Origin of the sequence: Oceanospirillum maris DSM 6286, assembly GCF_000422865.1 — a bacterium.
In the GTDB taxonomy this organism is placed as follows: domain Bacteria; phylum Pseudomonadota; class Gammaproteobacteria; order Pseudomonadales; family Halomonadaceae; genus Oceanospirillum; species Oceanospirillum maris.
Map to the genome: position 1 here is coordinate 274,606 of NZ_KE383937.1, position 44,207 is coordinate 318,812.

At 45.4% G+C, this 44,207-nt stretch carries 37 protein-coding genes; 25 read left to right on the forward strand and 12 right to left on the reverse strand.

The window, feature by feature from the left end:
* Positions 1–55: 55 nt before the first annotated feature.
* Positions 56–1,006: a CAF17-like 4Fe-4S cluster assembly/insertion protein YgfZ gene (ygfZ, locus tag G517_RS0115690; RefSeq protein WP_028305191.1), complete on the reverse strand. Its 951-nt coding sequence runs from the start codon at positions 1,004–1,006 to the stop codon at positions 56–58.
* 137 nt (positions 1,007–1,143) lie between these two features.
* Between ygfZ and G517_RS0115695 the strand changes: the two genes are divergently transcribed.
* From G517_RS0115695 to G517_RS0115710, 4 genes are all read left to right on the forward strand, one after another.
* The gene (locus tag G517_RS0115695) at positions 1,144–1,548 is read left to right on the forward strand and encodes a hypothetical protein (protein ID WP_028305192.1); all 405 of its coding nucleotides are present in this window, start codon (positions 1,144–1,146) and stop codon (positions 1,546–1,548) included.
* A 125-nt stretch (positions 1,549–1,673) separates the two neighbouring features.
* Positions 1,674–2,168 carry a c-type cytochrome gene (locus G517_RS19570; protein ID WP_028305193.1) on the forward strand — a complete coding sequence of 165 codons (495 nt, stop codon included), beginning with the start codon at positions 1,674–1,676 and terminating at the stop codon, positions 2,166–2,168.
* 204 nt (positions 2,169–2,372) lie between these two features.
* Entirely contained in the window at positions 2,373–2,579 is a 207-nt protein-coding gene (locus tag G517_RS0115705) for a cation transporter (RefSeq protein WP_028305194.1), read from the forward strand.
* A 146-nt stretch (positions 2,580–2,725) separates the two neighbouring features.
* Complete coding sequence (locus tag G517_RS0115710) at positions 2,726–5,023, forward strand: heavy metal translocating P-type ATPase (protein WP_028305195.1); 2,298 nt, start codon at positions 2,726–2,728, stop codon at positions 5,021–5,023.
* A 178-nt stretch (positions 5,024–5,201) separates the two neighbouring features.
* On the opposite strand, the gene G517_RS0115720 is transcribed toward G517_RS0115710, so the two are convergent.
* The 5 genes from G517_RS0115720 to G517_RS0115740 all read right to left on the reverse strand — a co-directional run bounded on the left by G517_RS0115720 (position 5,202) and on the right by G517_RS0115740 (position 10,522).
* Complete coding sequence (locus G517_RS0115720) at positions 5,202–6,473, reverse strand: NAD(P)/FAD-dependent oxidoreductase (RefSeq protein WP_028305196.1); 1,272 nt, start codon at positions 6,471–6,473, stop codon at positions 5,202–5,204.
* Between the two features lie 88 nt (positions 6,474–6,561).
* On the reverse strand, positions 6,562–7,185 hold the full coding sequence (msrA, locus tag G517_RS0115725; protein ID WP_028305197.1) for a peptide-methionine (S)-S-oxide reductase MsrA: 624 nt from the start codon (positions 7,183–7,185) through the stop codon (positions 6,562–6,564).
* 125 nt (positions 7,186–7,310) lie between these two features.
* On the reverse strand, positions 7,311–9,113 hold the full coding sequence (locus tag G517_RS20315) for an ATP-binding protein (RefSeq protein ID WP_051206489.1): 1,803 nt from the start codon (positions 9,111–9,113) through the stop codon (positions 7,311–7,313).
* Positions 9,114–9,137: 24 nt separating this feature from the next.
* Positions 9,138–9,698: a putative pterin-binding protein gene (locus G517_RS20320; RefSeq protein WP_051206490.1), complete on the reverse strand. Its 561-nt coding sequence runs from the start codon at positions 9,696–9,698 to the stop codon at positions 9,138–9,140.
* A gap of 239 nt (positions 9,699–9,937) precedes the next feature.
* Entirely contained in the window at positions 9,938–10,522 is a 585-nt protein-coding gene (locus tag G517_RS0115740; protein WP_028305198.1) for a superoxide dismutase, read from the reverse strand.
* Between the two features lie 407 nt (positions 10,523–10,929).
* Between G517_RS0115740 and G517_RS0115745 the strand changes: the two genes are divergently transcribed.
* From G517_RS0115745 to G517_RS0115755, 3 genes are all read left to right on the forward strand, one after another.
* Positions 10,930–11,895, forward strand: coding sequence for a hypothetical protein (locus tag G517_RS0115745; RefSeq protein WP_028305199.1), 966 nt, complete (start codon positions 10,930–10,932; stop codon positions 11,893–11,895).
* Positions 11,896–12,201: 306 nt separating this feature from the next.
* Positions 12,202–14,118: a molecular chaperone HtpG gene (htpG, locus tag G517_RS0115750; protein ID WP_028305200.1), complete on the forward strand. Its 1,917-nt coding sequence runs from the start codon at positions 12,202–12,204 to the stop codon at positions 14,116–14,118.
* Positions 14,119–14,497: 379 nt separating this feature from the next.
* Positions 14,498–16,387 (forward strand): methyl-accepting chemotaxis protein, encoded by a 1,890-nt coding sequence (locus G517_RS0115755; protein WP_028305201.1) that lies wholly within the window; start codon positions 14,498–14,500, stop codon positions 16,385–16,387.
* 32 nt (positions 16,388–16,419) lie between these two features.
* Here G517_RS0115755 and G517_RS19585 read toward each other — a convergent pair whose 3' ends face one another.
* Together G517_RS19585 and G517_RS0115765 are read right to left on the reverse strand one after the other, a co-directional pair.
* Positions 16,420–16,845 (reverse strand): YbaN family protein, encoded by a 426-nt coding sequence (locus G517_RS19585; protein WP_051206492.1) that lies wholly within the window; start codon positions 16,843–16,845, stop codon positions 16,420–16,422.
* Between the two features lie 36 nt (positions 16,846–16,881).
* Entirely contained in the window at positions 16,882–17,244 is a 363-nt protein-coding gene (locus tag G517_RS0115765; RefSeq protein WP_157833209.1) for a hypothetical protein, read from the reverse strand.
* Positions 17,245–17,346: 102 nt separating this feature from the next.
* On the opposite strand from G517_RS0115765, the gene G517_RS19590 reads away from it, so the two are divergent.
* A complete protein-coding gene (locus G517_RS19590) occupies positions 17,347–18,105 on the forward strand; it encodes a TIGR01621 family pseudouridine synthase (protein ID WP_245543272.1) in 759 nt (252 codons plus the stop codon).
* A 56-nt stretch (positions 18,106–18,161) separates the two neighbouring features.
* Positions 18,162–18,767: a GNAT family N-acetyltransferase gene (locus tag G517_RS0115775; protein WP_028305203.1), complete on the forward strand. Its 606-nt coding sequence runs from the start codon at positions 18,162–18,164 to the stop codon at positions 18,765–18,767.
* A gap of 18 nt (positions 18,768–18,785) precedes the next feature.
* Here the strand turns inward: G517_RS0115775 and G517_RS19595 are convergent, their stop codons facing one another.
* A complete protein-coding gene (locus tag G517_RS19595) occupies positions 18,786–20,489 on the reverse strand; it encodes a methyl-accepting chemotaxis protein (RefSeq protein WP_051206494.1) in 1,704 nt (567 codons plus the stop codon).
* A 365-nt stretch (positions 20,490–20,854) separates the two neighbouring features.
* On the opposite strand from G517_RS19595, the gene G517_RS0115785 reads away from it, so the two are divergent.
* The 8 genes from G517_RS0115785 (at position 20,855) to G517_RS0115820 (ending at position 29,649) form a co-directional block, all read left to right on the forward strand.
* Positions 20,855–22,411 (forward strand): SulP family inorganic anion transporter, encoded by a 1,557-nt coding sequence (locus G517_RS0115785; protein ID WP_028305204.1) that lies wholly within the window; start codon positions 20,855–20,857, stop codon positions 22,409–22,411.
* Complete coding sequence (locus G517_RS0115790; protein WP_051206495.1) at positions 22,411–23,196, forward strand: tRNA pseudouridine(65) synthase TruC; 786 nt, start codon at positions 22,411–22,413, stop codon at positions 23,194–23,196. The genes G517_RS0115785 and G517_RS0115790 overlap by 1 nt, the downstream gene beginning before the upstream one ends.
* Positions 23,197–23,217: 21 nt before the next feature.
* Positions 23,218–24,009 carry a tRNA cyclic N6-threonylcarbamoyladenosine(37) synthase TcdA gene (gene tcdA / locus G517_RS0115795; protein ID WP_028305206.1) on the forward strand — a complete coding sequence of 264 codons (792 nt, stop codon included), beginning with the start codon at positions 23,218–23,220 and terminating at the stop codon, positions 24,007–24,009.
* A 159-nt stretch (positions 24,010–24,168) separates the two neighbouring features.
* On the forward strand, positions 24,169–24,969 hold the full coding sequence (locus tag G517_RS0115800) for an amidohydrolase (RefSeq protein ID WP_036591905.1): 801 nt from the start codon (positions 24,169–24,171) through the stop codon (positions 24,967–24,969).
* Between the two features lie 444 nt (positions 24,970–25,413).
* The gene (locus G517_RS0115805; protein WP_028305208.1) at positions 25,414–26,436 is read left to right on the forward strand and encodes an amino acid ABC transporter substrate-binding protein; all 1,023 of its coding nucleotides are present in this window, start codon (positions 25,414–25,416) and stop codon (positions 26,434–26,436) included.
* Between the two features lie 63 nt (positions 26,437–26,499).
* On the forward strand, positions 26,500–27,696 hold the full coding sequence (locus G517_RS0115810; RefSeq protein ID WP_028305209.1) for an amino acid ABC transporter permease: 1,197 nt from the start codon (positions 26,500–26,502) through the stop codon (positions 27,694–27,696).
* Positions 27,697–27,746: 50 nt separating this feature from the next.
* Positions 27,747–28,832, forward strand: coding sequence for an amino acid ABC transporter permease (locus G517_RS0115815; RefSeq protein ID WP_028305210.1), 1,086 nt, complete (start codon positions 27,747–27,749; stop codon positions 28,830–28,832).
* 88 nt (positions 28,833–28,920) lie between these two features.
* Positions 28,921–29,649: an amino acid ABC transporter ATP-binding protein gene (locus G517_RS0115820; protein WP_036591907.1), complete on the forward strand. Its 729-nt coding sequence runs from the start codon at positions 28,921–28,923 to the stop codon at positions 29,647–29,649.
* 106 nt (positions 29,650–29,755) lie between these two features.
* Here G517_RS0115820 and G517_RS0115825 read toward each other — a convergent pair whose 3' ends face one another.
* Entirely contained in the window at positions 29,756–30,538 is a 783-nt protein-coding gene (locus tag G517_RS0115825) for a sulfite exporter TauE/SafE family protein (protein ID WP_028305212.1), read from the reverse strand.
* 213 nt (positions 30,539–30,751) lie between these two features.
* Here G517_RS0115825 and cysB point away from each other — a divergent pair, with 213 nt between their 5' ends.
* Positions 30,752–31,729, forward strand: coding sequence for an HTH-type transcriptional regulator CysB (cysB, locus tag G517_RS0115830; protein ID WP_028305213.1), 978 nt, complete (start codon positions 30,752–30,754; stop codon positions 31,727–31,729).
* 134 nt (positions 31,730–31,863) lie between these two features.
* Here cysB and G517_RS0115835 read toward each other — a convergent pair whose 3' ends face one another.
* A complete protein-coding gene (locus G517_RS0115835) occupies positions 31,864–32,595 on the reverse strand; it encodes a phosphoadenylyl-sulfate reductase (RefSeq protein WP_028305214.1) in 732 nt (243 codons plus the stop codon).
* A gap of 337 nt (positions 32,596–32,932) precedes the next feature.
* On the opposite strand from G517_RS0115835, the gene thrH reads away from it, so the two are divergent.
* Positions 32,933–33,550, forward strand: coding sequence for a bifunctional phosphoserine phosphatase/homoserine phosphotransferase ThrH (gene thrH, locus G517_RS0115840; protein ID WP_028305215.1), 618 nt, complete (start codon positions 32,933–32,935; stop codon positions 33,548–33,550).
* Positions 33,551–33,724: 174 nt separating this feature from the next.
* Here the strand turns inward: thrH and pabB are convergent, their stop codons facing one another.
* Positions 33,725–35,188: an aminodeoxychorismate synthase component I gene (gene pabB / locus G517_RS0115845; protein ID WP_028305216.1), complete on the reverse strand. Its 1,464-nt coding sequence runs from the start codon at positions 35,186–35,188 to the stop codon at positions 33,725–33,727.
* 196 nt (positions 35,189–35,384) lie between these two features.
* Between pabB and G517_RS0115850 the strand changes: the two genes are divergently transcribed.
* The 6 genes from G517_RS0115850 to prpF all read left to right on the forward strand — a co-directional run bounded on the left by G517_RS0115850 (position 35,385) and on the right by prpF (position 43,606).
* Positions 35,385–36,245, forward strand: a complete 861-nt coding sequence (locus tag G517_RS0115850) for an alpha/beta hydrolase (protein ID WP_028305217.1) — start codon at positions 35,385–35,387, stop codon at positions 36,243–36,245.
* Between the two features lie 253 nt (positions 36,246–36,498).
* Entirely contained in the window at positions 36,499–37,197 is a 699-nt protein-coding gene (locus tag G517_RS0115855; protein WP_036591823.1) for a GntR family transcriptional regulator, read from the forward strand.
* Positions 37,198–37,210: 13 nt separating this feature from the next.
* Positions 37,211–38,101, forward strand: coding sequence for a methylisocitrate lyase (prpB, locus tag G517_RS0115860; protein WP_028305219.1), 891 nt, complete (start codon positions 37,211–37,213; stop codon positions 38,099–38,101).
* 91 nt (positions 38,102–38,192) lie between these two features.
* The gene (gene prpC, locus G517_RS0115865) at positions 38,193–39,320 is read left to right on the forward strand and encodes a bifunctional 2-methylcitrate synthase/citrate synthase (protein WP_028305220.1); all 1,128 of its coding nucleotides are present in this window, start codon (positions 38,193–38,195) and stop codon (positions 39,318–39,320) included.
* 200 nt (positions 39,321–39,520) lie between these two features.
* A complete protein-coding gene (gene acnD / locus G517_RS0115870; RefSeq protein ID WP_028305221.1) occupies positions 39,521–42,124 on the forward strand; it encodes a Fe/S-dependent 2-methylisocitrate dehydratase AcnD in 2,604 nt (867 codons plus the stop codon).
* Positions 42,125–42,424: 300 nt separating this feature from the next.
* Positions 42,425–43,606: a 2-methylaconitate cis-trans isomerase PrpF gene (gene prpF / locus G517_RS0115875; RefSeq protein WP_028305222.1), complete on the forward strand. Its 1,182-nt coding sequence runs from the start codon at positions 42,425–42,427 to the stop codon at positions 43,604–43,606.
* Positions 43,607–44,207: the final 601 nt, after the last annotated feature.

Sequence of the window (44,207 nt, forward strand, 5' to 3'; positions counted from 1 at the left end):
GATCATTCGATTTGCGCTTTTTCAGTTTCTGTTTTGATCGAAAGATAAGAGGGGATCAGATCTCCTGCTTTTCCAGTCCGTAGGGCAGTTCGATTAGGGTTAGCGGCTGATCACCGGTGGTCAGCAGCGGTTCTTCTAGTGTGTTGTCTTTCAATACCGCTAACAGTTCGGTTTTGCCTTCAGCGTTGATAGCGCTGAGTAGCACTTCACCGGCTTCGGTTTTGTCACCTTCCATCAGACAGATCACTTTATCACCAACCTTAGCTTCGCCATTACCTACTAATCGCTGCAGACGCTTCTTAACACCGCCGCGATATTGAGCACGGGCGATAATCTCCTGACCGGTGTAGCAGCCTTTCTTAAAGCTGATGGCACCGGTGGCCTGATAATTTAGCATCTGTGGAATAAATTGATCACTGTGGCTCTGCTCCAGTAGAATCTGTACGTTTTCGATCTGGGTTAAATTCCAGGCGGCTTCAGCTATTGGTGTCCGTTCGGAATCATAAAGGGCGGTCAGGGTTTCGAAGCTGCACAGGCCGATACTGCGTTCGGTGATGCCGGGTAGATGAAATATTTCAATATCGGTCAGTTCAACATCGTTGCGGTTAAAGCCGATAACCGCGATCTCATCGGATCTATCCTCAAAGGTGCAGCGGTACAGAGGCGCAAATTTGCTCAGGTTGGTTTGGGTCGTTTCCAGTGTGGAATGTGGTAATAATAGCAGCAGGCCTTCTGGGTGACGCACTACATAAAACGTCCCGTAAGGGCGGCCTTTGGGCGATGTCAGCAAGCCCAGTCGAAGCTCACCTTCCGCCAAATCTTCAATTTTTTGGCTGGCCTGACCGTGCAGCAGTTTAGCGGCGTTATCGCCTTTTATCAGCAAAACTCCCATACTAGCTAAGGGGCTAAAGACCGCTTGAGTTTTAAGCTGCTCTGCCTGCTCGGATAAAGAGCGCTCGATGGCAGGCAGTTCTGTGTGGCGGTTGGTACTTGTGGTTGCTTCCATAAAAATCCGGGCTCCGGTGCTATGATGGAACTTTTCTCTAAGATTGGTTTTCCAAGTCCTGTTTTCAACCCTTACCCTACTGAAAGCCTAGGATTTATTTTTGATATTCTTAAGCTGATAGGAACCGACCGGCACTCATGATGTATAACCCTGTTGCGCAAATCGTGACCAAAGCCGGCCCAGTACTGGTGGCTTCGCTTATATTGCTGTTGCAATGTTTGGCGGGCTTGTCGTCGCAGGCTGATTTAGTTAGTGCACAATATTCATCTAATACACAATATTTGGCTAATACTGATCATCGTGTTTTTCCACCGGCATCTTTGATGCGTCAAGCACATCAAAAGCATTCGGCACCGGCAATGAGTTGCTGTGATGATGGCCTACAGCCGATCACATTAGCGGATGTTCAGTTAATTCCTCTATTACTGTTGTTTGTCTTACTGCTGCGCTTTGATCTTCTTCGCGTCAGTGGTCGGATAATTCCTACGCTTTTCTCTCCTAATCGACGGCTACACCGACTGTATTGCTGCTGGCTGAATTAAAAATCCTTGCGTTACGTCATAACGTTGAACACAACACTTTGAAAGCAATTTGACGCAGCCCTTATGTCTGTTAGGGCTGCGATTTTTCAATGCAAATGCATTAATGTCAGTGTAAGGATTAACCCGTGCCAATATTGTTAAAGCGTGTTTTGATGGCGGCTTTATTGACCGTAACCCTATCTGCCTGTAGTGAACATGGTGAAGGTGGATATGGTAAAGGTGAACATGGTAAAGAAAGCAGCGAGAGTAAGGATAGCGTTGATAATAACAATGCTGATCGCTGGTATACCGAGTCAATGGTAAGCCAAGGCAAACCGCTGTATCAGGCGAATTGTGCCCAGTGTCATGGTGGTTTTGGGCAAGGCAGCCCCGATTGGCGTAAACCGACCGATGATGGTCGTTACCTACCGCCGCCACTTAATGGCACCGGCCATGCGTGGCATCATTCCCTTGATCAGTTACGGGGTGTGATCAAATATGGCCGTGGGCCAGGTGTACCTTCCGATATGCCCGCTTGGGGCGAGAAGCTGTCGGATGAGGAGATCAATGCGGTGATGGCTTGGTTTCAGTCTCGTTGGCCGGATGAGATCTATCAGGTCTGGAGCCGACCTAAGCATTAAGCAGGGCATTTCAGTTTGGCAAAAAGCTTGACCCTAAAGTTTACTTTAGGGTTTAAGCTTGTCCTGTTGGCAATGTCAATCGAACAGTGTTTCGCTTTTCTCTACTATTTTGTATGGTGTGTTTTATCTTGTATAGCGCGCCCTGTTTGATGTGGCGCATTCTACTCTTAGATTTCAGACATAGCTTAAACATAGGTGATTATTGTGAGTAAAGAAGTGGTTATTACCCTAGAAGGTTTATCCTGTAATGGTTGTGTGAACTCGGTTACAACCGCCTTAATGATGGTTGATGGCGTGACGCAGGCGGATGTCACTCTGTATGAAGCCCATGTGACCGGTACGATGAAGGTGGAAGATCTGATTGATGCGGTGGAAGAAGCTGGTTTTGATGCTGAAGAAAAGAAAGATTGAAGCGGCAAAGCTCAACATTAAAGCAAGCTGAACAGGGATGTGTTTAGCGGAGCATTGTAGTGGATATCTGATCCGGCTTAGGCCGGATCAGTTGTTTTTAACGGTAAGAAACCCCAGAGAAATAAGCGGTTTGAGAGGAAAAGGTTATGTCTGCAACAGATAAGGCCGGTCAAGGGCAGGAATACCGTTTTGCCCTACGGGGGATGCACTGCGCGAGCTGTGTTCAGCAGGTGCAGAGTGCGTTAGATCAATTGGATGGTGTTGGGCAGGCAGAGGTTAACCTGCCCGATCGTTCGGCGAGTGTTACGGCTTCTGTGGACTCTAAAGAGGTGATCGCTGCGATAGAAGGCGCAGGCTTTGGTGCCACTTTGTTAAACGATGATTACGGTGAGAGTGAGCGGCGAGCAGAAGAGCAGGTGCATTATCATCAGCAACTTAAGAAAACCGCTGTAGCCTTGGCTTTGGGTGTCCCCTTAATGGTGATGATGTTTTGGTCGGGTATGCCAATGCTCAATAGTGCTTCTGGGCAGCTGTTTTGGCAGATTATCGGTGGCTTAACGCTGGTGGTGATGCTTTATTCCGGTGGTCACTTTTATCTGGGGGCTTGGTCCGCTTTTAAAAATCATTACGCCAATATGGATACTCTAATCGCTTTGGGTACTGGCACGGCTTGGCTGTTTTCTATGCTAATCTCCTTTTGGCCTGAGCTGGTGCCAGAAGAGGCGCGTCATGTCTATTTCGAGGCGGCGGTGTTTATTCTTGGACTGATTAATCTTGGACAAGCATTAGAAAGCCGTGCCCGTGGACAGGCCTCCCAGGCGATCCGCAAGTTACTTAATTTGCAGCCAGAAACAGCACGCCTGATTCGTAAGGAGGATGGCGAAGAAGTCGATATGCGCATCGCCTCGATTCAGAAGCGGGATATGATCCGCGTGCGTCCCGGTGAAAAAATCCCAGTGGATGGCAAGGTTATGGAAGGGGAAACTCGGGTTGATGAGTCGATGCTCACCGGTGAACCCATGCCCGTGAGCAAGAAAAAAGGTGATGAAGTCACCGCTGGCACCCTGAATCAGAGTGGTTCTATTCGGATTCGCACATTAAGAGTGGGGTCGGATACCGCTTTAGCGCAGATTATTGAACAGGTACGACAGGCTCAAAATGCCAAGCCTGCGTTGGGTCGTTTAGCGGATAAAATAGCGGCAGTATTCGTACCTTCGGTGCTAATTATCGCTGTTTTGACGGCACTGGCTTGGTTTAATTTTGGCCCAGAGCCGGTTTCTGCCTATATGCTTGTTACCAGTATGACGGTGTTAGTGATCGCTTGCCCCTGTGCGTTAGGATTGGCGACGCCGATGTCAATTATGGTTGGCGTTGGTAAAGCTGCCGAGCACGGTATTCTGATTCGCCGGGGCGATGCCCTGCAGCAGGCGGCAGAAGTGGATGTGGTGGTATTGGATAAAACCGGCACGGTAACGCAAGGGCATCCTGAGGTAACGGATCTGGTGTTGTTAGATCGCGCCCATCCACTAGGATTGACCGAACAAGACCTTCTAAAATACGCGGCCAGTTTGGAAGTGGCTTCGGAGCATCCGTTAGCGCAGGCGATTGTGGGCCGAGCCAAAGCGGAAGGCATCACTGTTCAGGAAGCGCAGGCTATTCAGCCGGTGGTGGGGCAGGGGATTCAAGGATTGTTTGTGGCGGATTCCAGTGAGGGTGGTGCGGATGAACGTCAGCGCTTACTTCTTGGTAATCAAGCATTGATGCAGGCTTTTAATCTGGATTTGGCGGATGCCGCATCTCAGGTGCAGATCCTTGCGGAGCAGGGGAAAACCCCAGTTCTGCTGGCATTAAACGATGCCGTCATAGGGGTGTTGGCCATTGCTGATCCGGTAAAAAAAGATTCGGCGGCAGCGATTATGCGTCTGAAAAAACAGGGTGTAACCGTGATGATGCTGACCGGTGATAACCGAATTACCGCTCAAGCCGTGGCAAAAGAGGTGGGTATTGATCAGGTGATCGCTGAGGTGATGCCGGATCACAAGGCCGATGAGATCCGTAAGCTGCAACAGCAGGGTTTTAAAGTGGCTATGGTGGGAGACGGTATTAATGATGCTCCCGCGCTGGCTCAGGCCGATGTGGGAATGGCGATCGGCACAGGAACAGATATCGCCATCGAAAGTGCGGATCTGACATTGATGCGAGGTTCTCTACAGGGCATTGCTGATGCAATAGAGATTTCAAAGCTTACCGTGAGTAATATTAAACAGAACCTACTGGGGGCTTTTATCTATAACAGTATTGGTATTCCGCTGGCCGCTGGGGTTCTATTCCCCTTGTTTGGTTTTTTATTGAATCCAGCTTTTGCAGGTGCGGCCATGGCCTTATCATCGGTTACAGTGGTCAGTAATGCTAACCGTTTACGCTTAAAGCAATTGAGGGTTTAAAATGAGTTTATTGGTTAATGCCCTGGGCCTATTGTCTATTGGCTTTGTGATCTGGTGGTTCTGGTTAAAGCGCCCTGCTGCGGATAAAAAAATAGACTAATTTGTTAAGAAAACGAGGCTAATCTGCCAAGAAAAACAGAATAACGGGAGCTGGGTAGCCCCCGTTTCTTGCTAAAAGCTATTTTAGCCGCTCAATACCGATCATCTTCAAGATCTGTTTCTCATAGAAAGGCTCAGGGTTTCCTGTTTTCATTTTACGAATAAAGTACTTCTCAAAACCAACCTTCGCCAAATGTACCCATTTACCTTTTTTAAACCAGCTGACGTTTCGTGGTGGAATCTGTGGGATGGCAACAAAGGCTGCGCCGGTATCCCCCATATCCGCAAGGCAGATAGCGTTCCAAGTCGCCTGAGCTTGGGGAGCTTCACCTTTTAGTACGGCATCTAAGTTTTCGACAATCGCCGTTACCATCGATTCGATCATATAGCCGGTTTTGGGTACGCCAGTTGGCACCGGTGTTACTTCAGTGGGGGCGATAGCGATACACACACCAGCCGACCAGATATTGTTGTATATTGGGCTGCGCTGATAGTCGTCGATTTTAACAAAACCCCGTGGATTGCAGAGATCTGGGACATTCGCCACACAATCGACACCCTTAAAGGCAGGCAGCATCATGGAGTGCTTAAACGGTAGTTCGTGTTGTTTGATGACTTCGCCATTATCATTGTGCTCGTCTACGTACATCATGCCATCTTCAACTTTAGAGACCTTGGCATTGCAGATCCATTTGATATGGTGTGTGCGTAACTCAGATTCCAACATCGATTTAGAGTCACCAACGCCCCCTAAACCCAAGTGGCCAATATAGGGTTCGCTGGTGACAAAGGTCATAGGTACTTGGTCGCGGATTTTTCGGTTTTGCAGCTCTTTGTTTAGAATAAAAGCGTATTCATAGGCAGGGCCAAAACAGCTGGCACCAGCCATCGCACCAACTACCGCGGGGCCAGGATCTGCACACAATTGCTCAAAGTTTTTTAATGAATCTAAGGCATGGGGCAAAGAGCAAACAGACTGTGTGTAACCACTTTCAGGGCCAGAACCCTCGACCTCATCAAAGGCAAGTTTAGGGCCGGTCATAATCAGAAGATGGTCATAGTTAAGGCTGTCGCCATTTGACAGTTTTAGCAGATTGCCTTCGGCATCGATCTGGTCAACCCGTTGGGCAATAAAGTTGATGTCATGCTTTTGTAGGTAAGGTGCGGGTTTAAAGCTGATTTCGTCAGCGCTTCGCCAACCTACCGCAATCCAAGGGTTTGAGGGAACAAACTGGAAATAGTCGCGTTCGTTGATAACAGTGATTTTATGGGATTTATCAAGTTTGTGGCGTAACTCATACGCCGCAGCCATGCCACCGGTGCCGGCACCGAGAATTACTACATGAGCCATCGCAGGCCTCCTTTCAGGGGAGTTGTTTTTTATCTTATGAACCTGCGATCTATATTAGTAACTTTTTATTATATTAGTAAAGGTAAATTTAATGTTTGTTGAATTTATCGCCCCAAACATCTTTCAGACGATTATCACGACCACAGCTGTTCCGGTAAAAAGTATAGCGAATAGGATTCTTCATATAGTAGTCCTGATGGTAATCTTCTGCTGGATAGAAGGTGCTCGCCAATTTAATTTCAGTTTGAATTTTCTGATTAAAATTCTGCTGATGTTCTGCTTTACTAAGTTTGGCCAGACGGCTTTGTTCATCATTTAAAGGGTAGATACCTGAGCGGTATTGGCTGCCGATATCACAAAACTGGCGATTGATTGCAAAAGGATCAACGTTTACCCAGAACACGTCGAGTAGGGTCTTGTAGCTAATAATTTCAGCGTCGTAAACGATTTCAATCGCTTCTGTATGGCCTGTTGTCCCTGCGGAGACTTCCCGGTATGTCGGGTTTTTCTTGGAACCATCGGTGTAGCCTGATGTGGTGCTAATAACGCCATCGAGGGCATCAAAGGGAGGTTCCATACACCAGAAGCAACCACCGGCAAAAATGGCTCTTTCTTCCTTAGCATGGCTGGATGGTGACGAGGTAAGACCTGCAAGTAATAACAGGCCCGAGGCGATCAAAGTTAAGCGATTCAGCAATGTTTTAGATAACATGATTCTGCCCTTGGGTTGATAGGTTGTGGAGCGATCATCGAATAAATATTCAGTTAAAAAATAGGTATCTAGCTAAGGAATACGTGAAAGAGAAGGGCTTGGATTCAGTCTGTTGATTTAATTTTCTAAGCTCGGTACCACGTTTTAATCATGGTTTTAAGTAAGGTGGTATCGATAGGTTTGGTTAAAAAATCTTGCATATTTGCTTCGATACAGGTTTGGCGATCAATCGACATGACATTAGCCGTTAAAGCGACAATGGTTGTGTTTTGATTGATACCGCTATGGGCGCGTAGGTTCTGGCTGCAAGTGATGCCATCCATAATAGGCATTTGGCAGTCCATTAGAATTAAGCCGTATTGTGTTGATTGGCACATTTCTAGAGCTACCTGACCGTTAATGGCATGTTCTGAAGGGTAGCCCAGCTTGCTGAGAATCGTCATCGCAAGCTTGGCATTTACCTGATTATCTTCGACGACCAATACAGGACGACCTATTGTTTGGACTGTATGATGGGGTATTGATGAGGATGAGGTTATAGCTGAAGGTGAGCTTGGCACGGGCTGTTTGCCAAAGGCTTTAACCGGCAAGGTAAACCAAAAGGTCGAGCCTTTTTTCAGTCGACTTTTTACGCCAAATTGACCACCTAAGGCTTCAATAATCTCTCGGCATAGGGATAAACCTAAGCCGCTGCCGCCGTAGTTACGAGTGGTAGAGCTGTCTGCTTGGGTAAAGGGTTGGAATAGCTGACGCTGCACATCCAAAGGAATGCCTATGCCGGTATCCTCAATTTCGAAACGTATATCGAAGATATCCAATTCTGGTTTTTTAGGTGAAGATGGCGTGATACGAAGCTCAACTGATCCTTGGTTGGTGAACTTAACGGCGTTACCTAACAAGTTGATCAAAATTTGCTGTAAACGAAGTGGGTCAGTGATAATGCTTTCAGGTAATTCAGGGGCGATGGATAACTTAAAGTGTAGGTTTTTCTCAATCAAGGTGGCATTGATCACTGATTTAGCATCTTGAACATGCTGTGTCAGAGAAACGGTTTTTTGCTCTATCGGCATCTTGTTTTGCTGCAAACGAGAGAGATCGAGAATATTATTGATCAAGTTTAAAAGAGCATTACCTGAGGCGGTTATATCATTTAACAGTGATTGGTTTTGAGGTGTTTTTTGAAAGCTTTTATCCAACGTAAGTAGCTGAATAGAGCCAAGAATACCATTAAGAGGTGTGCGTATTTCGTGACTCATATTCGATAAGAAATCACTTTTACTTTGACTGGCGGCTTCTGCTTTAATGGCTAAGCGCTGATTTTTACGTAACTCGATATAGTTGATTAAAGCAAATGCAGCGCCAATGGCTAAAATGGCACATAGGAAAAAGACAACACTTCGGTAATTTTCTTGTACTTTAATGGCAAAGTGGCTTTCTATCTCAGAAATAGCAGACGCGATTGTTCTAGAAGAGTGCATAAAACGGGGTACAAAATACTCCATCTGTGTCCTGTATATTTTTGCTTGGGCAGGAGACAGTTGATCAAGATTGTTTTCCAGTTGAACAAGGATTTGGTGAAGGGCTTCTGCATCTAGTAAAATATCTTTGTCGATCTGTTTTATCAACTCACGGGTTGCCCCTTTCGTAATCACATTAATACGGCTCCAGAGAATTTCCATTCTCAAGCTAACCTCACTAATAGATGCCTCAGAAGGGTCTGCCACGTAATGATTAAGCTGACTGATTAAGCGCAGCAATTCAATTTCAACTCGGGTGCTATTCCAGTAGCGCTCATCTTTTGTGAGTAAAGAAAACTCATCAATCTCTTTTTCAAGATGAAATAAAGTGCTTGCGACCACGCTAACAAGTGCTATCAAGCTAACAGCTAAGATTATAGGCTTAAAAATACTTGACGGCTTATTCTGCACAGGTAAATGACCTCCTGAAACGGCTTAAGGGTTCAATATGATAGCTTTTAGCTGCCATATTGAATGAGCTTGAAAAGGAGGAATATTGATAGCGGGGTTATCTGAAAAAGGGTAAAGCACCCATAATGGGCCCTTGTCTCTGATGCGCATTTTTTTTCCGTCCATGGCGTATGCAATAAAAGCATTGTGTTCGATCAGCGTGTCAATTTCTACCTTAATAAAGTAATCATTCAGAGCAACCATTGTAAGCGTCTTACCTTTGGGGTCGGACTTGAGGTGCTCAAACAGTGTTTTAAATGAGACTGTAGTATAGGTATGAGGTGTCTCTGTCCAAATGGTTTCGGTCGTTATTTTATCAGAGGGTAAAGCTTGAAGCTCATTAAGCGTGAAACTAACGTCCTGCGGCGCTACGCCTCTGATCGTGAGTATTAATGGTTGAGCCAGCGTGATGGTACTCAATAGCGTGAAGCCTAACCCTAACGTTAAAACAGGCAATAGCCTCAATAGCAAAAATTGAAACGCCGGCAAGCTGTTACGATATAGGGTATCAGTCGGTGGTTCGGTATCGGTCGGTACAGCAATCATTGTTGAAGCCCCCAGTATTACAAGTACGAATTCTGCTCAGAACTAGAATATTAGGTACTGGTGATCATGAGAGCAATAGGGTAATAGATGAACAATAGGGTAATAGGTGAACAATAAGATATTAGATGAAGAGAAAAGGATAATAGATGAAGAGCAAGGTAGAGCTGGCTCTAATCTCACGATAAGAGCCAGTTCCATTGTTTAGCCAAATGCTAGATCACTAAGCTAAACGCGAGGTATCATGCTGCGAAGTTAGCGGCAGCAAAATCCCAGTTTGCAAGAGACCAGAAACCCGCTAGGTAGTCTGGACGTACATTGCGGTAATCGATGTAGTAAGCGTGTTCCCAAAGGTCAACGGTTAGCAGTGCCGTTTGGTCTGCGGTCATTGGGCAGCCAGCATTACTGGTGTTAACGATTTCTAGAGAACCGTCAGCGTTCTTAACAAGCCACGTCCAGCTAGAACCAAAGTTGTTAACAGCTTTATCGTTGAATTCAGTTTTGAATGCTTCGAAAGAACCCCATTTGGCATTAATCGCATCAGCGATTGCGCCTGTTGGCTCACCGCCACCGTTTGGAGATAGGCTGTTCCAATAGAAGGTGTGGTTCCAGATTTGAGCGGCATTATTGAAAATTGGGCCCGCTGGCGCTGCTTTAATAATCTCTTCCAGAGTTTTGCCTTCAAACTCAGTACCAGGCACTAAACCATTAAGCTTAACCACGTAAGTGTTGTGGTGTTTGCCGTGGTGAAAGTCTAGTGTTTCGGCAGAGATGTGCGGTGCTAGTGCTGATTTTTCATAAGGTAGTGCAGGTAGTTCAAATGCCATGGTTATTTTCTCCATCAACTCACGTCAATAAAATATAAAGCCACCCTAAAATGAAGGCGCTTCGTTCATCATGTTGAATTAGATATTAGGGTACGCTTTTTTAGACGTTTATCTAACATCTGTTTTTAAAGTGTGTGAATAATAGCACTTCGTTTACAGGGTTTCTATTTCTGAGTAGAACACTTGGATATTCTTCCCCTGTGAATTTAGACGAAAAAATCTGTCATAATTAAGTTGCACAAGTTTTGCTTTCGCAATTGACTTGGCCTTGTTGATCCGTACATTTATTTTCGTAACGCAATGTAATAGCCTATATTGGATAAATTGATTGTTCAGAGTCAAGGTGGATATTGCCCTTGCTGTGACAATGCGTTGCTTGACTTACAACTGACCCTCGGACTTAAACCATGCCACCTGATAGCCACAATATGAAAATTGTACCGGAACGAGATGACGATGATCTAATGCCCGTGGGCCGTATGCCTGTAGGAAATGTGCCTGAGGGGCGCTCATCCGAGGGAGGAAAGCCCCCACGAGTGGCATCAAAGCGAGCTGGAACGTCCGGCTCTTTGGGGCTGCTGTGGGTGGCTATTGTTTTGCTTCTTGCAGGTCTTGCTGCTGTTTTTTACCAAAATACACAGTTGATCGGTAAGCTCGCGGAGCAGCAGTCGAACCTGAATAAAGCTGGGGAGCGTATTCAGTTGTTAGAAAGCGAACTGACAGCAACGGGGCTTGATCTGTCTCAATCGGGTAGCACTCTAGAAAAGAGAATTGAAATCTCCGAGCTTGAAATCCGTAAGCTGTGGGATTTGAGTAATAAGCGCAACCGGCCTGATATCGCTCAAAATGCCACTACGCTTAAAACGCTGAGTCAAAAGCTAAGCGCCCTTGAGGCCGACCTAAAAGGGCAGCAGGTTGCACTAAAAGATGAGATAGTGGCCCGAGATAATCAGGATAAAGCGCTGAAAACGGAGCAGGCCACTTATAGCCAACGTTTTACGGTGTTAAATACAGATTTAGGTAGCTTAAAAACAAGCTTGAACGAATTAAAAACAGGGTTTAGTGGGCAAAAAACTGAGTTGAATGCCCTGCAAACCAAGTTAAGCGCAGCCAATCTTAGTATGAATGCCAATATTGGCGAGCTTGATCGTAACCAAGCGCAGCTTAAAACTCAGATTGAGGCTTTTGGTCGTCAACTGGCTAAAAAAGATGAAGGTCTTGAATATCAAAATATTGAACAAACACTTCAAGATTATGACGAACGCTTGGATGCCATTGATGCATCACGTCGGCAGTTAACCAGCCATGTCACTCGCCTGAATACTGAGGTGAATAACCTTCAGTTAGAGGTGAATACGTTGACTAAAAAATGAGTGATCAAGGATAACCTCAATACAATAAATGTTAATAGATGATATCAAGAGGGCTTTGGTTACCACCAAGGCCTTCTTGGTTATGGCCAAAAAAATAATGTTTAGATCGATAATAGCCTCTAGATAGCCCTATAAAAACAATCACTTAAATTTTTTGTCCAAGACTTGAAATTAAACCTGTGGCTCCCATATAGATAGACAGATAAACAAGGGCGGTAATTTAAAAAAAATTTCCGGTCATTACTGGCTCGTCATTAATAGTCGTGATGTTGCTCTTATTATTTAAACCTATGGAGATCTGACTCAATGTCCGCTGAAGCACAGAAAGAAACGCTTGGTTTTCAGACTGAAGTAAAACAACTTCTGCATCTGATGATTCATTCTTTGTACTCTAATAAAGAGATTTTCCTGCGTGAATTGATTTCCAACGCCTCTGATGCGTGTGACAAGTTACGCTACAAAGCGTTAGAAAATGGTGCGTTATACGAAGGCCAGTCTGAACTACAGGTAAAAATTACCGCTAATCCTGAAAACAATACCGTCACTATTAGTGATACAGGTATTGGCATGAATCGCCAAGATGTGATCGACCACTTGGGTACGATTGCTAAATCTGGCACCTCTGAATTTTTAAGCCAATTGACGGGCGATCAGAAAAAAGATTCTCAGTTGATTGGTCAATTTGGTGTGGGTTTTTACTCCTCGTTTATTGTTGCGGATGAAGTTGAAGTTATCACCCGTAAAGCAGGTAGCCCCGCAGGGGAAGGCGTACGTTGGGTCTCAAAAGGTGATGGCGAATTTACCATTGAAACCGTTGAAAAAGCGGAACGCGGCACCTCGATTACTCTAACGCTGAAAGCTGATGAGAAAGAGTTCTCTGAAGATTTCCGCCTGCGTAACTTGATTCGTAAGTATTCTGATCATATCGCTGTACCTGTACTGATGGAAAAACAGTCCTTTGATGAACCCAAAGAAGGTGAAGAAGCGGCTGATAAAGCACCTGAATTTGAAGCGGTCAACGAAGCAAAAGCACTATGGACACGTTCACGTACCGATGTGAATGATGAGGAATACAGCGAGTTCTATAAGCATGTTTCCCATGACTTCACTGATCCGCTAACGTGGTCACATAACAAGGTTGAAGGTAAGCTGGAATACACAAGCTTGCTGTATCTTCCGAGTAAAGCACCGTTTGATATGTACCATCGTGAAGCCTCACGGGGTCTAAAATTGTACGTACAGCGTGTCTTTATTATGGATGATGCTGAGCAGTTCCTGCCGCTGTATCTGCGCTTTATCAAGGGTGTGGTCGATTCTAACGATCTATCATTGAACGTATCCCGTGAAATTCTACAGCAAGATCCAAACATCACATCCATGAAGAGCGCGCTAACCAAACGCGTACTGGATATGCTGAGCAAACTGGCTAAGAACGATGCGGAAAAATACCAAACGTTCTGGAATGAGTTCGGTAGCGTACTAAAAGAGGGCCCAGGGGAAGATTTCTCTAACAAAGAGAAAATCGCTAAGCTGCTGCGCTTTGCTTCAACTCATGGCAGTGATGACACTCAGAATGTAGCGCTGGCTGATTACGTTGAACGCATGAAAGAAGGTCAGGATAAAATCTACTTCTTAACGGCTGAAAACTACAATACAGCGAAAAATAGCCCGCACCTTGAGATCTTCCGTAAGAAAGGTATCGAAGTGTTGTTGATGACAGATCGCATCGACGAATGGTTAATGAGCCACCTGACCGAGTTCGACGGCAAGTCTTTCCAAGATGTTGCTAAAGGTGAGCTGGATTTAGGCGATACCGAAACAGAAGAAGATAAAAAAGCCCAAGAAGCTGCCGCTGAAAAAGTGGAAGGCATGATTGAACGCACTAAAGAGCTGCTAAAGGAGCAGGTCGAAGATGTGCGTGTGACTCATCGTCTTACTGATTCACCGGCCTGCGTGGTGCTGAATGATGGCGAAATGGGTGAGCAGATGCGTCAGATTATGGCGGCTGCAGGTCAAGAGATTCCAGAAGCAAAACCTGTACTGGAATTAAACCCAGCGCATCCTTTGATTCTGAAGCTTGACCAAGAACAGGATGAATCGCGTTTCGGTGAGCTGGCACGTATTATTCTGGATCAAGCGATGTTGGCCGAAGGCCGTCAGCTGAAAGATGCTGCCAGCTATGTACAGCGTCTAAACCGTTTATTACTTGAGCTGGCAGGTTAACTTTCGACAATTAATTTCTCGGTTATTAACCGATAGCACAAGACCTTTATCATCAAGTTTTATTATTAAGCACCGTGATGGTTTTGGAATAAAAAGGGCAGCCTGAAGAGGTTGCCCTTTTTTTATGTAAGGATATTTCAATAGTGAATTTGACTGCTAAAAACCATCTAAATAGATAATAAAACCTAGATTAAGCGTTTATGTCAGTTGTCGTTTCTAATTGTTACCATTAAATTAAATAATAGCGCTATATCAATTTTTTCTTTTGATTTAGACTTAAGGATGAGAGGGGTACCTGGCAGGGTATAAATTATTAAATATCTTTATGGCGATTGATTTAAATAATGACAAAAATACGATTCTACTTGGAGGGTTCAGTATGACGCTGAAGAATAAAGTGCTTGCCGTTGTTCTTTTGCCCGTACTGTTGATTACGCTGATACTGACGCTTATTAGCTATAACGACTTGAAAAAGGAGATTGAGGAGACCGTTAATACAGATACTCAAAGAATTGTCCATGATACGAGTATCACTATTAACGTATGGTTAAAAGCTAAAGCGGCTGTTGCTGAGTCTTTTGCTCGTATATCGACAGAGCAAGACAATTTATTGCCTCTTTTGCAGCAAGGAAGAGAGACGGGTGGTTTTGACGCTTTCTATTATGGTCGTTCAGATGGGCGTGCCATTTTTTCTGATCCAGTTTTACAACAGCAACTGGATGCCAAAGGGTTTGATCCAACAGGTCGCCCTTGGTATCTAGCTGCAAAGAAATCAGGTAAAACAATTTTTACTGCGCCCTACCAAGATGCCAACTCTGGTCTATTGATTCTTTCTGCTGCTAGCCCAGTGATTAACAATGGCCAACTAAAAGGTGTTGTTGCTGCTGACCTAGGATTAGGTGAAGTGCTTGATATTATCGAGCATATCGATATTGGCGATGATGGTTTTGTTATGCTCGTTGACGAAACAGGCCTTGTGGTGGCTCATCCTGATAAATCACTGTTGATGAAACCCTTAGATTCAATGGGTTCTGGTTTCTCTCCATCAGAGGTGAAGCGGTTTGCTCTGAATCAGGTGATGGAAATAAAAACTATTAACGGCATTGATCACCTTGTACGTTTTGAGCGGGTTGGTGATTCACGCTTTTATATCGGCGTTGCTGTAAAAGAACACCTTGTTATGGCTCCGGTGACTAATCTTTTGGTGGCTAACAGCCTTGTGTCGCTTGTCTTAATTATTGTGGCAGGGGCGGTAGGCATGATGGTCATTAGCCGCGTTATGGAACCTCTTTGTGCGGTGAGCTCTGCTTTAGAGGAAATTGCACAGGGTGAAGGTGATTTAACCAAGCGTTTAGAGGTTCTCTCCAATGATGAAATTGGCGCTCTAGCGGGTAATTTTAATCGTTTCGTTGATTCGATGTATAACATTATTAAGAGTATCTCCTCTTTGTCTGCGGACCTTCGTTATACCGCCGAAGCCAGTGCTAAAGTGGCGCAGAGTACTAGCGAAGATGTGCAGAGCCAGATGTCTGAAGTTTCTATGGTTGCCGCTGCGGTTGAAGAGATGGCAACAGCGACTCAAGAGATTGCAAATAATGCTGAGAGCACTGCATCGGCTGCCTATCAATGTGCGGAAGCTAGCCGAGAAGGGCAAGAGGTTGTTTCCAAAACCCGAGTATCCATTGAAGAGCTATCTGGGAAAATTCAAGATGCCGCCGGTGTGATTGATCGGTTAAGCGGGCACTCACAGGATATCGACTCTATTTTGTCTACGATTCAAGGTGTTGCAGAGCAAACGAACCTGTTGGCATTGAATGCGGCTATTGAAGCGGCTCGTGCCGGAGAGCAGGGGCGGGGCTTTGCCGTGGTAGCGGATGAGGTGAGAGTCCTTTCCCAGCGAACCCATGAATCAACAGAAGAGATTCAGCAGATGATTGCGAGTCTGCAAAAAGCCTCTAAAGATGCTGTCGGAATTATGTCCAGTAGTCGCGATCAGGCTGAACAGAGTGTTAGTGAGGCCAATGGCGCTTATGAAAGACTGCTCAATATTACGGATGCGATTACCGCGATTAGCGATATGTCGACTCAAACAGCTGCTGCGACAGAAGAGCAGACTCAGGTGAACCATAGTATTTCAGAGAATACACTGCGTATTCGAGATATTGCGGATCAGTTATCTGAGGAGTCTAACGTATCGAAAGAGCGTGCAGCGGAGCTAAATGCTTTGGCTGAAAGCCTTAATGATCAGGTGAGTCGGTTTAAGCTATAAGCTGTATTCTATTATTGAAGCCAGTTTCTATTTCAAGGAAGCTGGCTTTTTTGTTGTCGCTGCCAGTAGCGTTCGGCGGCAATATCAATAGGCTCAGAACGGTGTCGCCATACGTACCATAGACCATAAAAAATAATAAAAACAACGAGGACTTTTAGCCATAATGCGAATGGACGAAATAATAACGGATAGCTGACCATTGTTAGCATCATGGTCGTAGAGATGAGCTTTGCTTTCAGCGGAATAACACGGTCTTGCTCCCACGCTTGAATAATGGGGCCAAAGGTTTTTTGATTAAGTAGCCATCGGTGAATCTTTTTTGATCCTTTGGAGAAAAAAAACGCGGCAAGAATAATAAAAGGTGTTGTGGGTAATAATGGAAGAACAACTCCAATGGCTCCTAGCAATAAGGCAAAAAAACCAGCGACCATAAACAAAGGTTTTCTGAATCGATTCATCTTATTACCCTCGTCTGACCGCTTTTGGTCATGGCGCTAGTCTTTAACTAACTCTTTTGTTTTTTCAACGGCTTCGGATGCGCCTTCTTTTGCTGAGCAAGCGGTGCGCTCGGCGGCACATTTTGTCATGCAGCCCATTTTACCAAAGGTATCGTCAAAATAGCGCACCTTACAACTGGCTTCACATGCGGTTTGCTTAAGAGAGCAGCTTGCTTGGGCTGTCATAGAGGCAAAAGTGAGGGATAATGCAGTGCCAGCTAGCAGTATCGCATGGGCATATTTATTTTGAGTGAGTTTAGGCAGCATCGTTTTTCCTGTTTCTGTTGATAAAAAATCTAATGGTGAACGCGCTAATAAAGCTCCATTGTTTGGACTAGCAGACTTATTGCGTCGATTCATGCTATTAATCTACTAATTATCTTAATTTTTCATACCTCTGTGCAAGGGCGTTGGCATTGTTTTGCAGAGAAGGCTTGATATATCCACTGGAGTAAAGACATTTTGACCACTTCCTTAATTGATCATGAGCATGGTCGCAATAATGATTTTGAGATAGTGGCTAACCATGATGATTTTGTTGTTATAAGCAAAGGGGTCGGCGTTGATGTGCACCGTGATGGTACGGAGGCAGGTATAGCGGAAAAAGTCGCTAGAGCACTGGGACTACAGCAGCTCTACCTTGTTCATCGACTCGATAAGGTGACATCGGGCTTATTACTATTGGCGAAAAGTGCAGCTTCCTGTGCCCAGTTAGCGGAGCTGTTTCGAAATAAACAGGTAGAGAAATTCTATTTGGCGGTCTCGGCACGTAAGCCTAAGAAAAAGCAAGGTTGGGTGATTGGCGATATGCAGCGTTCTCGACGGGGGAGTTGGAAGCTAATGACGAGTAAAGAAAATCCTGCGGTAACGCAGTTTTTCTCTCAAGCATTACAGCCAGGATTTAGAGCTTTTTTACTCAAGCCTTTAACAGGCAAAACCCATCAGCTTAGGGTTGCGCTAAAAAGTATTGGTGCTCCTATCTGCGGTGACGTTTTGTATGATGATGCGGAATTAGCCGCTCAGCAGGGGCGGACTTATCTGCACGCTTATCAATTAAGTTTTTTGTGGCAAGGTCGGCTCTGCCGTTACAGCGAATGGCCAAAGAGCGGTGAGCACTTTAGCGATAAAGCATTTGAAAAACTGAAAGCTCAGTGGGAAGACCCAGCATCTCTAGAATGGCCGCGAGGAACATATGGCCATGAGCAACATAAGGCGTCGTGAGTTTAGTGGGAAGTCGTGAGCTTAACGTTTCTCCGTATGGAAAAAGGATATGATTTTTGAGCTCTTTTACACAAAATAATAAGACCGCTGATCACTCTGCGTCTGAGGCTGGATCTAAAACGATTACAATGACAGAGCCTGTGTTAATACGCGAACTTGTTCCTCGTGATGCTGCGGCTTTAAAGGCGCTACGCTTGAGCTGCATCGTATCTGATCCCTTTAGTTTTAGTATGACGGTTGAAGAGGAACGGATGATTAGCAATGTGCAGCTCCATTCATTATTAGAGCATTTTTACTTTAGCTCTAATGGGGCTTTATGGGGGGCCTTTAAGGGGCGTAAGCTGATTGGCATGATAGGTTTAGAGCCGCTACAGGGCGGTGTTTATTATCATCGAGGTGTTGTAACGGGCTTATGTGTTTTATCAGAATACCGAGGACAAGGTGCGGGCAAAGCGCTTATTGATCATGTTATCGCCTTTGCGAAACAACTACCTGTTCTGGAGTATTTGATTCTAGAGGTGAGTGATGTTTCAACTGCCGCAATTCGGCTTTATCGTGAAGCGGGTTTTATCGAGAATGGACGGGAGCCAAATGCTTTGGCCTATGGCTCCCGTCGTATTGATCTATTAAGAATGCACTTGCCGGTAAGTTGCTTAACTTAACGCCTTAATACTTACACTTTAATATTTAAAGCGAGCGACTAAAGCGTTTAACTCACTGGCTAGCTGTGAAAGACGAGCACTGTTATCGGCGGATTGCTCCGATGCATAGGTTGACTCATCTGACATGGCATTAATGGCCATAATATTTTGCTCTATGGCTGTTGCCACTGTACTTTGTTCCTCGCTGGTATTTGCAATTTGATCATTCATCGCGGTAATTTGGCTGACCGCGCTTGAAATACCGTTTAAAGCGCCGTTTGCTTCTTCCGCTTGCTTTACAGTGTGTTCCGCTTGAGTACAACTCTGTTTCATTAAGTGGGCTGAGCTGTTGGTGTCTTCTTGTAGCGCGGTAATAACTTTTTGAATCTCTTCGGTCGCTTTTTGCGTGCGGCCAGCTAGATTACGCACTTCATCGGCGACCACTGCAAATCCTCGGCCTTGCTCGCCTGCACGAGCCGCTTCAATGGCGGCATTCAGGGCAAGTAAGTTTGTTTGTTCGGCGATACTTTGAATGACATTGATCATTCCTGTGATATTTTCAGATTGCTCTTCAAGCTTATGCACAGCTCCCATCGCATTGTTAATATCACGGGATAGACCTGCAATATCGTTGCGTGTTGCATCAACCACTTTGTGTCCTTCTAAGGCAACTTGATGAGCTGTTTGTGCTGACTGTGCGGCTTGAATTGCATGACTAGCAACATCGGCAACGGTGGTTGCCATCTCGTTAATAGCGATAGCCGCCTGACTCGTTTCTTGGGTTTGGCGGCTTAGGCGTTGGCTATTTTCTGTCGCAATCTGCAGCATCGTATCAGATGTATCACTTAGGCTTTGGCTGGTTGTGGCCATCTGTTCAACCATGTCTCGAATGTGGCTGGTAAAATGGTTGAACGTTTTGGATAGAAAGGTGATCTCATCATTGCCGCTTTCATCCAAGCGTACGGTTAAATCACCATCGCCGTGGGCAATATCGTTCATCGCAGCATTCAGTATCTGCATACGTCGCTGAATTACATTCTGGTAGACCAGCCAAAGCGCTAGTAGCATAACCATCAAAAGAGAGGTTGCTAGCCCTGTGATCTTGAAGCTAGACGCTCGGCCATCGGATAATTTGTCGGTGATATCCGTTGTGATCTCTAGCACGCCTCGAATATCGCCTATTTTCCAATCATTTTTAGGTGAATGAGGATGGTTGTTATGGCAGCTCACGCAGCTCTGGGCAACCATTCTATCGGAAACCGCTACGCGGACGAAGGTGCGTTCGCCCTCCGTAAACTCTTGGACAATGGCTTGGTCTGGATTTGTGATAAGAGCATCCCACGTTTGCTGTTCAACGGCTGTAAGTCTGCGGTTTGTTTGGCTGGATAAACTGGGCTGTGTCGAAAAAGAGTAAGGGCTGTAAAGATTTATCATCAACCCTTTGTCGGCCATTACACCGCTTACATCATGGGGGCTTGAATTTAATGAATTAAGGTTTGCCTGTGTCTTTGTGTTGTTAGAGGTGTTAGAAGTAAGCCATTCCGAAATTAAGCTATTATTTTCGGTGTAATATTCCCGTAATTTTTTAAGTTGCCCTAAGGTTGATTGAGAGTTCTTAATAGCGCCTTCAATAACGGTTGCACTCATCTGCTTAGGAATAAAGGCCACTAAAATAAGCATGATGAGCAGGGTTAAAGTGACAATGGGGATGGCCATTTTGCCGAATAGGCCTAAATTTCTCATCGGAAAATCCTTGTTAGTAAAGCATCCCTTCAACCTGACAATTGTGGTGTTATCAGGCGGTGTCGAATGCGAGCTGTTTTTAATGATCTAGTGCAACGTGAATGACCTAGTGCAAGGTGCTTGTTGATTTCATTATTAGAATTATAGATGGAATTTTTTTATAGCTTTTTAAGTGATTTACAGGTATAGGCGCCTAGAAAGACACCACTTTCTTTCTTTATAGGCAAAATAGCAAGCAGCTTTATGTAGGGTTTTAATACGCGGTGTGAAATTTGTCATTTTGCACTGGTACGCGGCTTGCTGTAGAATTCCGCTCCCCCCTTTTTAGTAGTGGCTCTCTAACACCGTAACAGCCTGAGGTACCAATGAACTCCACCCGCTATTTGACGCCCGCTCAAATGAAGAATGATGTTTTATCTGGTTTAACCGTAGCTCTTGCCTTAGTTCCCGAGGCCGTAGCCTTTGCTTTTGTCGCTGGTGTCGAGCCGCTAGTAGGCTTGTATGCCGCCTTTATGGTTGGCCTAGTAACGGCTTGTATTGGTGGACGACCGGGTATGATCTCTGGTGCAACCGGTGCTCTGGCGGTGGTTATGGTGTCCTTGGTAGCGCAGCACGGAGTCGAGTATCTGTTTGCGACGGTTGTGTTGATGGGGCTTTTACAGATTACTGCCGGGGTGTTCCGCCTGGGTAAGTTTATCCGTATGGTGCCGCATCCAGTCATGCTTGGCTTTGTTAATGGCTTGGCAATTGTGATCTTCTTGGCTCAGTTGGGGCAGTTTAAAGAGAAGAATGCCGAAGGTGTTATGGCATGGATGAGCGGCGAACCCTTGATGATTATGGCGGCCTTGATTCTGCTAACCATGGGTATTATTCACTTTTTGCCTAAACTGACCCGTGCGATTCCCTCTTCATTAGCGGCGATTGTGACGGTAACCCTGTTGGTGGTCTTCTTTGATTTAGATGCTCGTTCTGTGCAAAACGCGTTGGCGGATATGACCAATGATCCGTTGGCTTCTATTGCTGGCGGCTTCCCTGAATTCCATATTCCTATGGTGCCTCTTAATCTAGAAACACTGTGGATTATCCTACCTTACTCTTTGATCCTTGCGGCGGTTGGCTTAATTGAATCGCTGCTAACGTTAAGTCTGATTGATGAGATGACAGAAACCCGTGGTCGCGGTAATAAAGAGTGCGTCGGTCAAGGTACGGCCAATATTCTAACGGGCTTTTTTGGTGGCATGGGTGGTTGTGCCATGATCGGCCAGAGTATGATCAATATAAACTCTGGTGGTCGTGGTCGTTTGTCTGGTATTGCTGCGGCAATATTCCTACTGTTATTTATTCTGTTTGCTTCTTCTTTAATCGAGATGATCCCTGTGGCGGCCCTTGTTGGGGTGATGTTTATGGTGGTTATTGGTACGTTTGAATGGGCTAGTTTGCGGATGATGGGCAAAATTCCGAAGTCGGATGCCTTTATCATTGTGCTCGTATCGGGCGTTACCGTGGTTTCTGATCTAGCGATTGCGGTGATTGTGGGTGTTATCGTATCGGCTTTAATTTTTGCTTGGCAGCATGCAAAACACATTCAAGTGCGCATTATTGAAGATAATGATGATCGTCGCGTTTACGAGCTAACCGGCCCGCTATTCTTTGCATCTATTAATAATTTCCGTGAACAGTTTAATCCAAAAGATGACCCTCAGGATGTGGTGCTGGATTTTCGTAACTCTCGTGTTAGTGATCACTCAGCCCTTGAGGCGATTGATGCCTTAGCGGATAAATATATCGCGGCGGGAAAAACCTTACATCTACGCCATTTAAGCCAAGAATGTCAGCAGCTGTTGAAAAAAGCGGGTAACTTAGTTGAAGTGAACGTTATTGAAGATCCTACGTATCATGTGGCAACGGATAAACTGGCTTAATGTCTGAGTCATCAGCTGCCGCTACGGGTGAAGATCATGATAATGGGCCGGCGGAAACGCTGCCCATTTTGTATCAGGATGATTTTTTAGTCGTAGTGAATAAGCCTTCGGGTCTTTTAGTACACCGAAGCCCCATTGACCGGCATGAAACCCGTTTTGCTCTGCAAATCGTGCGCAATCAAATAGGTCAGCGTGTTTATCCCGTGCACCGGCTTGATAAGCCTACATCGGGTGCTTTAGTTTTTGCGTTAAGTTCTGATATTGCCCGTAAACTTGGAGAGCAGATGATGGCTCATCAAGTGGATAAAACCTATGTGGCGGTGGTTCGGGGATTTGCTCCTGAAGCGGGAGTCATTGATCATGCCTTGGTGGAGGAGCCGGATAGCCGTCTCAAAGGTTCTCAGCAAAAGACAGAACCTCAGTCCGCATTAAGCCATTATCGTTGCTTGGCAACTGCTGAGCTGGATGCCTGTATTGAGCGCTATCCGCAAAGCCGGTTTTCTCTGGTGGAAGTTAAGCCTAAGACTGGGCGGCGTCATCAAATCCGTCGTCATCTGAAGCATATTAATCACCCGATTATTGGTGATGCTAAGCATGGCCGTGGTCGTTATAACCGATACTTTAAAGAGCATCTTGAGAGTCATCGCTTACTCTTAGCGGCTACGAGTATTTGTTTTAACCATCCTGTATCTGGCGAAAGGGTTACTGTTAAAGCACCGCTTGAGGCGTCGATGCAGCAGATTATGCTAAGGCTGGGTTGGGTGTACTGGGTTGATGCTTTTTGAGAAGAGATTGAGTCTGCACAAATGAATGATGATTACGGTTTTCGTTTTGGTGGTATTTCCCGTCTGTATGGTGCTGTAGCGGCGGAAGCTTTTGCGCAAGCTCATGTTGCTGTTGTAGGTATTGGTGGCGTAGGGTCCTGGGGAGCGGAAGCCTTGGCTCGCAGTGGCATAGGTAAGATTACGCTTATCGATTTAGATGATATCTGTACCTCGAACATTAATCGTCAAATTCATGCTCTGGACGGCCACATTGGTCAGTCTAAAGTAGAGGCTATGGCAGAGCGCATCAGAGCTATTAATCCCTACTGCCAAGTGAATGCAGTCTCGGCGTTTGTGACGGAAAAAAATGTGGCGGAGCTTATGGTTAAAGAATTTGACTATGTGCTGGATGCCATCGACTCGGTCAAGCATAAGTGCGCTATGATCGCTTATTGTCGTCGCAATAAAATCCCGTTGATTACGATTGGTGGTGCTGGCGGTCAAACGGACCCTCTGCAGATTAAAATAGCCGATTTGAGTAAAACCGAGCAAGATCCGCTATTGGCTAAAACTCGGAATCAGTTACGTCGACAATATAACTTTCCTGTAAACTTGAAGCGACGTTTCTCTATAGAAGCAGTGTATTCAACTGAGCAGTTGGTTTATCCCTCAGATGATGGCGAAGTATGCCATCAGAAGCCCAATAATGGCGAATCAACGCGCTTGGATTGCCGTAGTGGCTTTGGTGCAGTTACGGTAGTGACAGGCACATTTGCCTTTGTTGCTGTTTCTCGTATTCTAAAAAAATTAGCGGCCAAGGCTCAGCGGGATTAGCCTCTAAGGCTTCAATAATAACGGCTGACATATCTCTTAAACGACCGTAGTTGGCTTTATCGTCAATCAGCATGTTTTTAAAATAATTTTCGATAAAATGTACCTTGAAGCAATTGCACCTTAAATAAACGTCGCCTTAAAACAAGCGGAAGAATGCCTATGATATCTGTCGCTGACAGTGTGGATCACTTAAAAGTCACTCTCGTGCAATCGATGTTGCACTGGCACGATATAGAAAAAAACTGCGCAATGTTTGCCGAGAAGCTTGCTGGACTTGCAGGTAAGACAGATATCGTTGTACTGCCAGAGATGTTTACGACAGGTTTCTCGATGGCGCCTGAAGAGATCGCGGAGCCTGCGGATACGAACACGCTTAGCTGGATGAAACAGCAGGCAAAAGCACTCTCTGCAGTTATTTGTGGCAGTGTAGCGGTAAAGGATAGTGGCGGCTGTTATAACCGATTCTACTGGGTGCAGCCTGATGGTCATTGGCAGAGCTATGATAAACATCATTTGTTTCGTATGACGGGTGAGCATAAGCACTACCAAGCGGGGCAAGAGCGCATCGTTATTGAGTACAAGGGCTGGCGTATTTTTCCTCAGATCTGCTATGACTTGCGCTTTCCTGTGTGGAGCCGTAACCATGATGAGTATGATTTAGCGATCTATGTTGCCAACTGGCCGCAAGTACGTGAGCACCCTTGGCAGGTATTATTGCAGGCGAGAGCGATTGAAAACCTATGCTACGTTGCTGGAATAAACCGTGTAGGGGAAGATAATAGTGGATTGGCCTATAGTGGGCGATCTGGTGTTATTGATTTTAAAGGGCATAGCATGAAAGAGTTTGCCGCCGGTGAACCCTTCGTTGAAACCTTTGTGTTATCTAAGCCAGAGTTAGCCGCTTTTCGCCAAGCTTTTCCTGCGTTTGCCGATGCGGACAGCTTTGACTTTAATAACTGAACGTCAATGATTGCATCATAGATATTTAAGAGAAAATGACCACCATTAAAGCCTCACTGTATTTCAGTGAGGCTTTTTTTTGCTTTCAAACATGTCACCTTTAGTACGTTTCTTTTTCCAGTGGTGATAACGGAGCGCACAGTATGTAACCAATCGTGCCACAAAAAGAGGCAGTGTCTTTTAGTTTCAATAAAACACCTAACGTCAAGTTAAAAAGATTATTTATTTTAGACGTAAAGTTTGATCGTGTTAGAACATGACTCTGGCGGTGTTTTACGCTATCTCTATCAACCTTAAGGCCTGAATATTTCAGAAAATTATGTATTAAAACAAGCGTTTTATAAAAGCTGGAATAGCTATTGCATTACAACTTTTGGTTAATAGATGGTTGCGGGCCAGCTTTATAGGCCGTAACAGCCTTAAGACACAAGAGGATTAATAACAATGAAAAAAATGGGTTTAGTCGCTGCAACAACAGCAGCAATGACAATCAGTTTTTCTGGTGCAGCTATGTCTGCAGACACTCTGGGCGCTGTAAAGGAGCGCGGTTTTGTTCAGTGTGGTGTTACTACTGGCGTTCCCGGCTATTCTAATCCTGACAACAAGGGCAAATGGAAAGGCATGGATGTTGATGTCTGCCGTGCGGTTGCCGCTGCGACCCTTGGTGATGCTGAGAAAGTTAAATATATCCCTCTAAATGCAAAAGAACGTTTTACCGCCCTGCAATCCGGTGAGATTGATATGCTATCCCGTGTTACAACGTGGACACTAACCCGTGATAGCTCTCTAGGTATGAACTTTACAGGCGTAACCTACTACGATGGCCAAGGCTTTTTGATCAATAAGAATCTAGGGGTTAAAAGTGCCTTGGAACTAGATGGTGCATCCATGTGTATTCAGTCAGGTACTACAACTGAGCTGAATGCGGCGGATTATTTCCGCGAAAATAATATGGAATTTGAGCCGGTGGTTTTTGATACGTCAGATCAAACAGTAAAAGGTTTTGAGGCTGGTCGTTGCGATGTTCTTACATCGGATCAATCTCAACTTTATGCGCTACGTATCAAGTTAGCAAATCCTGGCGCAGCGATTATTCTGCCAGAAATTATCTCTAAAGAGCCGCTAGGACCTGTTGTACGCCAAGGGGATGATGGCTGGTTTAACGTTGTGAGATGGTCTCTATTTGCCATGATCAATGCAGAAGAACTAGGGCTAACATCTAAAAATATTGATAGCAAGAAAAGTGACAAGAATCCGAATATCGCTCGCTTTATTGGCTCTGAAGGTATCAAAGGTACAGGTTTAGCGCTAACAGACCAGTGGGCCTACAATATTGTTAAACAAGTCGGTAACTACGGTGAAGCATTTGATCGTAACTTAGGTGCAGGTTCTGCGCTTAAGATTGAACGCGGTATGAACGCATTATGGAATAAAGGCGGACTGCAGTACGCACCACCTATTCGTTAATCCTATTGAGCGGGCGGTTTTTTTAAGCCGTCCGTTTGCGTTTTATTTCTAGGAGATCCATTTATGCAATCAGATGCCAAAAAGTCGCAGTCCGCATCGACACATAAGACGCGCTTCTGGCATGACCCCGCGAAGCGTGCACTTTTATTTCAGGGGTTATTGATACTGGGTGTTTTCAGCGTTGTCGGGTTAATCGTTCAAAACACATTACAGAACCTTGAGAGCCGAGGTATTACTACGGGCTTTGACTTCCTGTCCCAAAGGGCTGGTTTTGGTATTGTACAAAGTCTTGTTGAATACACTGAAAGTAGCAGTTATGGACAAACCTTTTTAGTTGGCTTAATGAATACTATTTTGGTTTCAGCGATGGGTATTATTGCTGCAACCATCATTGGCTTTATTATGGGGGTTGCGCGTTTATCTAATAATTGGTTGATCTCAAAAATTGCCTCTGCGTACGTTGAAATTTTCCGTAATATCCCTCTGTTACTGCAAATATTTTTCTGGTATTTCGCGGTATTGCGCGGCCTACCTTCTCCGCGTCAAAGCTTTGAACCTTTAGATAATATGTACTTGAATGTACGCGGCCTGTTTATGCCTGAGCCGATCTATGGTGTAGGTTTTGGCTGGGTCGTTTTGACCTTTATGGCAGCGGTTGCTGGAGTCTTTGTTCTGGCCCGTTGGAGTAAAAAACGTCAAGACAAGACAGGGCAGAGTTTCCCTGTTTTTTGGACCTCTATTGCACTCGTAATAGGTTTACCTTTAATCGTTTATTGGTTGATGGGAAGCCCATTAACATGGGAGAACCCTGAACTTCGTGGCTTCAATTTTAAAGGTGGTATGACTATTATTCCTGAGCTGGCAGCACTTTGGGTTGCTCTCAGTATTTATACCGCAGCCTTTATTGCTGAAATTGTACGCTCTGGTATTGAGGCGATTTCAAAAGGACAAACCGAAGCGGCAGAAGCCCTAGGTTTAAGTAGCACGAAAGTGCTTCGCTTGGTGGTTATCCCTCAATCCGTTCGGATTATTATCCCCCCTTTAACCAGCCAGTATCTTAATCTGATTAAAAACTCTTCTTTAGCGACAGCCATTGGCTATCCCGATCTTGTGTCGGTGTTTGCAGGTACAACGCTGAACCAGACCGGTCAGGCCATTGAAGTGATTTTCATGACAATGTTGGTTTACCTTACTTTAAGCCTATTAGTGTCCAGCTTTATGAACTGGTTTAACAATCGTATGGCGCTGGTTGAGCGTTAAATATGACGGGAGAGACGCTTGTGAGTGATTCATCAAAAGTCACAGACAAAATGTTACCGGATCTGCCGCCACCTGCGAACAGTACCGGTGTCATAGGTTGGATGCGTGCCAATCTATTTTCTAATATTACTAACACCATTATGACGCTGTTAGCGATCTATATTCTGTATATTCTCGTGGTTCCCTCTGTTAATTGGGCGTTATTAACGGCTGATTGGATTGGCGATAGTCGGGATGCTTGTACATCAGGTGGTGCTTGTTGGGTTTTTATCTACAACCGATTTGATCAGTTTATGTACGGCTTTTACCCAGAGGCTGAACGCTGGAGAATCGACTTAACCTTCTTTTTATTAGTGATACAGGTAGCTTGGCTGGTTATCCCTAAACTGCCTCGTAAAGGTCTTGTTTCAGCGTTTGTCTTATTTGTTTATCCCATTATTGCCTACTATCTACTATACGGTGGCAGTTTCGGTTTAAACCTTGTAGAAACCCATAAGTGGGGCGGCTTATCACTGACTTTAATCTTGGCCATTGTCGGTATTGTAGCGGCTTTACCTTTTGGTGTTTTACTGGCGCTGGGGCGACGTTCAGAGATGCCCATCGTTAAAAGCTTCTGTGTAGTTTATATCGAGTTTTGGCGAGGAATTCCTCTTATTACCGTGCTCTTTATGGCATCGGTGATGCTGCCGCTGTTTGTTCCCGAGGAGGTTGATTTTGACAAGCTCCTGCGGGCGATGATCGGTATCGTGCTGTTCCAATCAGCTTATATGGCGGAGGTCGTTCGCGGTGGTCTACAAGCGATTCCTAAAGGGCAGTACGAAGCCGCTCAGGCTTTAGGCTTAAATTACTGGAAAATGATGGGGTTGGTTGTTTTACCTCAAGCATTAAAAATGATGATTCCAGGTATTGTAAACACCTTTATTGCGTTGTTTAAAGACACCAGCTTGGTGTTGATTATTGGCCTATTCGATCTGCTGGCAATTGTTCAAGCGGGTTTGTCAGATCCTGATTGGCTGGGGTATTCCGTAGAGGGCTATGCCTTTGTCGCGCTAATGTTTTGGATGTTCTGTTTTAGTATGTCGAAATACAGCCAACATCTTGAGAAGCACTTCCATACCGGTCATGGCAGTCGGTAAGTGATCTTAATTATTTTGTCATGCGGTAGCCTTGGATAAAGATTTTGGAGCGATTATGAGTACAACTCGTGAGATAGAAGATAAATTGATGGTTGAAATGCGCGGCGTTAACAAGTGGTACGGAGACTTTCATGTATTAAAAGATGTTAATTTGCAGGTGCGAAAAGGTGAACGAATCGTAATCTGTGGCCCATCTGGTTCAGGTAAATCAACAACGATTCGGTGCTTAAACCATTTAGAAGAGCATCAGCAAGGTGACATTGTTGTTGATGGCACAACACTGAACAATGACCTAAAAAATATTGAAACGATTCGGCGTGAAGTGGGAATGGTGTTTCAGCACTTTAACCTGTTCCCCCATTTAACAGTGTTGGAAAATTGCGCGTTAGCACCGATCTGGGTACGTAAAACGCCCCGCAAAGAAGCGGAAGAGCTAGCGATGAAGTTCTTACGGAGGGTTAAAATTGAAGAGCAGGCCTTAAAATATCCCGGTCAACTTTCTGGCGGACAGCAACAGCGTGTGGCCATTGCCCGCAGTTTATGCATGAACCCTCAGGTAATGCTGTTTGATGAGCCGACATCAGCCCTTGATCCCGAAATGATTAAAGAGGTTCTTGATGTCATGGTGGAGCTTGCAGACGAAGGTATGACGATGCTGTGTGTGACCCACGAGATGGGGTTTGCTAAAACGGTTGCTGACCGGGTTATTTTTATGGATAAGGGGCAAATTATTGAAGAAAATGAACCCCATGAATTTTTCAATAATCCACAGTCAGAACGTACTCAGGCTTTCTTAAGTCAGATTCTTAATCATTAATCCTGTTTTGTTAGTTTGTTAAGTAGATATCTATAAAAATGCCCGTATCCTTTTCAGGAGACGGGCATTTTTATGCTCTATTTTTGCTATCAAAAAGATACCTATTTTAGAAAAAAGCGTACTTAATACCTAAGCCTAGCAGCATACTGGATAAAATAGGCTGCAAAATGCGGTTCGGCAAACGTGAACCCAGCTTCGTTCCTAGATGTATTGCCGGTAGGGATCCAATCAACAAGGCTGCTAGTAGCTGGTAGTCAACGTTCCCCAAGAACATATGGCCAACACCGGCAATCAGCGTCAAAGGAACCGCGTGAGCTAAGTCTGTGCCTATAATGCGAATAGCGCTTAGAGCAGGGAAAAGAATCAGTAAAATGGCTGCACCAAAAGCACCTGCACCCACAGAGGAGAGCGTTACGCAAAAACCTAAGAGCATTCCCATGACTAAGCTAAAATGATACTTATGTTGTTCTAAAAAACGTCGAACAGGGCTGTCGTCGGTGTTGTGTAGTGTTTTAATCCGGCTTTTTAAGAGCAATACGCCAGCGGTCAGTATCAGCATAGTGCCTAAGCTGTGGGTCAGTAGGTCAGCATAGCTTTCTGGTGATGGAAAATAGTTTGCGAGTAGCCAGACTGTTACTGCGGATACTGGCAGGCTACCTAAAGCTAAATAACCAGTGATTTTCCAATCAACCGTTTTCTGTTTATGGTGTGCAATAACGCCGCTGGCTTTAGTAATAGAGGCATATAAAAGATCTGTGCCAATGGCAATATGTGGCGGAAAACCGAATAACAGCAGTATTGGGGTCATTAGAGAACCCCCACCGACCCCAGTTAGGCCCACCGCAAGACCAACAGCTGCACCGGATAAAATGTAGAGTAGTAAATCCATATAGGCTCATTAGGTGTTGAAACAGAACAATAAAGAAGCGTGACATCCGCACATTCGTTGATAACATCGTGATACTGCGACCTAATCTATCGTGTCTGCTATATTCTTAAAAGTAATGTTTGCTTATATTTTTATGGCATAATATTCTTAAAAAATGATAGCTATAAACCGTAAAAGCGTTGTTACCGCAATGATCTTGATGAGGAAGGTGGAATGAAATTACAGCAGCTACGTTATATATGGGAAGTTGCCCACCATGATCTTAATGTTTCCGCTACCGCGCAAAGTTTGTACACGTCGCAGCCCGGTATTAGTAAACAGATCCGTCTGCTGGAAGATGAATTAGGTATTGAGATTTTTGCCCGTAGCGGTAAGCATCTCACTCGGATTACCCCCGCAGGCAAAGATGTTATTGATCTTGCCGGTCAGATACTGCGTACTGTTGACAATATTAAGCAGGTAGCGCAAGAGTTTAGCGATGACAAAAAAGGTAGCTTGACACTAGCAACAACTCATACTCAGGCACGTTATGCCTTGCCTATGGTTATACGAGATTTTATTGCTAAATACCCTGATGTTTCGTTGCATATGAAGCAAGGGACGCCGATTCAGATCTCTGAAATGGTTTCTGAAGGTGCTGCCGACTTTGCCATTGCCACCGAAGCAATGGAGTTATTTAGTGATCTAGTGATGCTGCCTTGCTATCGCTGGAACCGCTGCGTATTGGTGCCAAAAGACCACCCCTTAACCAAGGTTAAACAGCCTATGTCTCTTGAAGATGTTGCAGAGCATCCGATTGTGACGTATGTCTTTGGTTTTACAGGACGATCTAAGCTCGATGAAGCCTTTAGCGAAAAGGGGTTAAAACCGAAGGTTGTCTTTACGGCTGCAGATTCTGATGTGATTAAAACCTATGTCCGCATGGGAATGGGTGTCGGGATTGTGGCGGGTATGGCTTACGATGAGCAAACGGATACAGACCTAGTGGCCCTTGATGCCAGTCATCTGTTTGAATCCAGCACCACCAAAATTGGCATTCGTCGTGGCACTTTTATGCGTGGCTATATGTATGATTTTGTCACACGCTTTGCACCACACCTTGATCGTGATCTCATTGATGCGGCATTAGCCTGTAGCTCTAAGACAGATCTTGAGGCTCTATTTGATCATATTGAGCTGCCTGCCCATTAACCGAGTTTAATCTTACCTAGAAACAGTCACAGAAGTAACTGTCACAAAAACAACTGTTACAAAAAATACAGAAAGAGAGAACCGGTTTGGTTCTCTCTTTTTTTTAGTTTTTTGACTTCTTGGTTTGGTGCCGCTTAGTCTTTCAGGTTGCCGGAATGTAGCCCGCACTCTTTATGGGTCGCTTCTTCCCACCACCAGCGGCCTTCGCGCTCATGTTGGTTTGGTAGTACAGGGCGAGTACAAGGTTCGCAGCCAATACTTGTAAAACCGCGCTCATGCAATGGGTTATAGGGGACGTCAAACATGCGAATATATTCCCAAACCTGTTGAGAGCTCCAGTTTGCCAGCGGATTAAATTTGATGAGTGGTTTGCTCTCTGACCCGAAAGCGTTGTCTGTCTCGGCGACAGGTACATTGTTACGGGTATCTGGGCTTTGATCTTTGCGTTGGCCGGTGATCCAGGCATCAAGTGTACTTAGCTTACGACGCAAAGGCGCTACTTTACGTACGCCACAGCAGCCTTGATGGCCATCCTCAAAGAAGCTGAATAGGCCTTTTTCTTTGACAAATGCTTCTAGCGCCTGATGCTCTGGAGAAATAAGGTCAATCTGAATACCATAGTGTTTACGCACCGTTTCAATAAACTGGTAGGTTTCAGGATGAAGACGACCCGTATCAAGAGAGAAAACCTGTAGCTGGCTTTTGTCTTTGATAAGTTTGCTGGCGATAGCGATCAATATCACATCTTCTGCGCCGCTGAAGGAAATGGCGATATTACCAAACGTCTCCAGCGCGTTTTCAATAATTTTCTTAGGTGATTCTGTGTCAAATTCCAGTGCAAACTGGTTGGCGTTAAAGGTGCTCATAGATTATCCCGTTACTAGGTTGTCAATCTCATCAAGTGGTAGAGTCATTCTTAGGTTGAGCTTTTTAAGTTTATAGCCAGATGACTCTTTATTTTGGCTATAAGTTATCAGCTTCTTAGAATAAAAATAAATAAAAAGTGCTTCTATGAATATGCCCGAAAACTGTTTTTATCGCCCATGAGTTGATCAAGGACTATGGAGAATTGGCTCTTGGGCTCTGACTTAGCACTATTTCTATGATAATCTTGCCATGGTTATCTGCAGGCGAATAACGTCAATAGTCAGGTAATCCCTAACGATATATGACCCTAACTTAGAACAGTAGAAGGACTATTCCGTGGAATTGGCATGTCTTGACCTTGAAGGTGTTTTGATCCCAGAAATTTGGATCGCATTTGCTGAAAAAACCGGTATTGAAGAGCTAAAAGCAACCACACGGGATATTCCTGATTACGATGTGCTGATGAAACAGCGCTTACGTATTTTGGATGAGAACGGCCTGAAACTACCCGATATTCAAGCGGTAATTGCTGAGCTTTCACCCCTTGAAGGTGCGCAGGAATTTGTCGACTGGCTACGAGAGCGCTTTCAGTTGGTTATCTTGTCAGATACCTTCTACGAGTTTGCTGCACCTCTGATGGCTCAACTGGGCTTTCCAACGCTGTTGTGCCACAAGCTAGAAGTGGATGAAGACGGACGTATTACGGATTATACCTTGCGTCAACGTGACCCTAAGCGTCAGTCGGTTCGTGCCTTCCAACTGTTGAACTATCGTGTGATTGCGGCGGGTGATTCTTATAACGATACCACCATGCTGGCTCAGGCGGAGCAGGGCATTCTGTTTCATGCACCGGACAATGTTATCGCTGAATTCCCTCAGTTCCCAGCGGTGCATACTTATGATGATTTAAAAGATCAGTTTTTAAAAGCCAGTGATCGTAATCTGACAAAGTAGTTACTCGCTCAAGCCCCTTGTCACTAAGGTGCTAAAAGCAGCGTTAAACAATAACGCCTAAAAAAATAGCTCCCAGGTAGCGATACCTTGGAGCTATTTTATTTTAATTTGACCGTTTTTTAGCCTGTATTGCTTTTGGTATTCGTTAAAGTTTTGCTACCTATTAGATAGAGCCTAACGCTGAAAGGACTCAAGAAAGTCTGGCTGAATCGCCTGTAAAATTTTGCCTACCTTATGTAGCGTTTCTTGATATTCACTTGCCGCTTCTGAATCGTAGACAATCCCACCGCCGCCCCAGCACTCTAAATAACTTTCTTGCATACCGGATTGAGGGTTCACCTGTCGGCTTTCAAGTAGGGTGCGAATGGTAATGCTGCTGTCCATCTGGCCATTGAAGCTGATATAGGCGATAGAGCCACAATAAATAGCCCGCCTTTGCGGCTCTAGCTCATCAATAATGGTCATGGCACGGATCTTAGGTGCGCCGGTAATCGAGCCTCCAGGGAAACTTGCCGCTAATAGATCTACAGCGTCTTTCTCCTCTGGTAATTCGCCCGTTACCGTGCTGACAAGGTGATGCACATTGGCATAGCTCTCAAGGGCAAACAGTGCCGGAACGTTTACCGATCCAGTCTTGCATACTCGGCCAAGGTCATTACGCAGTAGGTCAACAATCATAAGGTTTTCAGCGCGATCTTTACGGCTGGCCTGCAGTTGCTTCGCGATCTTTTGATCTTCTTTATTGTCCGCGGAGCGTGGTGCCGTGCCTTTGATCGGTTTGGTTTCGACCTGATTGGCGCGTAATTGCATAAAACGTTCAGGTGAAACACTCAGAATTTTAAAGCTATCAAAGTCTAGATAAGCACTAAAAGGTGCCGGTGTTGCTGCGCGCATTTTTAAATAAGCTTGCCAGCTATCACCTTCGGATATGGCCTTAAAACGCTGGGCAAAATTAATCTGGTAGCAATCTCCCGCACGAATATAAGCCATGATTTTATCAAAGCGAGCTTGGTATTCTGGCCAAGTGAGATTGGCACGAAAGCCCTGCTTGAGCTTAAAAGGAAGAGACGCTTTCTTAGAGGAAAAAGGGGGCGACGGCTCTGTTGAAGAGTCTGTCACTCTATCGGTCGATTGACCGCAAAGAGACTCAAGGTGCTCAATTTGATCCGTAGGAGCAACTAAGTGTGCTTGCTGTTGCTGATGATCAACAATCACCGCCCATTGATAGATACCGCCTATTATTACCGGCAGATTATTATCACTGACCGCCTGAGAGGGCAGGGACTCTAACTCTCGACCAAGATCATAGCTTAAGCCGCCAATAAATCCGCCAAGGAAGGGTAAATCACTCAAGATTTTACTTGATGCGGTTGCTTTATATTGGCCCGAAAAGTGATCAAGGCGCTGCTTTAGCTGTGATAATGAATGGCCGATGCCATCAATACTGATGCCCGAGTATAGCGGTTCGATGTGGTAATAGATTTTTTCAATGGGTTGTGCCGCCACAATATCGTAGCGCCCGGATGGGCTATCTGGTTTACCGCTATCGAGCAATACTGGCGCATCAAGGTGCCGTAGGCGCTCAAAATAGAGTATCCCAGAGTGATAAGGCAATAAACGTGTGCAGAGCTGAGTCATAGAATAAAAGCAGTCGCCGATAAAACGCGCTATTCTAACGACTTTTTTGCAGCCAGCCTATTTTTGCAAGTCTTTAACTCTTTTTAGAAGATTTTAGGTAGAGGGCTTTAGGTGTTAGCCATACCCTACTGCCGTACATTGCTGAGGCTTCAACAGTACGGTGTTTTTGTTTAATACAGTGATTCTAAGGTGTTTCATGACCGAGCATTACCAATGCCAAACTGCTGCGTTTGATCTGGCAGATTATCGTCTTTTTTACCGCATTTATCGTAATCAACATAACCCTAATGGTCGAAAAATACTGATGCTGCACGGCGCCGGTGTTGATGGTGCTTTTACTTGGGAGCCGATGTTACGACATCTCAGTCATTGGGGAACGTTGCTCATCCCTGATCTACGAGGTATGGGGCAGAGTGTTCCTCTGCCTGAAGATCGGGAAGAAAGCGCTTTCACCGTCGAGCAAGTGGTCGAGGATGTTCGTGCTCTGCTGGATTATTTAGGGTGGTTTGAATGCGACCTTGCAGGTTATTCTTTTGGCGGTTTGATTGCCATGTTGCTCAAGCAGCAACGATCAAGCGGTTTTCAGAAAACGTATTTGTTAGAGCCTGCGCTATTGGAGCGTCCTGATCTTAATGAGATGAGAGATGTTCGGGAGAACTACTCTATTGCCGCGAAAATGATGCGGGAGCAAACACCAGAAGAGTTAGGTATTACTTACTTTTTGAACCTGATATCACCAAAACGCTCTAAAGCTATTCGAGTTGAACATGCAACCGTACACCGATTAAAGCATCGGGTGTTGGGGTTGTCTTATGCGCTGGATGCCGTCACTGATGCGGTGCAGCGTTTGGATCGAGCGGAGATATTAGCTGTCCAAGGGGATGTTAATAGTTTCGTTGGGGGCAAAAGCCTTGATACGGTAAAGGCCTGCCATCAGGATATATCGGGTCAGCGAGATGATTGGCACTACCATGAAATTGGCGGTACCGATCATTCTCTGCCTTTTCAAAAACCTTCAAAAATTGCTGAGATTATTCAACGAACACTTCTTGGGTAAGGGCTCTACTGGTGCAGTATCAGTTTCAGTAGTAACTTTATCGTAGACAATCACTCCTGTGTGACTCATGGGTTGCGTTAGCGTGATTTAGCTATGCTTCTGATTTTAAAGGAATTTATGTAAGTCTTTCTATTCTTTATCTTTAGATTGTAGACAAATTCGACTTTTGTTGATGTTGACGCTCTAGGAGCAATTGTCTACAGTCCATCCAACGTTAGATTGTCGACAATTAATAACGGAAGAACACTTGACCATGTCAGACGTTCAGTATGCATACGAAGAGAGCGAAACTCGCACTCTCGCTGATCGCGTGTTTGAACAAATCCAAACCGCGATTGTGAAAGGCCATATCCCGCCCGGTAGTAAGATTACCGAGCCTGGATTGGCAAAAAAGTATGGCATTAGCCGTGGGCCGCTAAGAGAAGCGATCCGGCGGTTGGAGGGGCGACGCTTGATTAAGCGTACTCCCCATGTGGGAGCACGCGTTGTATCTCTCTCGTTTGAAGAGTTATTGGAAATTTATGATGTCCGTGAAGCGATGGAAGGCATGGCCTGCCGTTTAGCTGCGCGGAATATGACACAGGAAGAAATTGATAGTCTTAGAGCGCTCTTGGCACACCACGAAGAAACTGCAGAATTGCAAGAAGGTGTGGCGTATTACCAAAAGGAGGGCGATCTTGATTTCCATTTCCGAATTGTACTTGGAAGTAAAAATGAGAAGTTAACCGAGTTATTATGTGGTGAACTTTATCATTTGGTCAGAATGTACCGATACCAGTTCAGCGCTTCGAGTTCACGCCCTAAGCGCGCCTTTGAAGAGCACCACAGAATTGTGGATGCGATTGAACAAAGAGATGAAGAGCTGGCTGAAATGCTCATGCGTCGGCACATTAGTGCGTCGCGTAAAAATGTAGAACAACGTCTGCGTGAATTTCAGGCAGAACAACCCTAAGAAGGAACAAGCCATGACTAAGTTGACTGCGGGTGCCCGTTTCCGTAAAGCACTGGCTGAAGCGAATCCACTTCAGATTGTCGGTACCACTAATGCCTATCATGCCATGATGGCTGAACGTGTTGGCCATAAAGCCATCTACCTATCTGGTGGCGGTGTTGCTAACCACTCTTATGGTCTGCCTGATTTAGGTATGACATCACTGAATGATGTGCTGGCTGACGTAACGCGTATTACCAGTGCTGTAGAAACACCACTGGTTGTTGATATCGACACAGGCTGGGGTGGTGCATTTAATATCGCTCGCACGATCAAAGAGATGACCAAGGCGGGCGCAGCTGCGGTTCATATTGAAGACCAAATTGCACAAAAGCGCTGTGGTCACCGTCCAAATAAAGAGATCGTTTCTCTACAAGAGATGGTTGATCGTGTTAAAGCGGCTGTTGATGCTAAGACCGATGATGACTTCTTTATTATGGCGCGTACTGATGCGTTTCAAATGGAAGGCTTGAATGCTGCCGTTGAGCGTGCTCAAGCCTGTTTGGAAGCTGGTGCTGATGGCATTTTCGCCGAAGCGGTTCACACGCTGGATGACTACAAAGCCTTCTCTGATGGTATTAATGGGTCTCACCTGTTGGCAAACATCACTGAGTTTGGTGCAACGCCTCTGTTCAATACCGAAGAGCTAGCGGCTCATGGCGCAACGATGGTGCTTTATCCGCTATCTGCTTTCCGTGCGGCTAACAAAGCAGCGCTCAATGTTTATGAAGCATTGCTGCGTGACGGTGATCAAAAAGCGGTAGTTGATACCATGCAAACCCGCATGGAACTGTATGATTTCTTGAACTACCATGATTTTGAGCAAAAGCTAGATGCGTTGTTTGCTGAAGGTAAGAACAAGTAATAGATCTTAATACTAAGGTCTTAGTATTCGAATTAACCTGTATAAAACAATAATCTGACTCTCTGAGCGATTGCAAAGGAGCACATCAATAATGGTAGATAAGAAACTAACGGGCGCAGGCCTACGTGGTCAATCAGCAGGCGAAACGGCACTTTGTACTGTAGGTAAAACTGGTGCGGGTTTAACCTATCGTGGCTACGATATGAAAGAACTTGCCGAGAAAGCACAGTTTGAAGAAGTGTCTTACCTTTTAGCCTATGGCAAGCTACCGAACCAAGCTGAGCTTGATGCTTACAAAGCTAAGTTGAAAACACTGCGTGGCTTACCTGAGCCTCTGAAAGTTGTTCTGGAGCAGATTCCGGCAGAAGCACATCCGATGGATGTGATGCGCACGGGTACTTCTATGTTGGGCAACTTGGAAACAGAGATGGATTTCTCTGAGCAGACTAACCATATTGATCGTATGTTAGCTGTGTTTCCTAGCATTATTAACTATTGGTACAACTTCAGCCATAACGGCAAACGTATCAATGTTGAAACTGATGCAGACTCTATTGCTGAGCAGTTCCTATGGACACTGCATGACAAGAAGCCAGATCCTCTACACGTTAAAGTGATGCATGCGTCTCTGATTTTGTATGCCGAGCATGAGTTTAATGCATCTACCTTTACCGCTCGTGTTTGTGCATCTACGTTGTCGGATATTCATAGCTGTGTGACAGCAGCCATTGGTTCTTTACGTGGGCCGCTACACGGCGGCGCCAATGAAGCGGCGATGGATATGATTGAACAGTGGAAGTCTGCGGACGAAGCTGAAGAAGCTATCATGGGTATGCTGGCACGCAAAGATAAGATTATGGGTTTTGGGCACGCAATCTATCGTGAGTCTGATCCACGTAATGCGATTATCAAAGAATGGTCTAAGAAACTGTCTGAAGCCGTAGGTGATACTCATCTGTATGCGGTTTCCGAGCGGGTTGAAGCAGTTATGTGGCGTGAGAAAAAGCTGTTCTGTAACGCAGACTTCTTCCATGCGTCGGCCTACCATTTCATGGACATCCCAACCAAACTGTTTACACCGATCTTCGTATGCTCTCGAACTTCCGGCTGGACTGCACACGTGATGGAGCAGCGTGCGAACAACCGTATTATTCGCCCTAGCGCCGATTATACTGGTCCAGAATCTTCCCAGTGGGTCGATATCCAAGACCGTGACTGATTCTGGTTTGACAGCGATTTAGGCGGGGCTGGACGATACTTGCCTCTAATGCCCTTGCCCCTGCCTTTTTTATTTTGGCTATCGGCTTATACCCGATAGCCCTTTTTTCAGATTGAAAAGGCTATGACGCTACGTCTTATCCTTTGTAAGTCCCTCTACACCCTATTTTGGGTAATACACGTTCCGAGTGGATTCCTGACATGAATACTCAATACCGTAAACCTCTTGCTGGCACTTCGCTGGATTACTTTGATACACGCGCTGCGGTTGATGCGATCAAGCCAGGTGCTTATGCAACACTGCCTTACACCTCTCGGGTTTTGGCAGAGCAACTGGTGCGCCGCTGCGAGCCTGAAGCGTTGACCGACTCCCTGAAACAGTTGATCGAACGTAAACAGGATCTGGATTTTCCATGGTATCCCGCCCGTGTGGTTTGCCATGATATTCTTGGTCAAACGGCGCTGGTTGACCTTGCTGGTCTGCGTGATGCGATTGCCGACCAAGGTGGTGATCCAGCCAAAGTAAACCCAGTGGTTCCTACTCAACTGATTGTTGACCACTCGCTGGCGGTTGAAGCCCCAGGTTTCGATCCAGATGCCTTTGATAAAAACCGTGCCATTGAAGATCGTCGTAACGATGACCGCTTCCACTTTATTGAATGGTGTAAAACGGCGTTCGATAACGTTGATGTGATCCCTGCCGGTAACGGCATTATGCACCAGATCAACTTGGAGAAAATGTCTCCGGTGATTCAGGCCCGTGATGGCGTTGCTTTCCCTGATACTTGTGTGGGCACAGACAGCCATACACCTCATGTTGATGCGTTAGGTGTGATCGCTATCGGTGTGGGCGGACTAGAAGCCGAAACCGTTATGCTGGGGCGGCCTTCTATGATGCGCCTACCAGACATTATCGGTGTTAAATTAACCGGTAAGCGTCAGCCGGGTATCACGGCTACGGACGTCGTACTGGCAATCACTGAGTTCCTGCGTAACGAAAAAGTCGTTTCTGCCTATCTGGAATTCTTTGGTGAGGGCGCTAAAGACCTGACCATCGGTGACCGGGCAACGATCTCCAATATGACACCGGAATTCGGTGCTTCTGCCGGTATGTTCTATATTGATGAGCAGACCATTGATTATCTAAAACTGACGGGCCGTGAACCTGAACAGGTGGCATTGGTTGAGCAGTATGCGAAAGAAACCGGCCTATGGGCGGATGATCTAGTTGATGCTGAATATGGTCGAGTGTTGGAATTTGACCTATCGAGCGTGTGCCGTAACATGGCCGGGCCTTCTAACCCGCACCGCCGTTTGCCAACCGCTGATTTGGAATCCCGTGGTATTGCGGGTCATCTAGATGAAGCGCTGGCAGAAGAAGCAGAAGGTCTGATGCCGGATGGTGCCGTTATCATTGCGGCGATCACCTCCTGTACGAATACCTCTAACCCTCGCAACGTGGTTGCAGCTGGCTTGATCGCCCGTCGTGCGAACGAGCTAGGCTTGGTGCGTAAGCCTTGGGTTAAAACCTCTTTTGCTCCAGGTTCAAAAGTTGCAAAACTGTACCTGGAAGAAGCGGGTTTACTTTCTGAAATGGAAAAACTGGGTTTTGGTATCGTCGGTTATGCCTGCACGACCTGTAATGGTATGAGTGGTGCCCTTGACCCTAAGATTCAGCAAGAGATTATCGACCGTGATCTGTATGCTACGGCGGTTCTATCGGGCAACCGTAACTTCGATGGCCGTATCCATCCTTACGCGAAACAGGCGTTCTTGGCATCCCCTCCATTGGTTGTTGCTTACGCCATTGCCGGTACGATTCGTTTTGATATCGAAAAAGATGTATTGGGAACCGATAAAGAAGGCAACCCGATTACGCTGAAAGATATCTGGCCGAGCGATGAAGAGATCGATGCGATTGTGGCAAGCTGTGTTAAGCCTGAACAGTTTAAACAGATCTATATCCCGATGTTTGATTTAGGTGCCGTGGAAAAATCGATCAGTCCATTGTATGACTGGCGGCCACAGACCACCTACATTCGTCGACCTCCTTATTGGGAAGGCGCATTAGCCGGTGAGCGTACGATGAAGGGAATGGTGCCACTTGCCGTGCTAGGCGACAACATCACCACCGATCATCTGTCGCCATCGAACGCGATTCAGGCATCCAGTGCGGCCGGTGAATACTGCGCCAAAATGGGCTTGCCGGAAGAAGATTTCAACTCCTATGCGACGCACCGAGGTGACCACCTTACGGCGCAGCGAGCAACTTTTGCTAATCCTAAGTTGCTGAATGAGATGTGCCGCGATGAAAACGGTGAAGTGAAGCAGGGCTCTTTGGCACGTATCGAGCCAGAAGGCACTGAAAGCCGCATGTGGGAAGCGATTGAAACCTACATGGAGCGCAAACAACCGCTGATCATTATTGCCGGTGCGGACTACGGTCAGGGCTCTTCCCGTGACTGGGCTGCGAAAGGGGTACGCTTGGCAGGTGTTGAAACCATCGTTGCTGAAGGTTTTGAGCGTATTCACCGTACCAACCTCGTCGGTATGGGCGTATTACCGCTAGAATTTAAAGCCGGTGATAATCGCAATACTTATGGTATTGATGGTACTGAAAGCTATGACGTTGTTGGCGAAATTAGCCCACGCTGTGACCTAACAGTCGTGATGACACGTCGTAATGGTGATGTTGTTAACATTCCTGTGACATGTCGTTTAGACACGGCCGAAGAAGTACGTGTGTATGTTGCCGGCGGTGTGCTGCAACGTTTCGCTCAAGACTTCCTTGAAGCTAATAACTAAGCTGAGCTTTTGTTATATAGAACCGGCCAGATCTTTCTGTCCGGTTCTCTTTATAGTAAATGATTTATAACAAACGATGACTAATAGAAAGCGATAACCTTTTTATTAAGAGGGATAATCTTTAAGGATTTATAAAAGTTTGTTTTGATATGCACTTATTTTTTTCATAATTTTTTGTAATCGGCAGATTATTTTTTAGTAAGTTTATTTTTTCATTTCTAAAAAGATGACCTTACTTAAGCATTATTCTGAATAAGAATATCATCGCCTAATGATGTTCAGAGACACAGGAATATAACCATGACATTTGTTCCACAGATCAAAATCCCTGCGACTTATATTCGTGGCGGTACCAGTAAAGGTGTTTTTTTCCGCCGACAGGATCTGCCGGTTGCGGCTCAAGAGCCTGGTGAAGCCCGCGATAAAATTCTGCAACGTGTGATTGGCAGCCCTGATCCATACGGTCAGCAGATCGATGGCATGGGCGGTGCAACGTCCAGTACCAGTAAAACCGTGATTTTGGATAAGAGTGAACAGCCGGAACATGATGTTGATTATCTGTTTGGGCAGGTTGCCATTGATAAGGCTTTTGTTGACTGGTCTGGTAATTGCGGCAACCTCACCGCAGCGGTGGGTGCCTTTGCTATTGCGGGTGGTTTGGTCGATACGGATCGCATCCCTGAAAATGGTATTTGTACGGTTCGTATTTGGCAGAAAAATATCCAGAAAACGATTATTGCCCATGTACCGATCACCAACGGTGAGGTACAGGAAACCGGTGATTTTGAACTCGATGGTGTAACCTTCCCTGCTGCTGAAGTGGTTGTTGAGTTTATGGACCCTGCCGATGGCGAAGGCTCTATGTTCCCAACTGGCAATTTGGTTGATGACCTTGAGGTACCCGGTGTAGGTACCTTCAAGGCAACCATGATTAATGCGGGTATTCCAACAATCTTTCTGAATGCGGCGGATATTAATTATACCGGTACAGAGCTGCAAAAAGACCTTAATTCAGATGCGGCAGCGCTAGCGCGTTTTGAAACCATCCGAGCTTACGGCGCGGTTAAGATGGGGTTGATTAGTGATGTTGGTGAAGCTGTAGCACGTCAGCATACGCCAAAGGTTGCTTTTGTTGCCCCTGCGACCGATTACACCTCCTCTAGTGGCAAACAGATTTCAGTGTCTGATATTGATGTCTGCGTGCGTGCCTTATCGATGGGTAAATTGCATCACGCCATGATGGGTACTGCATCTGTGGCTATCGCAACGGCAGCAGCGGTTCCGGGCACGTTAGTTAATCTGGCAGCCGGTGGTGGTGAGCGGGAAGCCGTTACCTTTGGACATCCGTCTGGCACATTGCGGGTCGGGGCGGCGGCAGAGCAAAAAGCCAATGGCGATTGGACTGCCAAAAAAGCAGTAATGAGCCGTAGTGCACGAGTATTAATGGAAGGTTTTGTACGAATCCCTGGGGACACCTTCTAAACGTTGATAACTGACTTTTATAAGGCTGCGCATTGCTAGAGCAATCCTGCCCTTCGAAAGAAGGGCGGGATTTCTTGTTTTATAGGCTGGTTTTAAGGGGAAGCATAGTCTACAGCTCTAGGTTTGTCGTTATTTTGCAAAAAATGCAGATTATTTGTTTTTAAGGGTTGTACTGCCCAGATTTCTGCGTATAATTTGTCCTCGTTGTCACAGGGCAAGTCTCTCGGCAACGGTTAGCCTCTTGTTTTTAAAGAAAATTTCTTGAAAATAAAATGTTGACACCGAGGATTGCCTCTGTATAATACGCAGCCTCAGTTAAGCAAGTCGATTCGCTTCGAGCGCTTCTTGTCTAACAGCTCTTTAAAAATTCAGTCAGATAATTCGTGTGGGCGCTTGCCGAGACGATCTTGGAAAAGTCACAAGATCATCAAGGTAAGCTTTCAAATCTCGAATCAATTCATTGATGTATTGTTTGTTCGCAAACAATACTGTGTATTGCGTTTAAGTTGTTAGTTATATCTTGAGCCAAGTTTGGATTGTCTTTTTATCTTCGGATAAATGGATCGTCAACTTTTTTAAACTGAAGAGTTTGATCATGGCT

What these genes read in the sequence shown, in the direction of transcription:
- G517_RS0115820 (WP_036591907.1), top strand. Translation starts at nt 28,921, where the DNA reads ATGGTTGAAATGCGCGGCGTTAACAAGTGGTACGGAGACTTTCATGTA.
- prpF (WP_028305222.1), top strand. Translation starts at nt 42,425, where the DNA reads ATGACATTTGTTCCACAGATCAAAATCCCTGCGACTTATATTCGTGGC.
- msrA (WP_028305197.1), bottom strand. Translation starts at nt 7,185, where the DNA reads ATGTTATCTAAAACATTGCTGAATCGCTTAACTTTGATCGCCTCGGGC.
- G517_RS0115805 (WP_028305208.1), top strand. Translation starts at nt 25,414, where the DNA reads ATGAAAAAAATGGGTTTAGTCGCTGCAACAACAGCAGCAATGACAATC.
- G517_RS0115765 (WP_157833209.1), bottom strand. Translation starts at nt 17,244, where the DNA reads ATGAATCGACGCAATAAGTCTGCTAGTCCAAACAATGGAGCTTTATTA.
- htpG (WP_028305200.1), top strand. Translation starts at nt 12,202, where the DNA reads ATGTCCGCTGAAGCACAGAAAGAAACGCTTGGTTTTCAGACTGAAGTA.
- acnD (WP_028305221.1), top strand. Translation starts at nt 39,521, where the DNA reads ATGAATACTCAATACCGTAAACCTCTTGCTGGCACTTCGCTGGATTAC.
- G517_RS0115835 (WP_028305214.1), bottom strand. Translation starts at nt 32,595, where the DNA reads ATGAGCACCTTTAACGCCAACCAGTTTGCACTGGAATTTGACACAGAA.
- G517_RS0115745 (WP_028305199.1), top strand. Translation starts at nt 10,930, where the DNA reads ATGCCACCTGATAGCCACAATATGAAAATTGTACCGGAACGAGATGAC.
- G517_RS0115720 (WP_028305196.1), bottom strand. Translation starts at nt 6,473, where the DNA reads ATGGCTCATGTAGTAATTCTCGGTGCCGGCACCGGTGGCATGGCTGCG.
- G517_RS0115710 (WP_028305195.1), top strand. Translation starts at nt 2,726, where the DNA reads ATGTCTGCAACAGATAAGGCCGGTCAAGGGCAGGAATACCGTTTTGCC.
- G517_RS20320 (WP_051206490.1), bottom strand. Translation starts at nt 9,698, where the DNA reads ATGATTGCTGTACCGACCGATACCGAACCACCGACTGATACCCTATAT.
- cysB (WP_028305213.1), top strand. Translation starts at nt 30,752, where the DNA reads ATGAAATTACAGCAGCTACGTTATATATGGGAAGTTGCCCACCATGAT.
- G517_RS0115785 (WP_028305204.1), top strand. Translation starts at nt 20,855, where the DNA reads ATGAACTCCACCCGCTATTTGACGCCCGCTCAAATGAAGAATGATGTT.
- ygfZ (WP_028305191.1), bottom strand. Translation starts at nt 1,006, where the DNA reads ATGGAAGCAACCACAAGTACCAACCGCCACACAGAACTGCCTGCCATC.
- G517_RS0115695 (WP_028305192.1), top strand. Translation starts at nt 1,144, where the DNA reads ATGATGTATAACCCTGTTGCGCAAATCGTGACCAAAGCCGGCCCAGTA.
- tcdA (WP_028305206.1), top strand. Translation starts at nt 23,218, where the DNA reads ATGAATGATGATTACGGTTTTCGTTTTGGTGGTATTTCCCGTCTGTAT.
- G517_RS0115825 (WP_028305212.1), bottom strand. Translation starts at nt 30,538, where the DNA reads ATGGATTTACTACTCTACATTTTATCCGGTGCAGCTGTTGGTCTTGCG.
- G517_RS19595 (WP_051206494.1), bottom strand. Translation starts at nt 20,489, where the DNA reads ATGAGAAATTTAGGCCTATTCGGCAAAATGGCCATCCCCATTGTCACT.
- G517_RS0115740 (WP_028305198.1), bottom strand. Translation starts at nt 10,522, where the DNA reads ATGGCATTTGAACTACCTGCACTACCTTATGAAAAATCAGCACTAGCA.
- G517_RS19585 (WP_051206492.1), bottom strand. Translation starts at nt 16,845, where the DNA reads ATGAATCGATTCAGAAAACCTTTGTTTATGGTCGCTGGTTTTTTTGCC.
- prpC (WP_028305220.1), top strand. Translation starts at nt 38,193, where the DNA reads ATGGTAGATAAGAAACTAACGGGCGCAGGCCTACGTGGTCAATCAGCA.
- prpB (WP_028305219.1), top strand. Translation starts at nt 37,211, where the DNA reads ATGACTAAGTTGACTGCGGGTGCCCGTTTCCGTAAAGCACTGGCTGAA.
- G517_RS0115810 (WP_028305209.1), top strand. Translation starts at nt 26,500, where the DNA reads ATGCAATCAGATGCCAAAAAGTCGCAGTCCGCATCGACACATAAGACG.
- G517_RS0115815 (WP_028305210.1), top strand. Translation starts at nt 27,747, where the DNA reads ATGTTACCGGATCTGCCGCCACCTGCGAACAGTACCGGTGTCATAGGT.
- G517_RS0115850 (WP_028305217.1), top strand. Translation starts at nt 35,385, where the DNA reads ATGACCGAGCATTACCAATGCCAAACTGCTGCGTTTGATCTGGCAGAT.
- G517_RS0115755 (WP_028305201.1), top strand. Translation starts at nt 14,498, where the DNA reads ATGACGCTGAAGAATAAAGTGCTTGCCGTTGTTCTTTTGCCCGTACTG.
- pabB (WP_028305216.1), bottom strand. Translation starts at nt 35,188, where the DNA reads ATGACTCAGCTCTGCACACGTTTATTGCCTTATCACTCTGGGATACTC.
- G517_RS0115790 (WP_051206495.1), top strand. Translation starts at nt 22,411, where the DNA reads ATGTCTGAGTCATCAGCTGCCGCTACGGGTGAAGATCATGATAATGGG.
- G517_RS0115800 (WP_036591905.1), top strand. Translation starts at nt 24,169, where the DNA reads ATGATATCTGTCGCTGACAGTGTGGATCACTTAAAAGTCACTCTCGTG.
- G517_RS0115855 (WP_036591823.1), top strand. Translation starts at nt 36,499, where the DNA reads ATGTCAGACGTTCAGTATGCATACGAAGAGAGCGAAACTCGCACTCTC.